The organism is Bradyrhizobium sp. HKCCYLRH1030, assembly GCF_051168395.1.
Taxonomy (GTDB): Bacteria; Pseudomonadota; Alphaproteobacteria; order Rhizobiales; family Xanthobacteraceae; genus Bradyrhizobium.
On sequence record NZ_JBNPUY010000014.1, the window covers coordinates 56894 to 113787 of the forward strand.

52 protein-coding genes (2 of these 52 running past the window's edge) are annotated in these 56894 nt (G+C 65.8%); 30 read left to right on the forward strand and 22 right to left on the reverse strand.

Features of this window, described 5'->3' with window-relative positions; genetic code table 11:
• The 10 genes from ACQR1E_RS30520 to ACQR1E_RS30565 form a co-directional block, all read left to right on the forward strand.
• Window positions 1-3508, forward strand: the 3' portion of a protein-coding gene (locus tag ACQR1E_RS30520; RefSeq protein WP_434897945.1) for a nitrate reductase subunit alpha. Its footprint begins 245 nt before the window's first position; the window shows 3508 of its 3753 coding nt (coding positions 246-3753); its start codon lies beyond the left edge, outside the window; it ends in the stop codon at window positions 3506-3508.
• Window positions 3505-5025: a nitrate reductase subunit beta gene (gene narH, locus ACQR1E_RS30525; protein WP_434897946.1), complete on the forward strand. Its 1521-nt coding sequence runs from the start codon at window positions 3505-3507 to the stop codon at window positions 5023-5025. The genes ACQR1E_RS30520 and narH overlap by 4 nt, the downstream gene beginning before the upstream one ends.
• Window positions 5025-5735, forward strand: a complete 711-nt coding sequence (narJ, locus tag ACQR1E_RS30530) for a nitrate reductase molybdenum cofactor assembly chaperone (RefSeq protein ID WP_434897947.1) — start codon at window positions 5025-5027, stop codon at window positions 5733-5735. Before narH ends, narJ begins: the two co-directional genes overlap by 1 nt.
• Window positions 5736-5745: 10 nt before the next feature.
• Window positions 5746-6468, forward strand: coding sequence for a respiratory nitrate reductase subunit gamma (narI, locus tag ACQR1E_RS30535; protein ID WP_315714236.1), 723 nt, complete (start codon window positions 5746-5748; stop codon window positions 6466-6468).
• 3 nt (window positions 6469-6471) lie between these two features.
• Window positions 6472-7296 (forward strand): peptidylprolyl isomerase, encoded by an 825-nt coding sequence (locus tag ACQR1E_RS30540; RefSeq protein ID WP_434897948.1) that lies wholly within the window; start codon window positions 6472-6474, stop codon window positions 7294-7296.
• Between the two features lie 11 nt (window positions 7297-7307).
• Window positions 7308-7601: a hypothetical protein gene (locus tag ACQR1E_RS30545; protein ID WP_315750143.1), complete on the forward strand. Its 294-nt coding sequence runs from the start codon at window positions 7308-7310 to the stop codon at window positions 7599-7601.
• Between the two features lie 45 nt (window positions 7602-7646).
• The gene (locus ACQR1E_RS30550) at window positions 7647-8252 is read left to right on the forward strand and encodes a DUF2478 domain-containing protein (protein ID WP_315827702.1); all 606 of its coding nucleotides are present in this window, start codon (window positions 7647-7649) and stop codon (window positions 8250-8252) included.
• A gap of 335 nt (window positions 8253-8587) precedes the next feature.
• Window positions 8588-9925 carry a hypothetical protein gene (locus tag ACQR1E_RS30555; RefSeq protein ID WP_434897949.1) on the forward strand — a complete coding sequence of 446 codons (1338 nt, stop codon included), beginning with the start codon at window positions 8588-8590 and terminating at the stop codon, window positions 9923-9925.
• Between the two features lie 10 nt (window positions 9926-9935).
• Window positions 9936-10445: a DUF2249 domain-containing protein gene (locus ACQR1E_RS30560; RefSeq protein WP_434897950.1), complete on the forward strand. Its 510-nt coding sequence runs from the start codon at window positions 9936-9938 to the stop codon at window positions 10443-10445.
• Entirely contained in the window at window positions 10442-10756 is a 315-nt protein-coding gene (locus ACQR1E_RS30565) for a metal-sulfur cluster assembly factor (protein WP_315750147.1), read from the forward strand. Before ACQR1E_RS30560 ends, ACQR1E_RS30565 begins: the two co-directional genes overlap by 4 nt.
• A 139-nt stretch (window positions 10757-10895) precedes the next feature.
• On the opposite strand, the gene ACQR1E_RS30570 is transcribed toward ACQR1E_RS30565, so the two are convergent.
• Both ACQR1E_RS30570 and ACQR1E_RS30575 read right to left on the reverse strand, forming a co-directional pair.
• A complete protein-coding gene (locus tag ACQR1E_RS30570; RefSeq protein ID WP_434897951.1) occupies window positions 10896-11528 on the reverse strand; it encodes a UbiX family flavin prenyltransferase in 633 nt (210 codons plus the stop codon).
• Window positions 11525-13051 carry a UbiD family decarboxylase gene (locus ACQR1E_RS30575; protein WP_434897952.1) on the reverse strand — a complete coding sequence of 509 codons (1527 nt, stop codon included), beginning with the start codon at window positions 13049-13051 and terminating at the stop codon, window positions 11525-11527. Before ACQR1E_RS30575 ends, ACQR1E_RS30570 begins: the two co-directional genes overlap by 4 nt.
• 101 nt (window positions 13052-13152) lie before the next feature.
• Here ACQR1E_RS30575 and ubiT point away from each other — a divergent pair, with 101 nt between their 5' ends.
• The 3 genes from ubiT to ubiV are packed head-to-tail and all read left to right on the forward strand — an operon-like array spanning window position 13153 to window position 15608.
• On the forward strand, window positions 13153-13713 hold the full coding sequence (ubiT, locus tag ACQR1E_RS30580) for a ubiquinone anaerobic biosynthesis accessory factor UbiT (protein WP_315750150.1): 561 nt from the start codon (window positions 13153-13155) through the stop codon (window positions 13711-13713).
• A complete protein-coding gene (gene ubiU, locus ACQR1E_RS30585) occupies window positions 13704-14681 on the forward strand; it encodes a ubiquinone anaerobic biosynthesis protein UbiU (protein WP_434897953.1) in 978 nt (325 codons plus the stop codon). The genes ubiT and ubiU overlap by 10 nt, the downstream gene beginning before the upstream one ends.
• 36 nt (window positions 14682-14717) lie before the next feature.
• Window positions 14718-15608 carry a ubiquinone anaerobic biosynthesis protein UbiV gene (gene ubiV, locus ACQR1E_RS30590; protein ID WP_434897954.1) on the forward strand — a complete coding sequence of 297 codons (891 nt, stop codon included), beginning with the start codon at window positions 14718-14720 and terminating at the stop codon, window positions 15606-15608.
• Window positions 15609-16062: 454 nt separating this feature from the next.
• On the opposite strand, the gene ACQR1E_RS30595 is transcribed toward ubiV, so the two are convergent.
• Complete coding sequence (locus ACQR1E_RS30595; protein WP_315714254.1) at window positions 16063-17400, reverse strand: MFS transporter; 1338 nt, start codon at window positions 17398-17400, stop codon at window positions 16063-16065.
• A 450-nt stretch (window positions 17401-17850) separates the two neighbouring features.
• Between ACQR1E_RS30595 and ACQR1E_RS30600 the strand changes: the two genes are divergently transcribed.
• Together ACQR1E_RS30600 and ACQR1E_RS30605 are read left to right on the forward strand one after the other, a co-directional pair.
• Entirely contained in the window at window positions 17851-18876 is a 1026-nt protein-coding gene (locus tag ACQR1E_RS30600; protein ID WP_315714255.1) for a histone deacetylase family protein, read from the forward strand.
• Between the two features lie 224 nt (window positions 18877-19100).
• Entirely contained in the window at window positions 19101-20534 is a 1434-nt protein-coding gene (locus ACQR1E_RS30605; protein WP_315714256.1) for a lysophospholipase, read from the forward strand.
• 13 nt (window positions 20535-20547) lie between these two features.
• Here the strand turns inward: ACQR1E_RS30605 and ppsA are convergent, their stop codons facing one another.
• On the reverse strand, window positions 20548-23001 hold the full coding sequence (gene ppsA / locus ACQR1E_RS30610) for a phosphoenolpyruvate synthase (RefSeq protein ID WP_315714257.1): 2454 nt from the start codon (window positions 22999-23001) through the stop codon (window positions 20548-20550).
• Window positions 23002-23175: 174 nt separating this feature from the next.
• On the opposite strand from ppsA, the gene ACQR1E_RS30615 reads away from it, so the two are divergent.
• Window positions 23176-24303 (forward strand): SbmA/BacA-like family transporter, encoded by a 1128-nt coding sequence (locus ACQR1E_RS30615; protein ID WP_316194275.1) that lies wholly within the window; start codon window positions 23176-23178, stop codon window positions 24301-24303.
• Here ACQR1E_RS30615 and ACQR1E_RS30620 read toward each other — a convergent pair.
• Genes ACQR1E_RS30620 through ACQR1E_RS30630 form a run of 3 tightly spaced genes read right to left on the reverse strand, consistent with a single transcriptional unit; the run spans window position 24263 to window position 27543 of the window.
• A complete protein-coding gene (locus ACQR1E_RS30620; RefSeq protein ID WP_316194276.1) occupies window positions 24263-25201 on the reverse strand; it encodes a 1-phosphofructokinase family hexose kinase in 939 nt (312 codons plus the stop codon). The genes ACQR1E_RS30615 and ACQR1E_RS30620 overlap by 41 nt on opposite strands.
• A 6-nt stretch (window positions 25202-25207) precedes the next feature.
• Window positions 25208-26188, reverse strand: coding sequence for a glucokinase (glk, locus tag ACQR1E_RS30625; RefSeq protein WP_316191976.1), 981 nt, complete (start codon window positions 26186-26188; stop codon window positions 25208-25210).
• Between the two features lie 2 nt (window positions 26189-26190).
• Window positions 26191-27543: a GH1 family beta-glucosidase gene (locus ACQR1E_RS30630; protein WP_315714391.1), complete on the reverse strand. Its 1353-nt coding sequence runs from the start codon at window positions 27541-27543 to the stop codon at window positions 26191-26193.
• 212 nt (window positions 27544-27755) lie between these two features.
• Here ACQR1E_RS30630 and ACQR1E_RS30635 point away from each other — a divergent pair, with 212 nt between their 5' ends.
• The 5 genes from ACQR1E_RS30635 to ACQR1E_RS30655 are packed head-to-tail and all read left to right on the forward strand — an operon-like array spanning window position 27756 to window position 33159.
• The gene (locus tag ACQR1E_RS30635) at window positions 27756-28706 is read left to right on the forward strand and encodes an ABC transporter permease (protein ID WP_316194277.1); all 951 of its coding nucleotides are present in this window, start codon (window positions 27756-27758) and stop codon (window positions 28704-28706) included.
• Between the two features lie 8 nt (window positions 28707-28714).
• Entirely contained in the window at window positions 28715-29581 is an 867-nt protein-coding gene (locus tag ACQR1E_RS30640; protein WP_316191975.1) for an ABC transporter permease, read from the forward strand.
• Window positions 29578-30588, forward strand: coding sequence for an ABC transporter ATP-binding protein (locus ACQR1E_RS30645; RefSeq protein ID WP_316194278.1), 1011 nt, complete (start codon window positions 29578-29580; stop codon window positions 30586-30588). Before ACQR1E_RS30640 ends, ACQR1E_RS30645 begins: the two co-directional genes overlap by 4 nt.
• Window positions 30585-31637, forward strand: coding sequence for an ABC transporter ATP-binding protein (locus ACQR1E_RS30650; protein WP_315714264.1), 1053 nt, complete (start codon window positions 30585-30587; stop codon window positions 31635-31637). Before ACQR1E_RS30645 ends, ACQR1E_RS30650 begins: the two co-directional genes overlap by 4 nt.
• Before the next feature lie 34 nt (window positions 31638-31671).
• A complete protein-coding gene (locus tag ACQR1E_RS30655; RefSeq protein ID WP_315714265.1) occupies window positions 31672-33159 on the forward strand; it encodes an ABC transporter substrate-binding protein in 1488 nt (495 codons plus the stop codon).
• 210 nt (window positions 33160-33369) lie between these two features.
• Here the strand turns inward: ACQR1E_RS30655 and ACQR1E_RS30660 are convergent, their stop codons facing one another.
• Both ACQR1E_RS30660 and ACQR1E_RS30665 read right to left on the reverse strand, forming a co-directional pair.
• Window positions 33370-33531 (reverse strand): hypothetical protein, encoded by a 162-nt coding sequence (locus tag ACQR1E_RS30660; RefSeq protein ID WP_315714266.1) that lies wholly within the window; start codon window positions 33529-33531, stop codon window positions 33370-33372.
• A 10-nt stretch (window positions 33532-33541) separates the two neighbouring features.
• A complete protein-coding gene (locus ACQR1E_RS30665; protein ID WP_315714267.1) occupies window positions 33542-33784 on the reverse strand; it encodes a hypothetical protein in 243 nt (80 codons plus the stop codon).
• Here ACQR1E_RS30665 and ACQR1E_RS30670 point away from each other — a divergent pair.
• Window positions 33777-34670, forward strand: a complete 894-nt coding sequence (locus tag ACQR1E_RS30670; RefSeq protein WP_315714268.1) for an NAD(P)/FAD-dependent oxidoreductase — start codon at window positions 33777-33779, stop codon at window positions 34668-34670. The genes ACQR1E_RS30665 and ACQR1E_RS30670 overlap by 8 nt on opposite strands.
• Before the next feature lie 282 nt (window positions 34671-34952).
• Here ACQR1E_RS30670 and ACQR1E_RS30675 read toward each other — a convergent pair whose 3' ends face one another.
• From ACQR1E_RS30675 to ACQR1E_RS30700, 6 genes are read right to left on the reverse strand one after another with little or no spacing between them, the layout of a single operon-like run.
• The gene (locus ACQR1E_RS30675) at window positions 34953-35810 is read right to left on the reverse strand and encodes an ABC transporter permease (RefSeq protein ID WP_315714269.1); all 858 of its coding nucleotides are present in this window, start codon (window positions 35808-35810) and stop codon (window positions 34953-34955) included.
• Window positions 35807-36736 (reverse strand): ABC transporter permease, encoded by a 930-nt coding sequence (locus ACQR1E_RS30680; RefSeq protein ID WP_315714392.1) that lies wholly within the window; start codon window positions 36734-36736, stop codon window positions 35807-35809. The genes ACQR1E_RS30675 and ACQR1E_RS30680 overlap by 4 nt, the downstream gene beginning before the upstream one ends.
• A complete protein-coding gene (locus ACQR1E_RS30685) occupies window positions 36736-37728 on the reverse strand; it encodes an ABC transporter ATP-binding protein (protein WP_315714270.1) in 993 nt (330 codons plus the stop codon). The genes ACQR1E_RS30680 and ACQR1E_RS30685 overlap by 1 nt, the downstream gene beginning before the upstream one ends.
• A complete protein-coding gene (locus ACQR1E_RS30690; protein WP_315750445.1) occupies window positions 37725-38699 on the reverse strand; it encodes an ABC transporter ATP-binding protein in 975 nt (324 codons plus the stop codon). The genes ACQR1E_RS30685 and ACQR1E_RS30690 overlap by 4 nt, the downstream gene beginning before the upstream one ends.
• 4 nt (window positions 38700-38703) lie before the next feature.
• Entirely contained in the window at window positions 38704-40341 is a 1638-nt protein-coding gene (locus tag ACQR1E_RS30695) for an ABC transporter substrate-binding protein (RefSeq protein WP_434897955.1), read from the reverse strand.
• Window positions 40342-40389: 48 nt separating this feature from the next.
• Entirely contained in the window at window positions 40390-41211 is an 822-nt protein-coding gene (locus ACQR1E_RS30700; protein ID WP_316186755.1) for a sugar phosphate isomerase/epimerase family protein, read from the reverse strand.
• A gap of 209 nt (window positions 41212-41420) precedes the next feature.
• Here ACQR1E_RS30700 and ACQR1E_RS30705 point away from each other — a divergent pair, with 209 nt between their 5' ends.
• Window positions 41421-42572 carry a hypothetical protein gene (locus ACQR1E_RS30705; protein WP_316186756.1) on the forward strand — a complete coding sequence of 384 codons (1152 nt, stop codon included), beginning with the start codon at window positions 41421-41423 and terminating at the stop codon, window positions 42570-42572.
• A 41-nt stretch (window positions 42573-42613) separates the two neighbouring features.
• Here the strand turns inward: ACQR1E_RS30705 and ACQR1E_RS30710 are convergent, their stop codons facing one another.
• Complete coding sequence (locus ACQR1E_RS30710) at window positions 42614-43258, reverse strand: Vgb family protein (RefSeq protein ID WP_316186757.1); 645 nt, start codon at window positions 43256-43258, stop codon at window positions 42614-42616.
• Between the two features lie 28 nt (window positions 43259-43286).
• Window positions 43287-44507, reverse strand: coding sequence for a helix-turn-helix domain-containing protein (locus ACQR1E_RS30715; RefSeq protein WP_434842780.1), 1221 nt, complete (start codon window positions 44505-44507; stop codon window positions 43287-43289).
• A gap of 86 nt (window positions 44508-44593) precedes the next feature.
• Between ACQR1E_RS30715 and ACQR1E_RS30720 the strand changes: the two genes are divergently transcribed.
• Entirely contained in the window at window positions 44594-45355 is a 762-nt protein-coding gene (locus tag ACQR1E_RS30720; RefSeq protein WP_316201226.1) for a DUF899 domain-containing protein, read from the forward strand.
• 17 nt (window positions 45356-45372) lie between these two features.
• Window positions 45373-45660: a hypothetical protein gene (locus ACQR1E_RS30725; RefSeq protein WP_434842781.1), complete on the forward strand. Its 288-nt coding sequence runs from the start codon at window positions 45373-45375 to the stop codon at window positions 45658-45660.
• Between the two features lie 307 nt (window positions 45661-45967).
• Here ACQR1E_RS30725 and ACQR1E_RS30730 read toward each other — a convergent pair whose 3' ends face one another.
• The 5 genes from ACQR1E_RS30730 to ACQR1E_RS30750 all read right to left on the reverse strand — a co-directional run bounded on the left by ACQR1E_RS30730 (window position 45968) and on the right by ACQR1E_RS30750 (window position 50903).
• A complete protein-coding gene (locus ACQR1E_RS30730; RefSeq protein WP_315827719.1) occupies window positions 45968-46753 on the reverse strand; it encodes an ABC transporter ATP-binding protein in 786 nt (261 codons plus the stop codon).
• Window positions 46750-47523 (reverse strand): ABC transporter permease, encoded by a 774-nt coding sequence (locus ACQR1E_RS30735; RefSeq protein WP_316192036.1) that lies wholly within the window; start codon window positions 47521-47523, stop codon window positions 46750-46752. Before ACQR1E_RS30735 ends, ACQR1E_RS30730 begins: the two co-directional genes overlap by 4 nt.
• Window positions 47524-47737: 214 nt before the next feature.
• Window positions 47738-48682, reverse strand: coding sequence for an ABC transporter substrate-binding protein (locus ACQR1E_RS30740; RefSeq protein ID WP_434897956.1), 945 nt, complete (start codon window positions 48680-48682; stop codon window positions 47738-47740).
• Between the two features lie 128 nt (window positions 48683-48810).
• The gene (gene hutC, locus ACQR1E_RS30745) at window positions 48811-49548 is read right to left on the reverse strand and encodes a histidine utilization repressor (RefSeq protein WP_316193200.1); all 738 of its coding nucleotides are present in this window, start codon (window positions 49546-49548) and stop codon (window positions 48811-48813) included.
• On the reverse strand, window positions 49545-50903 hold the full coding sequence (locus tag ACQR1E_RS30750) for a formimidoylglutamate deiminase (protein ID WP_315714285.1): 1359 nt from the start codon (window positions 50901-50903) through the stop codon (window positions 49545-49547). The genes hutC and ACQR1E_RS30750 overlap by 4 nt, the downstream gene beginning before the upstream one ends.
• Window positions 50904-50990: 87 nt before the next feature.
• Here ACQR1E_RS30750 and hutI point away from each other — a divergent pair, with 87 nt between their 5' ends.
• The 5 genes from hutI to ACQR1E_RS30775 all read left to right on the forward strand — a co-directional run.
• Window positions 50991-52205, forward strand: a complete 1215-nt coding sequence (gene hutI, locus ACQR1E_RS30755; RefSeq protein ID WP_316201223.1) for an imidazolonepropionase — start codon at window positions 50991-50993, stop codon at window positions 52203-52205.
• Complete coding sequence (gene hutH, locus ACQR1E_RS30760) at window positions 52202-53749, forward strand: histidine ammonia-lyase (RefSeq protein ID WP_434897957.1); 1548 nt, start codon at window positions 52202-52204, stop codon at window positions 53747-53749. The genes hutI and hutH overlap by 4 nt, the downstream gene beginning before the upstream one ends.
• 9 nt (window positions 53750-53758) lie before the next feature.
• Window positions 53759-55429, forward strand: coding sequence for a urocanate hydratase (hutU, locus tag ACQR1E_RS30765; protein ID WP_434897958.1), 1671 nt, complete (start codon window positions 53759-53761; stop codon window positions 55427-55429).
• An 84-nt stretch (window positions 55430-55513) separates the two neighbouring features.
• Entirely contained in the window at window positions 55514-56560 is a 1047-nt protein-coding gene (gene bchI / locus ACQR1E_RS30770; RefSeq protein WP_316169231.1) for a magnesium chelatase ATPase subunit I, read from the forward strand.
• Window positions 56557-56894, forward strand: the start of a protein-coding gene (locus ACQR1E_RS30775) for a magnesium chelatase subunit D (RefSeq protein WP_434842786.1). The gene runs 1402 nt beyond the window's last position; the window shows 338 of its 1740 coding nt (coding positions 1-338); the start codon lies at window positions 56557-56559; its stop codon lies off the right edge, out of view. Before bchI ends, ACQR1E_RS30775 begins: the two co-directional genes overlap by 4 nt.

A 56894-nucleotide genomic window follows, 5' to 3' on the forward strand; every position in this document is an offset into this window, starting at 1 on the left:
CCCTGATCTTCCCAATCATGAGCCGCGCGGCTGCGCACGCGGCGCGAGCTACAGCTGGTACCTCTATTCCGGAAACCGGGTGAAATATCCGCTGGTGCGCTCGCGGCTGCTCAGGCTGTGGCGCGAGGCGCGAGCGCGGATGACGCCGGTCGCAGCCTGGAAGTCGATCGTCGAGAATCCGGGCAAGCGCTCGGACTATGTGCAGAGGCGCGGACTGGGCGGCTTCGTGCGGGCGAGTTGGGCCGAGGTCAATGAGCTGATCGCGGCAGCCAATGCCTATACGGTCAGAGCCCATGGTCCGGACCGCGTGTTCGGATTTTCGCCGATCCCGGCGATGTCCATGGTGAGCTACGCGGCCGGCGCGCGCTATCTGTCGCTGCTCGGCGGCGTCTGCATGTCGTTCTACGATTGGTATTGCGACCTGCCGCCGGCCTCGCCACAGACCTGGGGCGAGCAGACCGACGTACCTGAAAGCGCGGACTGGTACAATTCAGGCTTCCTGATGCTGTGGGGCTCCAACGTGCCACAGACGCGTACGCCGGATGCGCACTTCTACACGGAGGTACGCTACAAGGGGACCAAGAGCGTCGTTGTCTGCCCGGATTATTCCGAGGCTGCGAAATTCGCCGATCTCTGGCTGTCGCCGAAGCAGGGCACCGACGCGGCGCTCGCGATGGCGATGGGGCACGTGATCCTCAAGGAGTTTCACATCGACCGGCAGACGCCGTACTTCAACGACTATGTGCGCCAGTATACGGATATGCCATTTCTGGTGCGGCTGGTGAAATCCGAGGGACGGCTCGTTCCTGAGCGGTTCGTGCGCGCCTCGGATTTCGCCACATCTCTCGACGAGGCCAACAATCCCGAATGGAAGACCGTCGCCTATGATGAGATCAGCGGGACCATTGTCGTGCCCAAGGGATCGGTCGGCTTCCGCTGGGGCGAAAAAGGCAAGTGGAGCCTGGAAGAGAAGAGCTCGGCGAACAACGACACCCGGCTGCGGCTGTCTCTGGCCGGCATCGAGGACGACGTCGCACCGGTGGGATTCCCCTATTTCGGCAACCGTCAGCACGATCACTTCAGCGGCACCAATCATCCGGATGTGCTGACCCGCAACGTGCCGGTGAAGCGACTTCGTCTTGCCGATGGCGAGGCGGTCGTGGCCACTGTGTTCGATTTGTTCGCCGCCAATTATGGCGTCGATCGCGGCTTCGGCGGCGACCACCTCGGCAGGAGCTACGACGATCTGGAACCGTACACTCCGGCATGGGCCGAGGCGATCTGTGGCGTGCCGCGCGGCCAGATCATCGCGGTTGCCCGCGAGTTTGCCTCGAATGCGTCCAAGACCCGGGGGCGCTCGATGGTCATCGTCGGGGCCGGTCTGAACCACTGGTACCACATGGACATGAACTATCGCGGCATCATCAACATGCTGGTGATGTGCGGCTGTGTCGGCCAGTCCGGCGGTGGTTGGTCGCATTATGTGGGGCAGGAAAAGCTGCGGCCGCAGTCGGGCTGGACGCCGCTCGCCTTTGCGCTCGATTGGGGACGCCCGCCGAGGCAGATGAATTCGACTTCGGCGTTTTACGCTCACACCGACCAATGGCGCTACGAGACGGTCAATGTCAGCGAGATTCTCTCACCGACCGCACCGGCCGGTTCTTGGGACGGAGCGTTGATCGACTACAATGTCCGCGCGGAGCGCATGGGATGGCTGCCGTCCGCGCCGCAACTGCAGGCCAATCCGATCGAGGTATCGAAGCGTTCCGCCGCCGCCGGCCTGGAGCCGAAGGACTACGTCGCGAAGGCCTTGAAGTCGGGCGAGCTGAAGCTCTCCTGCGAGGATCCCGATCATCCGAAGAACTGGCCTCGCAACCTGTTCGTCTGGCGCTCCAACCTGCTCGGCGCCTCAGGCAAGGGCCACGAATACTTCCTCAAGCATCTGCTCGGCACCAAGCATGGCGTGATCGGCAAGGATCTTGGCGACCAGGGCCACAATAGACCGGTCGAGGTCACCTGGCACGAAGAGGCCCCGGAAGGAAAGCTCGATCTGCTGGTCACGCTCGACTTCCGGATGTCGACCACGTGCATGTATTCGGACGTCGTGCTGCCGACGGCCACTTGGTACGAGAAGAACGACCTCAATACGTCCGACATGCATCCATTCATCCATCCGCTCTCGGCGGCGATCGATCCGGTGTGGGAATCGCGCAGCGATTGGGACATCTACAAGGGGATCGCCGAGGCCTTCTCCAGGGTCGCGCCCGAAGTGCTCGGGGTCGAGAAGGACGTCGTGCTGACGCCGATCATGCATGACAGTCCGGGCGAAATCGCGCAGGCGTTCGACGTCAAGGACTGGAAGCAGGGCGAGATCGATCCGATCCCCGGCAAGACCATGCCAGCGGTCACGGTGGTCGAACGTGACTATCCGAATCTCTACAAGCGCTTCACCTCGCTCGGACCGTTGATGAACAAGCTCGGCAATGGCGGCAAGGGGATGGCCTGGAACACCGACCATGAGGTCGAGCTCCTGAAGCGCCTCAACGGCGTCGTCGCTGACGACGGGCCGACCCAGGGGCTGGCTCGCATCGACAGTGCGGTCGACGCTTGCGAGGTGATCCTCAGCCTGGCGCCGGAAACCAATGGCGAGGTCGCGGTCAAGGCGTGGTCGTCCCTGGAGCAATTCACCGGCCGCGACCATGCTCATCTCGCCATTCCGAAGGAGGACGAGAAGATCCGATTCCGCGACGTCGTCGCGCAGCCGCGCAAGATCATCTCGTCGCCGATCTGGTCGGGGCTCGAGTCGGAGAAGGTCTGCTACAACGCCGGCTACACCAATGTTCACGAGCTGATCCCCTGGCGGACGCTGACCGGCAGGCAGCAGCTCTATCAGGATCACCTATGGATGAGGGCCTTCGGCGAGGGCTTCTGCGTCTACCGGCCGCCGATCGATACCAAGACCGTCAAGCCGGTGATCGATCGCAAGCCGAATGGCAATGCGTCCGTCATCCTGAACTTCATTACGCCCCATCAGAAGTGGGGCATCCACTCCACCTATACCGACAACCTCCTGATGCTGACCTTGTCGCGCGGCGGTCCCATCGTGTGGATCAGCGAGATCGACGCAAAGGGTGCCGGTATCGCCGACAATGACTGGATCGAGGCCTACAACACCAATGGAGCGCTGGTTGCGCGCGCCGTGGTCTCGCAGCGGGTCAAGCAGGGCATGTGCATGATGTATCATGCTCAGGAGAAGATCGTGAACGTGCCGGGCTCTGAGCAGACGGGGCAGCGCGGCGGCATCCACAATTCGGTCACGCGTGTCGTTCCGAAGCCGACGCACATGATCGGGGGCTACGCTCAGCAGGCCTATGGCTTCAACTACTACGGCACGGTCGGCGCCAACCGCGACGAGTTCGTCATCGTCCGGAAGATGTCGAAGATTGATTGGCTGGACCAGCCGACTGCTGACCGGTCGGCCACGACCCCCTCGGAGGCTGCAGAATGAAGATCCGTGCTCAGATCGCAATGGTGCTCAATCTCGATAAGTGCATCGGCTGCCACACCTGCAGCGTGACCTGCAAGAACGTCTGGACCAGCCGCGAGGGGATGGAATACGCGTGGTTCAACAACGTCGAGACCAAACCGGGCATTGGCTATCCCAAGGATTGGGAGAACCAGTCCCGCTGGAAGGGAGGCTGGTCGCGCAATCGCGACGGGTCGATCCAGCCGCGGATCGGCGGCAAGTGGCGGGTTCTGGCGAATATCTTCGCCAATCCCGACCTCCCCGAGATCGATGACTACTACGAGCCGTTCACCTTCGACTATCAGCACCTGCAAAGTGCGCCCGAGGCATCTGCGATGCCGACGGCACGGCCGCGCTCGCTGGTGTCTGGAGAGCGGATGGAAAAGATCGAGTGGGGACCGAACTGGGAAGAGATCCTGGGCGGCGAATTCGCCAAGCGCTCTCATGACATCAATTTCGACGGCGTGCAGAAGGAGATCTACGGCCAGTTCGAGAACACCTTCATGATGTATCTGCCGCGGCTTTGCGAGCATTGCCTCAATCCGGCATGCGTCGCATCCTGCCCGTCCGGCGCGATCTACAAGCGCGAGGAGGACGGCATCGTCCTCATCGACCAGGACAAGTGCCGCGGCTGGAGAATGTGCGTCTCCGGCTGTCCATACAAGAAGATCTATTATAACTGGTCTTCGGGAAAATCGGAGAAGTGCATCTTCTGCTATCCTCGGATCGAGGCAGGGCAGCCGACCGTGTGCTCCGAGACCTGTGTCGGGCGCATTCGCTATCTCGGTGTCGTGTTGTATGACGCGGACCGCATCGCAGAGGCCGCGGCCAAGCCCGACGAGGGCGATCTCTACCGGGCCCAGCTCGACATCTTTCTCGATCCGAACGATCCGAACGTGCTTGCGGAAGCCGAGCGCCAGGGCATCCCTCATGCATGGCTGGAGGCGGCGATACGGTCGCCGATCTGGAAGATGGCGATGGAATGGAAGGTCGCCTTCCCCTTGCACCCGGAATATCGGACCCTGCCGATGGTCTGGTATGTGCCGCCGCTGTCGCCGATCACGTCGGCGGCCTCGTCCGGCAAGATCGGGCACGATGGCGAGATGCCCGACGTCAAATCCTTGCGCATTCCGATGCGGTACCTCGCCAATCTGCTGACTGCGGGCGACGAGAAGCCGGTGACGCTGGCGCTCGAGCGAATGCTGGCCATGCGTGCCTATATGCGGGCCAAGACCATCGACGGCGTGGTCGACGAGGCGATCGCGAGGCGCGTCGGCCTGAGCGGCCCGCAGATCGACGACATGTACCACATCATGGCGATCGCCAACTACGAGGACCGCTTCGTGATCCCGACCGCGCACCGCGAGCTCGGTGCCGACGCGTTTGATATCCGCGGCTCCTGCGGCTTCTCGTTCGGCAACGGCTGCTCCGGGGGCGAAAGCGAAGTCAACCTGTTCGGATCGCCGCGTAAGGCCAAGAACCCGATGGAGGTCGCCTGATGAAGACGTTCAAGGTGCTGTCGGCATTGCTGAACTATCCGAGCGGGGAATTGATCACGGCCATCCCGGAGCTCGCGCGGGTGCTCGACCAGGAAGGCCTCGTCCAGCCTGGCATTCGCCGGGAGCTCGATGTGCTGCTGCAGGAGATCGCCACCGGCGACGTCTACGACCTGCAGGAGCGCTACGGCCTGCTGTTCGACCGCAGCAAGACCCTGGCGCTGCATCTGTTCGAGCACGTTCATGGCGAAGGCCGCGACCGCGGCCAGGCCATGGTCGACCTGCGGGCCATGTATGACCGTGCGAACCTCGTCATCGCCGGCAACGAGCTGCCGGATTATCTGCCGCTGTTCCTCGAATTTCTCGCCACCCGGGAGATTGCGGACGCGCGCGAGTTGCTTGGCCAGACCAGCCACATCATCGCCGCGCTCGCGGAACGATTGGGGCGTCGGCAGTCGAGCTATAGGGCGGTGTTCGATGCGCTGCTCCAGATCGCCGCGGAGCAGCCCCGCGCGGAGATCGTCGATGAGCTGCTGAAGGCAACGGACGTGGATCCGATGGACCTGCGCGCGCTCGACGCGGCCTGGGAGGATGAAGAGGTCAGGTTCGGCCCGGGAGGGGGCGACCAGGCAGCCTGTGGGCACGACGATCTGATCGCAAAACTGCGCCACGCCAAACGTGCGGTCAACGCGCCGCCGTCACAGTTGCAATGAGGGATTGGCCATGCAAACACTCAATGCCATCGTCTTCGGCTGGTATCCCTATCTCTGCCTGACAGTCTTTCTGGTCGGCAGTCTGATTCGATTCGACCGCGAGCAATACACGTGGCGCTCAGGCTCGAGTCAGCTGCTTCGGCGGCGCCAATTGATCTGGGGCTCGAACCTTTTCCATGTTGGGATCCTCTTCATTTTTGCGGGTCATTTCGTCGGGCTGCTGACGCCGATCTGGGTGTTTGACATGCTCGGCGTGTCCCACGGCTTCAAGCAGATGCTCGCGATCGTCGCCGGTGGCGGCGCCGGACTGATGTGTCTGGTCGGCATTTCACTCCTCGCGCATCGCAGGCTTTTCGATCCCAGGATTCGCGCGACGTCGTCTTTTGCTGACACGGGTATCCTTCTGGTGCTGTTCGTCCAGCTGCTGCTTGGCTTGGCGACCATCCCCGTGTCGCTCGGTCATCTCGATGGTCATGAAATGGTCAAGTTCATGGCCTGGGCGCAGGGCATTCTCACGTTGCAGCCCGGAATCGCCGCCAACATCGTCGACGTCCATCCGATCTTCAAGGCGCATCTGGTCCTGGGAATGACTATCTTCCTGCTCTTCCCCTTCACCCGCCTGGTCCACATCTGGAGTGCGCCGGTGTGGTATCTCGGCCGCCGCGGCTATCAGGTGGTGCGCAGCCGCGACGGGCGCCGTCATCTTGTGCAACCAATTCAGCCCGCGGAGTAGCCGATGGACTGTTCATTGGGCGCGGCGCTTCCAAAGCCGAAGCCGGTCAGTGTGAACGGGGTCGTGATCGAACGCGACGTCATTGCCCGGGAAGTTCAGAACCATCCGTCGGACAAGCCGATCCTCGCCTGGCAAGCGGCGGCGCGCGCGCTTGCGGTGCGCGAATTGCTGAGACAGGAGGTCATGCGGCTCGGCATAACGGCCGCTCCTCTGCGCGATGCCGAAGGTCGCAGCGAAACCGAGGAAGAGGCGGCGATGCGGGCGCTGATCGCGCGTGAGGTTCTGATACACGAGCCGGACGAATCGACGTGCCGTCGCTTCTACGATCAGAACAGGCAGCGGTTCCTGGTCGGAGAACTGTACGAAGCGTCTCACATCCTGCTGATCGCGCCGAGCAGCGATTCGCTGGCTCGGTCGGCTGCGCGAGACGAGGGGCGGACGATCGTGGAGGCCATGCGGAGAAGCCCGGAACTGTTCGAGACCATCGCGCGCGATCGCTCCGATTGCAGGGTCTCGGCGGAGAATGGTGGCAGGCTCGGTCAGCTGTCGCGTGGGCAGACGACCGCAGAGTTCGACGCCGCGCTGGCCCGGATGTCGGTTGGAGAGGTCGGTCTGATTGAGACACGCTTTGGTATCCATGTCGTGCGCCTCGACCGACGGGCCCTCGGACAAGTCCTGCCGTTCGACATGGCAAGGGCGCGCATTTCGCAATATCTCACCGAGCGTGTGCGGCATCAGGCGCTCGCGCAGTATGTAGCCAAGCTGGCGGGCCGCGCGGAGATCGTTGGCGTGACGTTGCCGGCGCCGCAATCGGTGCTGTCGCAGTAGAGGGGGCGATCATGCTGCTCGGGGATCTCATTCACGATCTCAGTGACGACGCGAAGTCGAGTGCGGTGTTGCAGGGGTGCGGCGACCTCACGCTCCTGGTGCGCATCAGCTCTGTCGCGGATCGCCTCGGCGAGGATGTCGGTGAGTATGCGTCGGCTGCTGTCCGGCGTTTTGCAAATCTCGCAGAGAACGAGGATTGGCTCGGGTTGATGAGCGCTATCGACCGCGCCGCCGACCCCGCGATCGTCTGTCTGACGTCCATGATCAAGTGGTCGCTGCAGAGGGATGAAATCGAGCTCTCCTAGAACGGATCCACCGCAGGCTATCCGTGCTGGAGGGGCGGGTTAAAAATGTCGAAGCGTCAAATTGATGTTGGGATTCGCATGCACGATGAGATGGTAGAGAAAGTCGGCGTTGCGGCCGCGCCGCTGGTGGCGCTCGTATACGACGACGGGAAATATCCCTACGAGACGTTCGATCACCTCGTGGATCACTCGCGTCGAGCGCGATTGAAGGTCGCCGGCGCACTGCAGCGAAGGCTGTTCCTCGACGAAAATCGCAGGTGCGACGTCCTGCTCGAGGAGATCGACACGGCAAATCAAACCCCGATCTTCGAGGATCGTGGATCGGGAGCGAGAGGTTGCCGGCTGGATGAATCGGCGCTGGCAGAGGTGACAGTTCGAGTCCTCGCCAGCCTGGATGCGCGTCCAAACATCCTGGTGTTGAACAAATTTGGTAAGGCAGAGTGCGGGGGAGGCGGAACGCTTGATCTGATTGCCCGCGCGTTGGACCTTGCGATACCGACGATTGTCGGCGTGCCGCGCAGCAATATCGATGCCTGGAGAGGTTTCGCCGGAGATATGGGGGTTGAGCTCGAAGCCCGCGGAGACGTGGAGCGGTGGCTGGAAAGTGTTCGGCAGGATCGAACCATAGACTCAGCCAGCCAGCTGCGCTGATTGCGATTGCGAGCAATCGAGAGGTCGGGGACACAGAACCGCCAAGCCAGACCGTCGAAGATGTCTGCCGGCTGACATGGATGTTCCTCGACGCGACAGGAAACCCGCCGGTCGAGCTGGAGTGGTCATCACGACGCTGATGACGCGGAATGTTGCGCTCCGACAAAGAATGGCCGGTCGGGCCAGTTTAGCATCTTTCCGATCGCCGGGGATTGTATGGCGCAAGCTCATTGTTCGCGCCCCCTTGGCTGCGTTCCTCCGGGCGCCACGGCAACTGCCGAATGGCGCATCGTCGTGGCGAGTGCTGCGTCCGCGATCAACAACTGGAGCCGCTCATGATTGGGGCGAAGATCTCGCGCTGGACGATGAGCTATTTCGCGGCAGCGCTGGGGTGGCTGCTCGTTGCCTTGGCAATGCTGGTCGGCGGACTCGGTTACCCCGCCGCAGAGCTCGGCGCTCCCGATACGCTTGTCGTTGTGCATGCGGTCTGTATCGGTTGGCTCACTCTCTCGGTATGCGGCGCCTTGTTCCAGTTCGTTCCCGTTCTCGTCGCAAGGCCGCTCTCCTTCGACAAATGGGCCTTGCCGGCCTTGTTCCTCATCAACGTCGGTCTGGTCTGCTTGATATTGGGTTTCCTCTCACTGGCCGGACGAATCGCTCCAGCCGTTTGGCTTCTGCCGGCGGGCAGCGTTGTGCTCGGCGCGGGTCTGGCGATGGTCGCGCTTGATCTGGGCCTGACTCTCGTCAGCCAGCCGAAGGGATCTGCTCTCTTTGTCATCGCCGGACTTGGCGCGCTATGCGCAACTGTCGCGCTCGGCGCCGCGTTCGCGTTTGCTCTCGCCGGATCGGCGGGCGCCTTCGGCGACGCGCTCCTGGCCGCGGCGATTCCGATCCATGCGATTGCTGGGCTGGGAGGCTGGCTGACCCTGACCGCCATGGGGGTGAGCTATCGCCTGCTGGCCATGTTCATGCTCTCGGCGGACCTCGGCGAGCGACAGAGCACAGCCGCGCTGAAATTTGGTGCGCTCGCGCTATCGGTCGCAGTCGTGGGCGGATTGTTCGCGATCGGCCTCGGGGCCGGGCTCGGAGCCGTGCTCATCCTCGCCGCCGTTCTTGGGGTGATCTCGCTTGCGCTCTATGGACGGGACATCGCGACGATCTATCGCTTCCGCAAACGGCGCCAGCTCGAGCTGAACATGCGGATGGCAACCGTGTCTTTCGCCAATCTGGCGGCGACGGTGACGCTCGGCACCGTCATCATCGTCAGCGGAAAGGTCGGCGTTCATGTCGGCGCGTTCGCGTTCTTGGCCGTGTTCGGCTGGCTGTCTGGTCTCATATTCGCGAAGCTCTACAAGATTGTCGCCTTTCTGACCTGGCTCGAAACCTACGGTCCCGTGATGGGGCGCGCCCCGACGCCACGGGTTCAGGACCTGGCGGTGGAACGTCGGTCCGAGAAGTGGTTCATCATCTATTTTCTAGGCGTCTGGGCGGCGACCATCATGTTGATGATGGGCGAGGGCCAGGCGTTTCGCGGCGCCGCGGCGGTCATGGCCGTGGGCAGTATTGGAATCATATACGAGCTTGTGCGAGTCCGACGTCTTTCCGATGTTGCGGGCTCCCGGAGGCTTCCGGCCGGAGCCATCGCGCCAAGCCTGTTGTTCGCCAGAAACTAGGAGGAGAGCCATGACCGGGTACATTGACGTCGACGTCCGACCGATTCTCAGGGCCGGAGGCGAACCGTTCTCCATCATCATGGACGCGGTCGACCGGCTGGCGCCAGGCCAGGGTGTGCGGCTGATCGCGAGCTTCAGGCCGGTTCCGCTGCTCTCCGTCATGGCAAGAAAGGGCTTCGCCCACACCGATCGACCGCTCGACGATGGCGATTGGGAAGTGCTGTTTTCGCCGCTGGCTGCCGAGGACGCCGGTCAGGAAGACGCTGGTGCCGGCCTCGCCTTCGAGCAATGGCCAGATCCCGTAGTCACGCTCGACAACCGAGAGCTCGACCCACCCGAGCCGATGGTGCGCATCCTCGCGGCCGCGGAGGAGCTGGGCCCTGGAGAGACCTTGTCGGCACTTCTGGGCCGCGAGCCGGTCTTCCTGTTCCCTGAACTTGAGAAGCGCGGCTTTCGCTGGCTCGGCGGGTTTACGGCGGATGGATCGACCTACGAACTGTCGGTGAGGGCTCCGCTATGAGCCGCGATGTCATCGACCGCATCCGCGACGCAATGCGCGTGGTCATCGATCCGGAACTGGGGGAAAACGTGGTCGATCTCGGCTTCATCTATGAGATCACGGCGACGGATGGCGTCGTGCATGTCACGATGACGGCCACAACGCCCGGGTGCCCCGCAACAGGTTTTCTCAAGGAAGGGGTCGCAAGCAGCATTGCGGAGATTGCGGGCGTCGAAGCCGTGGACGTGACGATGACATTCGATCCGCCGTGGACCCCATCCAGAATTGATCCGGCCGTTCGTGCTGCGCTGGGTTTCGACAACGTCAATTGACCGAACGAAAGCGAAAAGCTGGCAGCGGCTCGGCCGGAGAGGCGGCGTCGTTACTCCCGCTCGTCGAAGAACACGTCAACCGTCGTGGACGCCTTCGGCCCATCGCCCGAGTGCGTCTGTCGTGTTCTGTCTCCAAATCCTATCGTCTGTCTTGCTTCGTCATCTCAACAAGATTGCCTGCTTCGGTCGCCCGGTCTGGAAGCCACTCCCGCGCGTTGGCGTGGAGCCCGGGGACGCCGAGCAGGTTGATCGCGCGACAGGCGATCTGCTCGATGACGTCATCGAGCGACTGGGGCTTCAGGTAGAACGCCGGCATTGGCGGCGCGATGATCGCGCCGATCTCGGTGGCCTGCGTCATCGCTCGGAGATGACCGAGATGCAGCGGGCTCTCCCGCACCAGGAGTATCAGCCGGCGGCGCTCCTTGAGTTGAACGTCGGCGGCGCGGACCAGCAGGTTGTCGAGCTGGCCCCAGGCGATCGCCGAGAGGGTGCGGATCGAGCAGGGCGCCACGATCATGCCGGCTGCAGAAAACGAGCCGCTGGCGATGCTCGCACCGATGTCGGCGACATCATGAGCATGCGCCGCCAGATCGCGCAGCCGCGCGAGGCCGCCCTGGCCGACCTCTTCGTGCAAGGTGCGCACGGCAGCGTCGGACACCACGAGATGGACCGCGCATTGCGGCTGCTCCGCGAGCCGTTCGACGATGCGCGCACCGATCGCGGCGCCAGAGGCGCCGCTGATGCCGACGATGACGTGATGCCGCCCGTTCATGTCGAGGCCGTTCGGTCGGCTATGGCGTCGCCGAGGCCGAGGCTCGGCCACATCGCGTCGATGCGCGCGGCTACAGCAGGGTCCATCGCCAGCACCTCGCCCCAGGCGCGTTCGGTCTCGGCCCCGAGCTTGGTTGTGGCGTCGATGCCGAGCTTCCCGCCGAGGCCGGATTTTGGCGAGGCGAAGTCGAGATAGTCGATCGGCGTGTCGGCAAGCGGCACGAGGTCGCGCGAGGAGTCGCTGCGCGTCGCGACTGCCCACATCACCGCGCGCCAGTCGCGGACGTCGATGTCTTGGTCGACCACGATGAGGAGCTTGGTATAGCTGAACTGCGGCAGCATCGACCAAAGGCCGAGCATGATGCGGCGGGCCTGGCCCGGATAGCGCTTCTTGATCGCCACCACGGCGATCCTGTACGAGCAGGCCTCCGGCGGCAGATAGCAGTCGACGACCTCCGGGAATTGTCGTCGGATCAAGGGGACGAACAGCGTGTTCAGCGCCTCGCCAATTCGAGACGGCTCGTCCGGCGCGCGTCCCGTGAACGTCGACAGATAGAGCGGACTTCGACGCGTGGTGATCGCGGTGACCTGAAGCACCGGAAAGCTCTCGACGGCGTTGTAGTAGCCGGTGTGATCGCCATAGGGCCCCTCCGGCGCGGTCTCCGTGGCCGACACGATGCCCTCGATCACGATCTCGGCGGCCGCCGGCACCGTCAGGGGCACGGTCAGGCATTCGACCAGCTCGGGACGGTCGCCGCGCAGGATGCCAGCGAAGCGCAGCTCGGAGATAGTTTCGGGCAATGGCAACACGGCGCTGAGGATGGTGGCGGGATCGGCCCCGATCACGATCGCAATCGGCATGTCGCGCCCCTGCGCCTGCCACTGCTGGTGGTGGCGGGCGCCGCCGCGATGGGCGAGCCAGCGCATGATGGCGCGATCGCGGCCGAGCACCTGCATGCGGTAGACGCCGACATTTTCCTGCTCGCCGGCGGACGCGTCCGGCGGCACGGTGATGACGAGCGGCCACGTCAACAGCGGCGCCGGCTCGCCCGGCCAGCAGATCTGGGCCGGCAAGGTGGTCAGGTCGATGTCATCGCCCATCGTGACACGTTCATGCACCGGCGCGGCTGATCGCAGCCTCGGCCGGGTCGACAGTGCTGCGCGTGCCAGCGGCAGCTTCTGCAGCGCTTCCCTGATGTCGCGCGGCGGCTGCGGGGCGCGCAACTCCGCCATCATCTCGCCGAGCTCCGCCAATCGTTCCGGCTGCACGCCCATGCCCCAGGCCACCCGCTCCACGGTGCCGAAAAGATTGGTGACGAGCGGCATTGCCGAGAGCGATCCGCATGCCTTGATCGGCCGTTCGAACAGCAGCACGGGCCCTTCGGCGGAGATGACGCGGCGATGGATCTCGGTGATCTCGTGGACGACCGAGACGTTGTCGCGAATGCGTCGCAGCTGTCCCCGCTCGTCGAGAAAGCGCAGGAAATCCGACAGCTCGCGGAAGCGAGGGACATCACGTCGCAACGATAGGCTCCGTTCAAAAAACGCCTCGTAGCTGGAACAATCAGTGTGATCTTTGTTCCGGGTCAAATACTTCCGCCGCCGATCCGGCCAGAGCTTGTGCCATGAGCTCTCTTCAGGACGCGTCTTCGACCTCACTGCCCCTGTTGCCGCCACTGCTCAGGCAGGTGCTGCGTCCGTTGCCGTTGCTGCCCCTGCAGATCGCGCTCGGCGCTTTCCTGCGTGGGCTCTTGCGCCGGCATCCGCATCTGCTCGACCGGCTCGGGTCGCATCGCGGAAAGCGCTTTGGCATCAAGCCGACCGATCTGCCGTTCGCATTCGTGATTCAGGCGGGTCCACAGCAGCCGCAACTCGCGGCGGTGCGCGAGCTGCCCACCGGCCTCGATGCCTCCATCTCCGCGTCGATCGTGAGCCTGCTGGCGCTGGTCGAGGGCCGGCTCGACGGCGATGCGCTGATGTTTTCGCGTCAGCTCGTGATCGAAGGCGATATCGAGGCGGTGCTGGCGCTGCGCAACGCGATCGATGATGCCGGTCTGGATCTGGTCGGCGAGATCGCGGCGCTTTCGGGTCCGTTCGGCGTGCCCGCGCAACGCCTGCTGGCGGCCGCGCGTGACTCGCTGCTGAGATCAACGACGAACGAAAGCGGGATGCGACGATGGAGCTGATCTGTCCGGCAGGGACGCCGGCAGCGCTGAAGAGCGCGGTCGAAGCCGGCGCCGATGCCGTCTATTGCGGTTTCGCCGACGAGACCAATGCCCGCAACTTTCCCGGGCTGAATTTCAGCCGCGAGCAGATGTGCGAAGGAGTAACGTTCGCGCATCGGCGCGGCGCCAAGGTGCTGGTTGCGATCAACACCTTCCCGCGCGCCGGCGCCGTCGAGCTGTGGCGTCGCGCGGTCGACGATGCCGTCGAGGCCGGGGCCGATGCGCTGATCCTTGCCGATGTCGGGCTGATGCACTATGCCGCGCGGCGCCATCCCGAACAGCGACTGCATGTCTCGGTGCAGGCGGCGGCGGCGAATGTCGACGCGATCGCGTTCTATGTCGAGAATTTCGGCGCCCGCCGCGTGGTGCTGCCGCGCGTGCTGAGCGTACCCGAGATCGCCGAGATCACCCGTGAGACGGCATGCGAGACCGAAGTGTTCGTGTTTGGCGGACTATGCGTGATGGCCGAGGGACGCTGCTCGCTGTCCTCCTACGCCACCGGCAAGTCGCCGAACATGCAGGGGGTGTGCTCGCCGGCCAGTCATGTCGTCTATCAGGAGACGATACTGGGCACGACCTCGCGGCTTGGCGCTTTCACAATCAACCGATTCGGACGCAACGAACCTGCCGGCTATCCAACGCTGTGCAAGGGGCGTTTCTCGACCGCACAGGGCTCTGGCTACCTCTTTGAGGATCCGGTCAGCCTCGATGCCACGACCCTGCTCGCAGGCTTGCGCGAAGCCGGCGTCACCGCGCTCAAGATCGAGGGCCGCCAGCGCGGCCGCGCCTATGTCGACGGGGTCGTGCGGCATTTCCGCAGCGTGCTGGCAGCGCTCGATACCGGCCGGTCCGCCGACGCGTCCGACCTCACGGCGTTCACCGAAGGGCAGGCCACCACGCAGGGCGCCTACCGCAAGACCTGGCGCTAGGACGACATGACAATGGCGGAACAAAGCGCAGGCCGAATGCAGCTCACACTGGGGCCCGTGCTCTACAATTGGCAGCCCGAGCGCTGGCGTGATTTCTACTTTCGCATGGCCGACGAGGCCCCGCTCGACCGCGTTGTGGTCGGCGAGGTCGTCTGCTCGAAGCGCGCGCCGTTCTTCGAACCCTATTTGCCTGAAGTCATCGAGCGGCTTATGGCTGCCGGCAAGCAGGTGCTGCTGGGTTCGCTGGTCCTGGTGTCGTTGCGACGCGAGCGCCGGCAGACGGCAAGCCTCGCCGAGTTTGGCCACGGTCTGGTGGAGGTCAACGACCTCACCTGCCTCAAATCGATCGCCGGTCGGCCGCATGCCATCGGGCCATTCGTCAACATCTACAACGAGGCCAGCGCCGCGTTTCATGCCGCCCAGGGCGCTACCCGGATCTGCCTCCCGCCGGAGCTGCCGCTGTCCTCGGTTGCCGCGATCGCCGGCGCCGTGCCGCAGGTGGCGATCGAAGTGTTCGCCTTCGGCCGTGTGCCGCTCGCGATCTCCGCGCGCTGCTACCACGCCCGCCTGCACAAGCTAGCCAAGGACAATTGCCGCTTCGTGTGCGAGCAGGATCCGGACGGCCTCGTCGTGACGACGCTGGACGATGAAGCGTTCCTCACCATGAATGGCGTGCAGACGTTGTCGCATGGTTGCTGCAACCTGCTCGGCGATCTCGATCGTCTGACGCAGAGCGGCGTGAGATCGCTGCGGCTGTCACCTCAGGCCTGCGACATGGTCGCGGTGTCCGAGCAATTCCGGGCGGTCCTGGCGGGCCGCATGGAGGCTGAGGCCGCCAGGGACCGCTTGCGCGAGATCTATCCGGACGTTCCATTCGCCAACGGCTTCTTGCACGGCGCCCCCGGTGCCTCCTGCGTCTCGGGGTAGGTACTGCCGTGTCCTTCTGTCGAGGTGAACTCGGATGTGCTCAGTGTGCATGTCGACCCATCTCAAATTGACTGACCACGGATGGACGACGTTGCGAGACGACGCGCAGCCCGTTCTTGCCGGCATGTTGCAGATTGCTGACCGCGTCCAGGCGGAAGCCCAGGAAGCCGGTGGGCTACCCGCCGATAAGAAAACAGGGCTTCCGAAATAGTGGGTCTAGCGATGTCGCGGACCCCTGCTATCAATGTTCCCCGCGTTCCCTTTTTGCTGGGCTCGACATGTCTGTCCGCTGATCGGCGGGTTGAGATGGTGAGACCGTGTCCGTTTCCACGGGTCCGGGTTGCTTCTGATGGCTGTCGCGCGTCGCCCTGGAATGGCGGCGAGGCGCCGACAAAAAAACGGCGGCCGGGGGGCCGCCGTTGGAGTCGAGACCACGCGACGCTAATCGTGGTGCTCAGGAGGTTCGGAGCTGGACGCGCTGGATCTTGCCGACGATCAGCAAGTAGGCACACGCCGCGACCAGGGCGTTGAGGCCGACGAACACCAGCGCGCCGTTGAAGGAGCCGGTGGCCGACAGGATGTAGCCGATCACGATCGGCGTCGTGATGCTGGAGAGGTTGCCGAAGGTGTTGAACAGGCCGCCGGAGACGCCGCCGGCTTCCTTCGGCGAGGTGTCGGAGACGACCGCCCAGCCGAGCGCGCCGATGCCCTTGCCGAAGAACGCCAGCGCCATCAGGCCGACCACCAGCGCCTGGCCGTCGACATAGTTGCAGCCGATGATCGCCATCGACAGCAGCATGCCGCCGACAATCGGGATCTTGCGGGCGAGTGTCAGCGATCCCGTCTTGCGCAGGATGGCGTCGGAGATGAAACCGCCGAGCACGCCGCCGATGAAGCCGCACAGCGCCGGCAGGGTGGCGACGAAGCCGGCCTGTAGGATCGAGAGGCCGCGCTCCTTGACGAGATAGACCGGGAACCAGGTCAGGAAGAAATAGGTCAGCGTGTTGATGCAGTACTGGCCGATATAGACGCCGAGCATCATGCGGTTCGACAGCAACTGCCCGATATGCGACCAGGTCGGACCACCGGAGCTGGCCTTGGCGTCTTTCGCGCCTTCCATGTCGACCAGCGCGCCGCCGTCCTTGATGTAGTCGAGCTCGGCCTGGTTGACGCTCGCGTGCTCCTTCGGTCCGTACATGGTCCTGATCCACATTAGGCCCATGAGAATGCCGAGCGCGCCCATCACGGTGAAGACGTGGCGCCAGCCGAATTCATGCGCGATCCAGCCCATCAGCGGTGCGAAGATCACGGTCGCGAAATACTGGCCCGAGTTGAAGAACGCCGACGCCGTGCCGCGCTCGTTGCTCGGAAACCAGGCGGCGACGATGCGGGCATTGGCCGGGAAGCTCGGCGCTTCGGCGAGACCGACCAGGAAGCGCAGCGCGAACAGCGCGGTGACCGCGGCGGCGCCGGAGAAGAAGCCGATCCAGCCCTGCATCATGGTGAAGATCGACCAGATCACGATGCTGCAGGCATAGACCCAGCGCGAACCGAAGCGGTCGAGCAGCCAGCCGCCCGGCACCTGCGCGAGCACATAGGACCAGCCGAAGGCGGAGAACACATAGCCCATCGCGACGGGATCGAGATGCAGCTCCTTGGACAGCGAAGGTCCTGCGATCGACAAGGTCGCCCGGTCGGCGTAGTTCACGGTCGTGACCAGGAACAGCATGGTCACGATGAATAGCCGCACGCGCGATCGGCGCAATTCGGCCGTGGTTACGATTGCGCTCATGCGCTCCACCTCTCTTGTCACGTTCCTCGATGACTGTCCTAGAGGAGAGGGAGGGCCGGGGTCCAAACCGAAGCCTGTATCGATCGATCCAAATTTTGGATCAATCCCGGGGTCTCCATGCCGGACAAAGGCGCTCTTTCGTGAGCAGCCGCGGCGTGCGACGCATGAGCCGATCAGGCTTGCACGTCGAGGTTTTGCAGATTTCGTCGCGCATTCCGACGGCCGTCGCGGCAATCGCCAGCATGCGGATCTCTCCTCACGTCCACCGCGCTTCGCGCCAGATCGCCCGGATCCCGGCGAACCCGCTGCCGGCAAGATGCGAGGCGCAGCGTTCCGTTCCGCCGGTTGGAAGCTGCGGGCACGGACCAACGGACGTGCGAACCATCTGTGCTTGTATCGGCTGCGACTGCGTGCACAATCGTCGGTGCAAGCGAACAGGAGCCACTGCGCGTGAAGGCCGTCTACACCGAGCTGCATCGCAGCCATGATCCGCAATTCTATCTGGTGCGCGGCGTCGTCAAGCGCACCACCGAGCAGCCCGAGCGGGCGGATCGTCTGCTTGCGGGATTGAAGGCCGGCCATCACGAGGTGGTCGCGCCGCTTCATTTCGGCCAGGAAGCTCGCGCGCGCGTGCACAGTCCGGAATACCTCAGTTTCCTGGAAGAGGCTTGGGACGCTTGGGCCGCGCTCGGCGATGCCGGTGCGGAGATGATCCCGAACATCCATCCCGTTCGCAATGCCGCCACCTATCCGACGCACATCGTCGGGCGGCTGGGCTGGCACACGACCGATACCTCGGCGCCGATCGGGCCGGGCACGTGGGAAGGCGCCTGCGCCGCGACCGACGTGGCTGCGACCGCGGCGCAACTGCTGCTCGATGGCGAGGATGCGGTGTACGCGCTGTGCCGGCCGCCGGGCCACCATGCCTATCGAGACATGGCCTCGGGCTTCTGCTTCTTGAACAACTCCGCCATCGCGGCCGCGCATCTGCGTCAGCGCTACGAGCGCGTCGCCATCCTCGACGTCGACGTCCATCACGGCAACGGCACGCAGGGCATCTTCTACGAGCGGCCCGACGTGCTCACCATCTCGATCCACGCCGACCCCACGCATTACTACCCGTTCGTCTGGGGCTATGCGCATGAGCGCGGCGCAGGCGCGGGGCTTGGCGCCAACCTCAACATTCCGCTGCCGCTGAAGAGCGGCGACGACACCTATCTCAAGGCGTTCGAGACCGCGGCCAAGACGATTCATGCGTTCGCGCCCGGCGCGCTCGTGGTGGCGCTCGGTCTCGATGCCTCCGAGCACGATCCGCTCAAGGGGCTCTCCGTGACGACGCCGGGTTTCCGTCGCATCGGCGGCGCGATCGCGCGGCTCGGCCTTCCCACGGTGTTCGTGCAGGAGGGCGGCTATCTCTCGGACATTCTTGGGCAGAACCTGACCGCAGTGCTCGGAGGTTTCGAGGCCGCGCGGTAGGCCATCATCTCTTCCTCGCGATCTCTTCTTGGTGTGTACCCCAGAACGCCATCGCAAATCATTCGCATGGCGGCATCTGACGTGTGGAGGCGAGCCGCGACGCGACCACTCGAGGCTCGACGGTGCAGGCGACCGTCGAAACATCCGGCTCCAATTGCTGCACCATTTAGCAAGTGCTAGGCTTTGTGAACTACCCTCGGCTGTAGGCGGCTCGGAGGGACGTGATGAAGCGGCGAATGATCGGCCTGGAGACCCTGGTCACGGGATCCGAAGAGGCGTTGGCTCCGCCGAAGTCCAAGCCGACCGGGCCGGAGCTCAGCTCTGCAGCCTCGGCCGGCCGGCCATCCCGCCGAAGGCTGCTGGCCTCAGCCGGCCTTGGCTTCGGCGCTGCGGCATTGTCGTTCTCCGCCGGCCCGGCTGTCGCGCAGCCAGGTGACGGCGCAAGCCTCGGCCAGCCGGTGCGCGTCAGCAAGGATCGGCTCGATGCGCTCGCAGCGAAGCTCCACGCCGTCTTCAACGAGCACAATATCTTGCCGCCATTCTCGGCCGACAAGCACGGGGCGCGGGTCGACGTCGAACTGCGTCGGCTGACGACCTACACGCGCATTCCCGGCACCGGTGAGCGCGTCAAGGTCAGCGGCCTGCTCGCGCTGCCCGCCGATCACAAGGGCGCACTGCCGGTCGTGTCGTGGCAGCACGGCACCATCCTGTCGTTCGACCAGGTCCCGTCCAATCTCGTCAAGCTGGCCGATCCGAACTACGAGCCGCGCGACAATGTCGATTCGATCGAGACGCTGTTCAACGTCCAGCGCCTTGTCGGCAACGGCTTTGCGTTGATCGCGGCCGACTATCTCGGCAAGGGACCGTATCGCCAGGGGCGAGGCGAGGCCTATGCGGTGAAGGACGCGACCGTGCAGTGCTGCCTGGACGTGCTGAGCGCGGGTCTGCTCGCGCTCGATCATCTCCGCCTGCGAAAGTCCGGGCTGTTCCTGAACGGCTGGTCGCAGGGTGCCTTGAACACGCAATGGCTGCGCCAGGAATTGCAGCGGCGGCGCGTCGCGGTGGCGGCGAGCGCCACGCAGAGTCCGTTCAACAATCTTGCGGATTCGATGCGCTATTGGGTGTCGGCCCAATCGGGCAGCGCGTCGACCGACAGCACCTATCCGAAGCAGCCGATCTGGATAACGCCCTGCGTCATCGTCCTCCTGGGCAGCTATCGCCAGTATTACCGGCTCGGCGACCTGTTCAAGACTGCGATCAAGCCGCAGCACCTCGCGCTGGCCGAGAAATACTGGGCCGACTACAGCATGGACGAGGCGTTCAGCAAGTCGGTGCCGCAGCCCTCGGACCTGCTGGTCGACGGCTTCTTCGAGCGCTTCACCCACGAGACCAACAGCCGCTTCCTCCGTCGTCTGGCCGGCAATAGCTCGACCTATTGGGACTATGACGCCCCGATGCGGTTCTATTACGGTCTTCTCGACGAGGCGCTACCGCCGAGCCTCGTCAAGATGCCGCTGGCGGCCGACGGCCGCTTTGCGCAAGGCATCGCGGTCACCGGCGCCAGCCATCGCGGCACGTTCCTGGCAAGCCTGTATGGCGGCGGCGACGTCGTCGGCGGCGCTTCGACCGTGCTGGACTTCTTCAAGAGCAGCTCCTGAATTTCGGCCATGATCAGCTTGCCAGCGCTTGCGGCGTGTGGGTCGCGAGCTCCCGCTCAGCGGTACGGACGATCTCCATGGTGCGCACGATGCTCGCCGGATTGACGCTGATCGAATCGATGCCGAGTTCGGCCAGATAGCGCGCGACTTCCGGATAGTTTGCCGGCGCCTCGCCGCAGATGCCGACATGGCGATGGTTGCGGTGCGCGCCCTCCACCGCCATCCGCAGCATCGCCAGCAGGCCGGGATCGCGCTCGTCGAAATCGAACGCGACGATGTCGGAGTCGCGGTCGACGCCGAGCGTGAGCTGGGTGAGATCGTTGGAGCCGATCGAGAAGCCGTCGAAATGTTTGGCGAACTCATCGATCAGGATCACGTTGTTCGGGATCTCGCACATCATGTAGATTTCGAGCCCGTTTTCGCCTCTGACGAGGCCATGCCCGGCCATCGCCGCGATCACCTTGCGTGCCTCCTCGACCCGGCGGCAGAACGGGATCATGATCTTCAGATTGGAGAGCCCCATCGTGTCGCGCACGCGCTTCATCGCCGCGCATTCCAGCGCGAAACCGGCGGCGTAGGCGGGATGCGCATAGCGCGAGGCGCCGCGGAAGCCGAGCATGGGGTTCTCTTCCTTCGGCTCGAAATCGGAGCCGCCGATCAGGCTGGCATATTCGTTGGTCTTGAAGTCCGAGAGGCGCACGATCACCGGCCGCGGGTGGAATGCCGCGGCGATGGTGCCGACGCCTTCCGACAGCCGCTCGACGAAGAAGTCGGCGGGCTTCTTGTAGCGCGCGGTCAGGCGCTTGATCGTCGCGCGGTCCTTTGCCGCGGTCACCTTTGCGGGCGTCGCCAGCGCCATCGGGTGGATGCCGATCGCCTGGTTGATGATGAACTCCATGCGGGCGAGGCCGACGCCATCGTTCGGCAGCAGCGCGGTCTTGAAGGCCAGTTCGGGATTGCCGAGATTGACCATGATCTCGGTGCGCGGCTTCTCCAATCTGTCGATCGCCAGGCGCTCGACATCGAACGGCAGTGCGCCGTCGTAGACATGGCCGGCGTCGCCCTCCGCGCAGCAGACAGTGACCGTCGTTCCGGTCTTCGCGCGCTTGCTGAAATCCTCCGTGCCGACCACGGCCGGCACGCCGAGCTCGCGAGCGACGATCGCGGCATGGCAGGTGCGGCCGCCATGATCGGTGACGATCGCCGCCGCGGTCTTCATCACCGGCTCCCAGTCCGGACTGGTCGACGCGGCGACCAGCACCTCGCCGGGGCGGAACGCGTTCAGATCCTTGGGAGTGCGGATCAAGCGGATCTTGCCGGTGGCGATCTTTTCGCCCACGGCGCGGCCGGTTGCCAGCGTTCTGCCGGTCTTCTTCAGAACGTAGGTCTCGATCGCCTCGGGCCGCCGCTGCGAGGCCACCGTCTCCGGCCGCGCCTGGATGATGTAGAGCGCACCGTCGCGACCGTCCTTGGCCCATTCGATGTCCATCGGCGTCGGCCTGCCGGCCTTCTGCGAGTAGTGCTCCTCGACTACGATGGTGGCCTGCGCGAGCTCCAGCACGTCGGCATCGCTGATGCAGAATTTCGCCCTGTCAGCCGGCGGCGTCGCCTCGGTGCGCGTCGTCGGGCCACGGCTGCGCGCGCCGGCCTTTGCGCTGGCTTTGGCATAGACCATCCGCTTGTCCTTGGCGCCGAGCCGGCGCGACAGCACGCTGCGGAAGCCGGCCGCGAAGGTCGGCTTGTGGACGTAGAACTCGTCCGGATCGACCGTGCCCTGCACGATGGTCTCGCCGAGGCCGTAGACCCCGGTGATGAAGGCGACGTCGCGAAAGCCGCTCTCGGTGTCCAACGAGAACATCACGCCGCTCGCGGCGCGGTCCGAGCGTACCATCTTCATCACGGCCACCGACAGCGCGACCTTGTCGTGGTCGAAGCCGTTGTCGATGCGGTAGGAGATCGCGCGGTCCGTATAGAGCGAGGCGAAGCAGCGGCGGCACGCCTCGAACAGGTCCTTGGCGCCGCGAATGTTGAGAAAGCTCTCGTGCTGGCCTGCGAAGCTCGCATTCGGCAGGTCCTCGGCGGTGGCCGAGCTGCGCACGGCAACCGCGACGCCGCGGCCATACTCCTGCTCCAGCTGCTTGTAAGCCTCTGCGACCTCGTGGCGTAGATCGTCACGGTCGGTCGCCGCGAACACGATCGCGCGCGCCTTCGCCGCGCGTTTGGCGAGATCGGCGATGCGGCGCTTGTCGAGGCCGGCGAGCAGCTTGCGCAGCGCGTCGTCGGCGCCGGTCGCGCGCAAGGCGTCGCGATAGGCGGCGGCCGTCAGTGCGAAGCCGTTGGGTACGCGCACGCCTTGCGACGCCAGCGCCGAATACAGCTCTCCGAGCGAGGCCGTCTTGCCGCCGACGCCGGGCACGTCCTCGATACGAAGGTCCTTGAACCAGCGGATGTAGCCGGGTGCCGTCATCGGTGATCTCCCGCATCGCAGCGCGAACTTCAGTTTGTCGCGGCGGGCGGCGACTGCCTTGCGCAAGATCAAGCAAGGCGCTCCGCGAGCCCCTTAAATCGCGGGATGACAACGGTTCCACCATAGGCGAGGATGTTTGTTAAGACCCATCAATCGTACCCATCCGGATCACCAATGATCTCCGACGACGAGAACGAGGACGGCAATCGCGAATGGTCGCGGTTCTGGCTCACGGCGCGGCAATTCTGGCTCGGATCGACGGCATGGCGGGTCTGGCTGCTCTGCGTCGCCCTGATCGTCCTCGTGGTGCTTCAGCTCTACGTGCAGTTTCGGTTCAATTACTGGAACAGGGATTTCTTCGACGCATTGGAGGGCCGCGATCCGACGCGGCTGCGGCAGCAGGCCGTTCTGCTCATTCCGCTTTGTCTGGCGAGCGTCGTGCTGGCGATCGTCTCGGTGTGGGGCCGCATGGTGATGCAACGCAACTGGCGGCAATGGTTGAGCGCCAAGGTGATCAACTACTGGGTCGAGAACGACCGCTATGCGCGGCTCGCGACCGTGCAGGGCGATCTGAAGATTCCGGAGTATCGCATTGCCGAGGACGTCCGCATCGCCACCGATGCGCCGATCGACTTCGTGGTCAGTGTGATCTCCTCGCTGCTGACGGCGGTCGTGTTCGTCCAGGTGCTGTGGCAGGTCGGCGGATCCATCGGCTTTGCCGTGGCCGGGCACCAATTGTGGATTCCAGGCTACCTGGTGGTCAGCGTCGTCATCTATTCCGGGCTGGTGACCGGGGCCATGCTGTGGGTCGGTTCGCCACTCACGCGCGTCATCCAGACCAAGAACCAGGCCGAGTCGGAGCTGATCACCGCAGCCCATCACTTGCGCGACATCGGCGAAGGCATCGCGCCCAAGCAGGAAGAACGCAGCGTCGTTGCCGGGCTGTGGATGGCGCTCGACCGCACGATCCAGCAATGGAAGCGGCTGTGCTGGCAGCTGATGCGCAACACCCTGGTGTCTCATCTGAATACGCTGCTCGCGCCGATCATCGGCCTCGTGCTGTGCGCGCCGAAGTTCCTCGGCGATCAGATGACCCTGGGCGAACTCACCCAGGCAGCCGCTGCGTTCACGCTGGTGCAGGGGTCGTTCAATTGGATGGTGGACAATTTCAACCGCCTCGCCGAGTGGATGTCGTCGCTGGAGCGCGTCGGCGGGTTGCTGCTCTCGCTCGATCGGCTCAACGGTGATGCGGCGAGCGATGTCACGCCGTCTCGAGCCGCACGTCAGCCTGCAGACGGCTGACGTCGGCGGGATCGGACAGCGCGGTGCCGGTGCGCAGCAGCGCCGCGGCACCTGCGGCGACCGCAAAGCGAAACGCGTTGTCCAGCAACTCGCCCGCGGCGAGCTTCGCGACCAATGCGCCGAGAAAACTGTCACCGGCGCCGACCGCATTGACCGGCACCATCGTCAGCGGCTGAGCGCGCAGCACGCGGTCGCGGGTGACCAGCAGGGCGCCGAGATGACCCATGGTCAGCGCGACGGTGCCGGCCTTGCCGCTCGCGACCAGCGCGTGGGCGGCTTTCTCCCACGCCGTGGCATCGGGCAGCGCGCCGCCGACCAGCTCTTGCATCTCGTGCAGCGACGGCTTCATCAGGTCGATGCCGCCGGCTACCGCCGCGGCCAAAGCTGGCCCCGAGGTGTCGAGCACGAATTGTGCGCCGCGTGACCGTGCAAGCGTAGCAACGCGCGCATAGAAGTCGGTCGGCACGCCGCGCGGCAGGCTGCCGCTGCCGACGACGAAGCGGGGAAACGGATCCTGGGCTGCGAGCAAGGCAAGGCCGGCCTGCCATTCGGCCTCGGTCAGCGTCGGACCCGGCAGGATGAAGCGATAGGGCTGGCCGCTGACGCGCTCCTGGACGAAGAAGTCCTCGCGCGTGTCCTCGGCCGTCGCCCAGGTGCGGCTGGCGACGCCTTCCTTCTCGACGAGCTGCTTCAGCAGCAGGCCGGTCGGACCGCCGACCGGATAGAGCGCGGTGACGTCGCCGCCGAGGCGGGCGATGACACGGGCGACGTTGATGCCGCCACCACCGGGATCTCGCTGTTGCGTCGTGCCGCGCAGCTTGGCCACCGGCACGATTTTCTCGACGGTCGTCGAGATGTCGACGGCCGGGTTCGGCGTGATCGTGACGATGTCGCTCATTCGATCTCAGTGGGTCGGGGAGCCGCCGCTCGCGGTGATGCCGGCCTCGAAGAACGATTTGAGACCGAGGAAGCTGATGTCGGGCTTGATAACGAGATGAACCGGGATCGGACGCAGATAGCTGTCATAGCGCCCCTTGCCCTCGAACTGCCGGCGGAAATCGGATCTGGCAAAGTAGTCCGGAAACCGCGGCGGGATGCCGCCGGCGATGTAGACGCCGCCGCGGGCGCAGAAGGTGAGCGCGAGGTTGCCGGCGACGGCGCCGAGCCAGGCGCAGAACATGTCGAGAGTCGCGCGGCTGGTGGCGCAACTGCGGTCCAGCGCGGCGTGAGTGATCGCTGCGGCATCGCGCGGCGGCACCGTGACCCCGTCGACCGCGGCAATGGCCTGATAGACGTTCGCAAGGCCCATGCCCGACAGCGCACGCTCGATCGAGACATGGCCGAAGCGCTCGCGCATCTTGGCGAGCACGGCGGCCTCGCGCGCCGTCGTCGCCGGCAGCGTGGCATGGCCGGCCTCGGTCACGGCAACCGTGGGACGGCCTTCTGCCGGGAGATAGCACGCGGCGCCGAAGCCGGTACCGGGGCCGATCACCAGCATCGGCGCGCCGTCGACCGCGGCGCTTCCGCCAAGCGGAAACAGGTCGTCGGGATGCAGCGCCGGCAGCGACCAGCCGACCGCCTCGAAATCGTTCAGGAGCTTGGCCGAGCGCAGCTTGAACCGCTCCGCCAGCTCGGCGCCGTCGATCACCCAGGTCGAGTTGGTGAGCATGCCGCGATTGCGCTCGATCGGGCCGGCGATGTCGAGCACGGCCGCGGTGGGCGGGCCGCCGGCGGCGTGTCGCAACAGGAAGTCGGTGATCGCGTCCGTGATGGTCGGGAAGTCGGCGACCTTGAGATGCGCGACCTCGCCGATGACGTGGCCGTCAAGCAGCGCGAACCGCGCATTGGTGCCGCCGATGTCGCCCAGAAGAACGCGTTCGCTCATCCTCACTCTTCCGCCCGGTTGTGCCGCCCGGCGGGATCGTCGGATACCCGGTGAGCGGCAATCATGTTCGAATACCACCGCGCCGACGCCTTGGGAATGCGGCGCTGGGTGGCGCGATCGACATAGACAATGCCGAAGCGCTGCGAATAGCCCGCTCCCCATTCAAAATTATCCAGGAGCGACCAGACGAAATAGCCGCGCACGTCGGCGCCCGCCGCGATCGCCTGTTCCATCGCGGTCGTATAGGCCTTGAGATAGCCGATCCTGCCGTCGTCCTGGATGCAGCCGGATGCATCGACGGTGTCATTGGCCGCCGTTCCGTTCTCCAGCACGTAGATCGGAAGCCGGAACCGGCTGTGGATGTCCAGGAGCGTATCGCGGAACGCCTCGGGCACGACGGGCCAGCCGATTGCGCTGCGCGGCACTGCCGCGGGAGGCGCTCCGAAGCTGGCGCCCATCAGGTTGCTGCCCGCCTTGATGTAATGCGGCGAATAGTGATTGAGCCCGAACCAGTCGACGGGGCGGGCGATCTGCGCCATGTCGCCGGGTGCGATATAGGGCGCGACGGCGTCCTGGAGCTCCGGCGGGTAGCAGGCAAAGGCCTGCGGAAACGGGAAGGCATCGTTCCAATAGGCGGCGAGCCGCAAGGCGGCCGCGGCGTCCTCCGCACTGTCGCTCGCAGGGTAGCAGGGCTGCCGATTGTGGATGGCGCCGATCGAGGCGCCGGCTACGTCCCTGCGCAGCACGTCGACGGCGCGGCCATGGCTGAGATTGACGTGATGAATGGCCTTGTGCAGGGCCGCTCCGTCGGCGATCCCCGGCGCGTGCCAGCCGAGGCCGTAGCCGAACAGCGTGAACACGCAGGGCTCGTTGAAGGTGGCGAAGCGCTTGACCCGGTCGCCATAGCGCCGCGCGACCAGCGCGGCATAGTCGGCGAACCAGCCGACGATGTCGCGGTTCTGCCAGCCGCCGAGCGCCTCCAGCGCCTGCGGCAGGTCCCAGTGGTAGAGACAGAGCCACGGCTCTATCTCAGCGGCAAGCAGGGCGTCGATGAGGCGATCGTAGAAGGCGAGGCCGGCTTCGTTGGCCGCGCCGCGGCCTTGCGGTAGCAGCCGCGGCCAGGCGATCGAGAACCGATAGGCATTGAGGCCGAGATCGCGCATCAGCGCCACGTCCTCCGCGTAGCGATGATAGTGATCGCAGGCGGTCTCGGCGGTGTCGTTGTGGCTCACCCGGCCGGGGGCGCGCAGATAGACATCCCAGATGCTGTCGGCGCGGCCGTCGAGGTGCGCCGCGCCCTCGATCTGGAAGGCCGAGGTCGAGGCGCCCCAGAGAAAGCTCGGACGGATGGTCATGATCGAGATGGGCCCTTGCGTTGTTGCGATCAGCCGCATGATGGCGGTCGCCGGCGCTCCGCCGTTGACCGGGATCAAGCCGGCGATACCCCGGCGGATGCGGTGTGTGAAGGTGCCTCCGCCCGGCAATGGCAATCATGAAGGCAACGGGCTTGCATCGGAGCCGAAAGCTGTGGAACGTGCGGCCGCCGAAAACTGGAGTCCCGGCGCGAATGAGCGTTTTTCTGCTGCGGCGCTTCCTGACCTTGCTGGCGACCCTCGTCGGCGCGTCGCTGATCATATTTCTGGTGCTCGACGCGCTGCCGGGCAATGCCGCCCAGATGCTGATGGGCGCGGATGCCTCGCCGGATGCGGTCAGGGCGCTGACGGTCAAGCTCGGGCTGGATCAGCCGCTGGCGTTGCGTTACCTGCACTGGATCGGCGGCCTGCTGAGCAGCGATCTCGGCAACAGCTACGCCTATGGCACGCCGGTGGCCGAACTGATCCGCGAGCGGCTGGCGATGACCATTCCGCTCGCGATCCTGGCCATGGGGCTCACGACCGTGCTGGCGCTCACGGCCGGCATCTACACGGCCGCCAATCACAACCGTCTCGGCGATGTCGGCGTCATGTCGCTGACCCAGATCGGCATCGCCTTGCCGAACTTCTGGTTCGCGATCCTGCTGATCCTCCTGTTTGCGGTGAAGCTGCAATGGCTGTCGGCCGGCGGCTTTCCCGGCTGGGAGGACGGCATCTGGCCGGGTCTGCGGGCGCTGCTGTTGCCGGCTGTGGCGCTGGCAGTGGTGCAGGCCGCGATCCTGGCGCGGGTGACGCGCTCGGCCGTGCTCGACGTTCTGCGCGAGGATTTCGTCCGCACCGCGCGCGCCAAGGGCCTGACGAAGCGCGAGGTGCTGTGGCAGCACGTGCTGCGCAACGCCATGATCCCGGTGCTCACCGTGATGGGGCTGCAATTCGCCAACCTGCTCGCCGGTACCATCGTGATCGAGAACGTGTTCTATCTCCCGGGCCTGGGGCGCCTCATCTTCCAGTCGATCGCCAATCGCGACCTGATCGTGGTGCGCAACTGCGTGATGCTGCTGGCGGCCATGGTGATCATCGTCAACTTCGTGGTCGATGTCCTGTATGCGGTGATCGATCCGCGCATCAAGGTGCACGAGCTGTGAGTTCCGCCGTGGTCGTTCAAACGGGCGCTGCGCCTGCGTCCAACGCGTTCTGGCGCCGCGCGCTGCGCCATCGCAGCTTCACGATCGGCGCGCTGCTCTGTCTGCTGGTGCTCGGCGCCGCGCTGCTGTCGCTGCTCTGGACGCCATGGTCGGCCTATGAGATCGATGTCGCGTCCAAATTGCGGCCGCCATCAGCAGCGCATTGGCTGGGCACCGACGTGCTCGGCCGCGACATCGTCTCGCTATTGCTGGTGGGTGCGCGCGCGACCATTCTGGTCGGCATCATCGCCGTCGGCATCGGTCTCACCTGCGGCGTCTGCCTTGGCCTGATCGCAGCTGCGCAGCGCGGCTGGACCGAGGAACTGATCATGCGCTTCAGCGACTTCACCTTCGCTTTTCCTGCGGTACTGTCGGCGATCATGCTGGCGGCCGTGATCGGGCCGGGCATGGTCACGTCGATCACCGCGATCGGCATCTTCCAGATCCCGGTGTTCGTGCGCGTCACCCGCGGCTCGGCCGGTGCGGTCTGGGCGCGCGAGTTCATCCTGGCTGCGCGCGCCGCCGGCAAGGGCCGCTTCCGCATCACCATCGAGCACGTGCTGCCGAACATCTTGTCGATTCTGATCGTGCAGGCGACGATCCAGTTCGCGCTGGCGATCCTGGCGGAAGCGGCGCTGTCCTATCTGGGCCTCGGCACGCAGCCGCCGCAGCCGTCCTGGGGACGCATGCTGAACGATGCGCAGACCCTGTTGTTCCAGTCGCCGAGCCTCGCCGTGTATCCCGGTGCCGCCATCGCGCTCGCGGTGCTCGGCCTCAACCTGCTCGGCGACGGCCTGCGCGATCTGCTCGACCCACGGCTGGCGAGGCAGCGATGACGGTAGGCGATCAGCCTCTGCTCGATGTGTCGGGTCTCGGCATCCGCCTCAATACCAGCCGCGGCTCGGCGCAAGCCGTGCGCGAGGTCTCCTTCACGCTCCGGCGCGGCGAGACGCTCGGCATCGTCGGCGAGTCCGGTTGCGGCAAGTCGATCACGGCGCTCGCTCTGCTTGGCCTTCTGCCTGACAGCGCCGTCGTCAGCGGCAGCATCACGCTCGATGGCCGCGAGCTGGTCGGTCTCGGTGATGCCGAGTACTGCAAGCTGCGCGGCAACCGCATCAGCATGATCTTTCAGGAGCCGATGACCGCGCTCAACCCGATGCATACGATCGGTCATCAGGTGGCCGAACCGCTGCTGCGGCATATCGGCTGCACGGCGACCGAGGCGAAACGACAGGCGATCGCGCTCCTCGACCGCGTCGGTCTGCCGGATCCCGCCCGACGCTACGGCGCCTATCCGCACCAGTTCTCCGGCGGCCAGCGCCAGCGCATCACCATCGCGATGGCGCTCGCCTGCAAGCCCGACGTGCTGATCGCCGACGAGCCGACCACTGCGCTCGACGTCACCATCCAGCGCCAGATCCTCGATCTCATCGCCGATCTGGTCGCCGAGCGCGGCATGGCGATGATCTTGATCTCGCATGATCTTGGCGTCATCGCCGAGAACGTCCAGCGCATGATCGTGATGTATGGCGGCACGGTGGTCGAGAGCGGCACCACGGACGCCGTGTTCTCGCGCATGGGGCATCCCTACACGCAGGGCCTGTTCCGCGCGCGGCCGCGGCTCGGGGCCCGCAAGGGCACGCGCCTTGCGACCATCGCCGGTACCGTGCCGGAGCTCGCCGATCTGCCGGCCGGTTGTCCGTTCGCAGATCGCTGCGGGCTGGCGATCGACGCCTGTCGCACGGCGCTGCCGCCGTCGATCGAGATCGGCGCCGGGCACGGCGTCCGGTGCATCCGGACCGGCGTCGCGCTCGCGTGTGATCCGGCGGGAGTGGTCGCTTGAGCACCGCCGCGCAAGGAGTTGCAGAGACGCCGCTGCTCGAGGTCAGGGATCTCGTACAGCGCTACACGCTGCCGCGAGAGAGTCTGCTGCGGCCGCCCGGCGAGGTGCTCGCGCTGAACGGCGTGTCGCTGTCGTTGAAGGCGGGCAAGAGCCTCGGCATCGTCGGCGAGTCCGGCTCTGGCAAGTCGACCCTGGCGCGGCTGATCATGGCGCTGGAGCGGCCGTCAGCGGGATCGGTGCTGATGGTGGGCCGCGATCTCAACCGCCTCCCGGTGGATGAGCTGCGGCGGGCGCGCCGCGATTTCCAGATGGTATTTCAGGATCCGTACGGATCACTCGATCCGCGCCAGACCATTGCGCGCATCGTCGCCGAGCCGCTGACCGCTCTCGAACACTCGGATCGCGATTCTCTCCGCAGGCGCGTCGCGAGCGTGCTGCGGCAGGTCGGATTGCGCGATGCCGACATGGACAAATATCCGCATGAATTTTCCGGGGGGCAGCGCCAGCGCATCGCGATCGCGCGGGCCCTGATCACCCAGCCGAAGCTGATCGTCGCCGACGAGCCGGTGTCGGCGCTGGATGTCTCCGTGCAGGCGCAGGTTCTCAACCTGATGCAGGATCTGCAGGAGCAGTTCGGCCTGAGCTACGTGCTGATCAGTCATGATCTCGCGGTCGTCGACTATCTCTGCGACGAGGTTGCGGTGATGTATCTCGGCCGCATCGTCGAGCGCGGGCGGCCGGAGGACTTGTTCGGAAGTTGCGCGCATCCCTACACGCGGGCGCTCCTCGACGCCGTGCCGCGGGCCCAGGCCGGCGCGGTCCGGCGCCGTCGCGAGAGCGTTGCGATCGCTTCGCAATCCCTCGGCGCGGCCGGATGCGCCTACGCGCCCCGTTGTCCGCTCGCCGATGCCCGGTGCCGCGCGACGGCCCCCGCGTTGCGAGCGCTCACCGGACAGCATTCCGCTGCCTGCCATCGGGCGGAAAGCGTAATGGCGCTGCCGGCGCTCGTCGCAACGGAACTGCAGCCACTTGTCTCGAAGCCGCTTTGACGCGTAATTTGGCTTCCTCAGGGAGAAACAAACAATGTTCAAGAAACTATCGATCATCGCCATGGCCGCGCTCGTTGCGGCCGTCGCGCCGGCTCTCGCGCAGAGCAAGAAGGATAGCGTCGTTGTCGGCATGACCTTGGAGCCGCCGGGGCTCGATCCGACCAGCGCGGCCGCGGCGGCCATCGCCGAGGTGACGCTCTACAACGTCTATGAGACGCTGACCAAGATCAACGAGGACGGCTCGGTCTCGCCGCTGCTGGCCTCGAGCTGGCAGGCCTCGTCCGATCTGAAGAGCTACACGTTCAAGCTCGCCAAGGGCGTGAAATTCCAGAACGGCGAGGCGTTCGATTCCGCCGCGGTGAAGTTCTCGTTCGAGCGCGCCGGCGCCGCCAACAGCACCAACAAGGACAAGGCGCTGTTCCAGGCGATGGAGTCCGTGACGGCTCCCGACGCGGAGACCATCGTCGTCAAGCTGAAATATTCTGAGCCCAACCTGCCGTTCCTGCTCGGACAGGCCACCGCCTCGATCGTCGAGCCGAAGAGCGCGCCGACCAACGCGACGCAGCCGGTCGGTACTGGACCGTACACGCTGGGGAGCTGGGCCAAGGGCTCGTCCCTGACCTTGAACAAATGGCCCGACTATCGCAACGCCGCAGCCGTGAAGCTGTCCAAGGTGACGATCCGCTTCATCTCCGATCCGGCAGCGCAGGTCGCTGCGCTGTTGTCGGGTGACGTCGATGCCTTCCCGCGCGGCACCACGGCGCGCACCATCGCGCAGTTCAAGTCCGACCCGCGCTTCACCGTGCTGATCGGCGGCTCAAAGGCGAAGACGATCGTCACCATCAACAACAAGAAGAAGCCGCTCGACGACGTCCGCGTCCGCCGCGCGATCCTTGCTGCGATCGATCGCAAGGCGATGGTCGAAGGCGCCGTCGACGGCCTGGGTACGCCGATCGGCAGCTTCTACGTGCCGGGCTCGCTCGGCTATGTCGACACCACCGACATCAATCCCTACGACCCGGAGAAGGCCAAGAAGCTGCTCGCCGAAGCCGGCGTGACCACGCCGCTGCAACTGTCGCTGCGGCTGCCGCCGCCGGCCTATGCCCGCCAGGGCGGCGAGGTGCTCGCGGCTCAATTGGCCAAGGTCGGCATCGTCGCCAAGATCGAGAATCTCGAATGGGCGGCGTGGCTGTCACAGGTCTTCAACGGACCGCATGATTTCGACCTGACCATCGTCTCGCATGTCGAGCCGTTCGATCTCGTGAAGTTCACCGACAAGAATTACTACTTCGGCTATCAGTCCGAGGCCTTCGACAAGCTCTACCAGTCGATTGTCGATACGCCGAACGAGACCGAGCGCGCCAAGCTGCTCGGCGATGCCCAGCGCATGCTGGCGACCGATGCCGCTGCGGGCTTCCTGTTCCAGCCGCAGTGGATCACAATCATCAACAAGAAGCTCAAGGGTGTCTGGAAGGACGTGCCGCAGTTCGAGAATGATTTCTCGAGCTGGTCGTGGGAATGATGACGACCCCGCTTCGCGCGGCTTTGCGGTGACACTGCAGAATACAGCGCCCTCTCCCCTTGTGGGAGAGGGCATCGCAAGCCCGTCCGCAAACTCTGTCCTACTTGCCTCCCACAAGGGGAGAGGGCGCAATAACGACCGCCGCGCTGTCTGGTCGAACGCAATACTTCAACTTGAGCGCTGAGGTGAGCCCCACGATCCCTTGCCCAATCAGTTCGGCCAATCGATCGGCGTGAAGCGCAACTGCCGCCGCCGCATCTCGGCCTGGAGCTCCTGCGCATACTGCTTGGCCCGATCGCCGATCAAACGGTAGGGGCCCCCGATCCGGCTGTCGGCGGCCACCTGCTTTCGGACACTTTCGTAGTACGCCATCAAGCTTTCATCAGTCGAATTTACAAATCGCATCCACGCGCCCTCGCAACAAATCCCCTCGCTGCCAAGTTTGCACGGCTTTTCCGCCGCGGCAGTGACATAGGTTAACGTCCCTCAGTGGCAAAAGTTCCACTTGTGTTCCAGAGAGTTCCGGGTCGATTTCATCGACACGTTTGCCGAAATGTTTTCCGCGCGAGAACTTTCTGCTCCGATGCAGCTTGAGCCAGGACTGGAGCAGGGCGGCAATGCGCACCGAAGTCCTCGTCATAGGCGGCGGGCCAGCTGGACTGATGGCCGCGATTTACCTGGCCCGGTTCCGGCGTGGGGTCGTGGTCGTCGATGGCGGCGCATCGCGGGCGGCGCTGATTCCGCGGAGCCACAACCTGCCGGGGTTCCCGAACGGCATGCCCGGAAGCGAGCTGCTCGCACGAATGCAGCGGCAGGTCGAGGAACTTCACGTTCCTATCGTCCGGAGGACGGTGAGCGCTCTCGAGACGCATGACGGAGATCTGGTCGCGACTCACGAGCGCGGTGCGGTCGCGGCACAGCGCGTCATCCTCGCGACGGGTATCGTCGACAAGCAGACGTCGCTCGCCGATTGGAGAGCGGCGGTCCGTGACGGCGAGCTGCGCTATTGTCCGGTCTGCGACGGCTTTGAAACCATCGACCACAAGATCGCCATCGTGGGCGCGCTCGGTCACGCCGCTGGCAAGGCGCTGTTCATGCGCGTCTACAGTTCGGACGTCACCTTGATCCCGATCGATGATGAGCAGGATGCGGCGAAGCGGCAGGAGCTCGCCGCCGCCGGCGTTCGGGTGACGCCACAACTTCATGCGTTGCAGCGCCAAGACGGTGCGATCGAGGCGTCATTCGTCGACGGCAGCAGCGAACGGTTCGAGATCGTGTATCCTGCGATGGGCGCCGATGTTCGCTCCGAGCTCGCCATCAAGCTCGGCGCGCGGCATACATCCGATGGCTTTCTCGAGGTCGATGCCAAGCAGCGCTGCGGCGTCGCGGGACTCTATGGCATCGGCGACGTCGTCACCGACCTGCATCAGATCGCGGTGGCATTCGGCCATGCCGCGGTCGCCGCCTGTCACGCGCATCATTCATTGCCGATGCGTCATGCGGAAGCGTAGCGGCTAGGCAGCATCGAATTGATCGCAATCTGAAGTCGCGATATTATATATAAGTGCCGTTTAAGTTGATGTGTCGGACCATGATTCATGGACAGAAGATCGGCGTGCATGACTGCGGCATTGAGCTGTCGCGAGGAGGCCGAACGCGATCCGGCTCGCCGCGATCAGTGGTTGCAGCAGGCGTCGAGATGGATGGCGCTGGCGGGCGAGCAAGCGGGGCATGCCCTGATCATCTGCGAGCATAGTGCCGCGGCGAGTCACGAGGCTCGTCGCTGATCGAGGCTATTGCAGCGTCGGATCGAGCCGGTCGCGCAGCCAGTCGCCGATCATCGAGACGGCGAGCGTCGTCACCACGATGGTGATCGCCGGTGCCAACATGATCCATGGTGCGCGCGTCAGATATTCGCGGCCATAGCCGACCATGTTGCCAAGGCTCGTCATCGGCGGCTGCACGCCGAGGCCGAGGAAGGAGAGACCGGACTCCAGCAGGATGACTTCGGGAAACACCAGCGTCATCGACACGATGAGGGTCGAGGCGATGTTCGGCAGGATGTGCCTGAGATAGACGCGCTGCGGCGTTGCGCCGAGCTGTCGGACGGCGGCGGCATAGCCTTGTGCATTGGCGGAGATGGCGAGGCCGCGCGCGATGCGCGCATAGCGCTCCCAGCCGAACAGGCCCATCAACCCGATCAAGAGCGGCAGCGAGTTGCCGAAGAAGGCGAGCACGGCGAGCGCCAGAATCAGGAACGGCATGCTGGCCTGGAAGTCCGCCAGCATCAGCACGGCCTGCTCGACCAGGCCGCGGAAATGCGCGGCGAGAAAGCCGAGCGTGGTGCCGGCGATGGCGGAGATCGCGGTCGCGCCGAACGCGATCAAGAGCGAAATCCGGATCGACACGATCAGACGCGACAGCACGTCGCGACCGAGCTCGTCGGTGCCGAGCCAATGCGCCGGGTTGCCCGGCAGCGACAGGCGATGGCGCAGATCGAATTTGGTGAAGCCATGCGGCGCGAGCTGATCGGCGAAGATCGCCAGCAGCAGCATCGCGACGATCCAGCCGACTGCGATGGTCACGGAGACGGGAATGTTCGGCCAGCACAGCCGCCGCGCGGCAGGCGATTTCAATGCAAGGTCGGTCATGCCTCGGCTCCCTTGCTGCGCAGCCGCGGATCCAGCAGGCCGTAGAGGAAGTCCACCATCAGGTTCGACGTGACCATGGTCATCGCCACCAGCAGCAGGATGCATTGCACGACCGCGAGGTCGCGGTTGGCGACGGCGACGACCAGGAGACGGCCGACGCCGGGCCAGGAGAACACGCTCTCGACGACGACCGCGCCGGCGATCAGGCTGCCGACCATGAAGCCGAGAATGGTGACGGTGGGGATCGCCGCGTTGGGCAGCGCGTGATCCGTGATCACCCGGCGCCACGGCACGCCCTTGGCCGACGCCGTTCTGATGTAGGGCTGGCCGAGAATTTCCAGCATGGCGCTGCGCGTGAACCGCGCCAGCACCGCGGCGCCGCCGAAGCCGAGCGTCACGATCGGCAGGATGGCGTGCCGCCACGAGTCCTGTCCGCCCGACGGCAGCCAGCCGAGCTGCACGGCGAAGATCAGCACCAGGATCAGGGCCAGCACGAAGCTCGGCACCGTGAAGCCCGCCACCGCCGTGATCATCACGGCGCGGTCGATCGCCGATCCGCGGTGCAGCGCGGCGTAGATGCCGGCGGGAATGCCGAGCAGCACTTTCAGCAGGAACGCCGGAATGGTCAGCGCCAAGGTCGCGGGGATGCGCTCGATGACGAGCTGGATCGCGGGCCGGCCGTCGCGCATCGAGCGTCCGAGCTCGCCCTGGCCGATCGCCTTGAAGTAGTCGAGATACTGCATCCAGATCGGATGATCGAGACCCCACGCCTTGCGGAAGGCGGCGATGACCTCGGGCGGCGCCTCGGGCCCCATGATCATCAGCGCGGGATCGCCCGACAGCCGCAGCACGATGAAGGCAAAGGTGACGACGAGTGCGATGGTCAGCAGCGCACGCGCCAGGCGGATGGCGAAATAGCGCAGCATCACGCGGCGACCTCGGTCTGCGACTGCAGCCCCGAAACGAGATGACAGGCCACCTGGCGCTGCCGATCCAGCGCGGCGAGCGCGGGCAACTCGTTGGCGCAGCGGGCGGTCGCGTGGCTGCAGCGCGGGTGGAAGGCACAGCCGGCGGGGCGCGCCGCCGGATTCGGCGGGTCGCCCGTCAGTACGATGCGGCTGGTGCTGCGGCGTCCCGGAGCAGGGGAAGCGGACACCAGCGCCTGCGTGTAGGGATGTTGCGGCCGCGCGAACAGGTCGTCGGCATCGCCATATTCGACGATGCGGCCGAGATACATCACGGCCACCTTGCTGCTGATCTGCCGGACGACGCGCAGATCATGGCTGATGAACAGCATCGTCAGACCGAGCCGGACCTGGAGATCGACCAGCAGGTTCACCACCTGCGCCTGGATCGAGACGTCGAGCGCGCTGACCGGTTCGTCGCAGACGAGGAAGTCGGGCTTGGTCGCCAGCGCACGGGCGAGCACGATGCGCTGGCGCTGACCGCCCGACAGCGCGCCGGGATAGCGGGCGCCATGGCCGTCGTTGAGATCGACAGCCTGGAGCAGCTCATGCACGCGCGCGTCGCGCTCGGCGGCCGTGCCGATGTCGTGGATGTCGAGCGGCTCGCGGATCTGCGCGGCAACGGGAAGTCGTCGATCGAGCGCGCCGAGCGGATCCTGGAAGATCATCTGCATGCGCGCGCGCTGGGCGCGCCACGCCGCCGAGCCTGGTGCTGCGATCGGGGCGCCGTCGAAGCGCACACTGCCGCGGTCGGGCGGCTCGAGACCGAGCACCATGCGGCCGGTGGTGGATTTGCCGGAGCCGGACTCGCCGACGATGCCGAGCGTCTCGCCCTTTTGGATCGAGAAGCTCAGGCCGTCGACGGCGTGGACGGATGCGGCGCGTCCGAACAGGCCGGTCCTCATCCGATAGGTGCGCGAGATCGCCTGGACCTCGACCAGCGGCGCTGTCATTCGGCGGCGAGCTCCATCGGCAGGCGCTGCGGCCGCAGGCAGGCCACCGCGCGGTCCGGCTCGACCGGCGCCAGCGGCGGCACGCCGGCATGGCAGCCGTCGCCGGCAAACGTGCAGCGCGGCGCGAAGGCGCAGCCGCTGGGCAGTGCGCGCGGATCAGGCACTGTTCCGGGAATGGCCTGCAGCCGCCGCCTGACGCCATCGAGCGGCGGCAGCGCGCCGATCAGGCCCTGCGCATAAGGGTGCCAGGGATCATCGAACAGCCGCGTCGCGGGCGCGCGCTCGACGATGCGGCCGGCATACATCACGCAGACGTGGTCGCAATTCTCCGCGACGACGCCGAGGTCATGGCTGATCAGGATCATCGCCATGTTGAACTCGCGCCGGATGGCCGACAGCAGATCGAGGATCTGCGCCTGGATGGTGGCGTCGAGCGCGGTGGTGGGTTCGTCGGCGATCAGCAGCTCGGGCTGTCCGGCCAGCGCCATTGCGATCATGATGCGCTGGACTTGGCCGCCGGAGAACTCGTGCGGATAGGCGGACAGCCGGCGTGCCGCATCGGGGATGCCGACGAGATCGAGCAGCCTGAGCGCCTCGGCCCGCGCAGCCTCGCCGCGCAGCCCGCGATGCAGCGCGAGGCTTTCGCACAACTGGCGCCGGATCGTGAGCACCGGATTGAGCGCGCTGGCGGGATCCTGGAAGATCATCGCGATGCGGCGGCCGCGCACCTGGTCGAGCACCTTGCCGTCAGCGCCGAGCAGCTCGCGGCCTTCGAGCCTGGCCGAGCCTGATACTTTCGCCTTGCCGGGCAGGAGACCCAGCGCCGCGAGCCACGTCACCGACTTGCCGGATCCGGACTCGCCGACGAGGCCGATGGCCTCGCCCCTACCGATGTCAAGATCGATGCCGTGCAGCACGGGCGTGCCGTCGAAGGCGACCTTCAGTTCGGAGATGCTGACCAGCGGCGCCACGGCGTCACGCACCGTAGTTGCCGGTGCGGAAGTCCATCGCGAAGGCCGGCGAGGCCTTCCACTTGATCGACTTCGGCTTGGCGGTGAAGGTCGCGTTCTGGTGCAGCACCGTGTAGGCGGGGTCCTCGCGCTCGGCGATCTCCAGCATGCGGCGGAACGCCTTCTTGCGCGCCTCGCGATCGGTCGAGGTCTCCAGGAATTCGGAAAGACGATTGAGCTCGTCATTGCTCCATTCGCCGACCTGCTGCTGCTGGCCGTTGGGGCCATGCTGGGCGACGAGCGAGGAGACGGGATCGTTGAACGCGGCCGAGTTGGACCAGTCGCGCACCGCGCGGGTCGGAGCGCGCTCGAGAATCTGGGACCAGTTCTCCTTGGTCTCGATCTGAACGTTGAGGCCGACCGCCTGCCACATCTCGACCAGCACCTGCGCGGTCGCGACCTGGTTGGTGTAGTAGTTGTTGAGCAGTCGATACGGGATCGGGTCACCCTTGTAGCCGGCCTGCTTGAGCAGGTCCTGTGCCAGCTTCGGATCGAATGCCGGCACGCTCCAGTCGGCGATGAACATGTCGCCGTAGAATTCCCACTGCAGGCCCTTCGGCACCCGGGTGCGGCCGGCCCACAGGCTGTCGACGATGGCCTGGCGGTCGATCGCATGGGTGAAGGCGCGGCGCACCAGCGGATTGGCGAGCTGCGGGTGGTTCTTGTCGAACACGGTGAGACGGTGATTGAGGATGGTGCCGCCCTGGACCTCGAACGCCGCGTTCTTCTCGATGCCGGCGATCTGGTCCGGCGGGATGTCGCAGGCGAGCTGATATTCGCCAGACAGGAGCCCGTTGATGCGGCTCGCGACCTCCGGCACTTCCAGGAATCGGATGCGCTTCAGCGGCGGACGGCCACCCCAATATTCGTCATGGGCTTCGAGCGTCAGCGACACGTCCGGCTTGAACTCGACGATCTTGTAGGGACCCGTCGTGATCGGCTTGCGCGCCCAGTCGAGATAGCTCGCCGCTTCCTCCCAGCCGCGCCGGCTCATGATGTCGGAGCCATAGCGCATCAGGCGGCCTTCGATGGTGACGTCGGGCGTCGCGTTGACGAAGCGCACGGTGTATTTGTCGACGGCGTCGACGCGAACCAGGTCCGGCCACATCCGGCGCGCGACGCCAATCACGTCCGGCGGCAGCTCCTTGCCCGGGCGCGGCGTCGGGATCTTCTCGAACGCCTTGATGGTGGTGCGGCTCTTGGCCTCGCTGTCGCCGAACATGCGCTCGCGGCTGAACGAGAACACGACGTCCTCGGACGTCATCTCGTCACCATTGTGGAACTTGACGCCCTGGCGCAGCTTCAATTCGACGGTCTGGTCGTCGATGCGCTTCCACTCGGTGGCGAGGCCGGGGACGGCTTCGAGATTGCCGCGGAAGTTCTTCGAGATCAGGCTTTCCCACAGCGACGAGTAGAACACGCGCTCGCCGACATTGGACTGCTCGCGCAGCACGTCGAGCACGTTCGAATTGGTCACCTTCTGCACGGCGATGGTGACCGAGGGACGGTTGTCTCCCTGCGCGATCGACACGCGCGGCAGGATGAAGCTGCCGCCGATCGCGGCGCCGGCGCCGAGCAGGCCGCGGCGGGTGAGCTTGGTCATGGCAATCTCTCTAGGGTGCGAGGTTGTCAGGAAATGACGGTCGTTGGCTTACTGAGCGAGGCCGAGCGCGGCGAGGTGCGCTGCGCCGGCCTTGACGTGATCGTGGTTGCGCAATTCGAGGATCAGGCGCGGATTGGAGCTGAGCTTCGCCAAAGCGCGGAACACGGCGATCCAGCGAATGTTGCCTTCGCCGGGCGCCCAGTGTCGGTCGGCATAGCCGTCGGTGTCCTGCAGATGCACATGGGTCAGCATGTCGCCGGCGGCATCGACGTAGTAGTCGACCGGCGGCGCGCCGGTGGAATGGTGCGCGTAGTTGGCATGGCCGGTGTCGAGCGACACCCGGACCTTGTCGCTGCCGAGAGCCTTGGCGAGCGTGACGCGATCCAGCGGGTTCTTGTCCTCGATGTTCTCGATCACCAGCTCGCAATTGGCCTGCTCGGCCGAGGCTATGACGTCCGACAGCGTCGCACGGACACGCTCGATCAGCTGCTCGCGATTGTCCGGCAGCATGTCGATGTTGTTGTAGTCCCAGGTCGTGTAGGGCGAGTGGATTACCATCTGGGTGGCGCCGAGGAACTCTGCGACTTCCAGGCCCTGCAGCAGCCGCTTGGTCACGGCGCGGCGGATCATCGGGTCGTGGCTGGCGATGGTGAAGCCCCAGAACGGGCCGTGGATGCCGAGCCGGCCGGTATGGCCCGACAGCATCGACTTGATCTCGCGCGCGGTGCCGCGCCAGTCGCTGTCGAGCAGGTCGGCGCGGAAGAAGTCCTGGATCTCGAGATCCCGCTGGCGCTCGAGCAGCCAGTCGGTGTGGGCCGGAATCGATTTGACGGAGAGAGCGGCGCCCAGGACAGGCAGCGTGGCGGACATTTGGCGAGATCCCTTCTTGAGACCTCGTGAGCGCTAGCGGAGTTCGATGACGCCCCCATGAAGGGCTGTGGATGGCGACCGCGACATCTTGTGTGGTTGAGCCCGCGGCAGGCCGCAGTCGTTCTATTCCTGGGGTAGACGAACGCGCTCGGGATCTACTTGACGTAGCCGCGGGAATTGCAACAATGCGGCAAAAACGGGGATGTGCGATGACGGTGCGGCGGGCAATCCTTGGCGCGATGCTGTCGGTCCTGATACTGACCTCAGTGGCGCTGATCGAGGCGTCCTTGATAGCGGCTGCTTACGCGAAGGGACCGTATGGCACGATCTCGGTCGCCGGATGGTCGGGCGGCGCCTATACTGACGACAACACCGGCAAGTTCTCCAGCTGCATTGCCTCGGCGAGCTACAAGAGCGGCATCAATTTCGGCGTGCTCGCGCTGCCGACCTACAATTGGGCGCTCGCCTTCATTCATCCGAGCTGGTCGCTGTCGCAGGGGCAGAAGTTTCCCATCGTGCTCAGCTTCGACGGCCGCAATTCGTACAACGTCGAGGGCTCGGTCTGGTCGGCCAACATGGTCGTGGTTCCGATGCCGAACGATTCCAGCCTGATCAAGGCGTTCCGGGCGGCGCGGACGATGTCCGCCTTCGCACAGGGCAACCTGTTCCAGTTCGATCTCAACGGCACCTCCGTGCTGTTGCCCTCGCTGGCGAACTGTGTGCGCATGATCAATGCCGGTGGGATGGCCGCGGCGACGAACTTCACGGTGCAGCCCGGCGCCGCTTCGGCGCAGCGTCAGGCCGTGCCCCCCGTCGCGACCACGCCGGCCGCGACAGCGAGCGTGCAGCCGGCACGTGCGTCCGAGGATTCGCCCGAGCTGCAGCTCGAGGCGATGCAGATCGCCTCCAACTTCATTCTGAAGGCGGCGCTGTCGCATCCGGCGATCCTCGGCGGCGGCGAACGGCCGGTGTGGCTGACCGCAGGCGGCGTCGCCTGGAAGGCGGACAATGCCACCGGCTTCGTCCGGATCGTGCCGCCGCAGCGCAACCTGGACGGCCTGGAAGTCGCAGCCACGATCATCGGCAACGACGCGCGCGACTGCAAAGGCAAGTTCATCTCCGCCCGCAACAGCGAGCTGGTCGACAGCGCGGTGGTGTTCCGCGGCATGTCGTCCTGCGAGGACAGCGAGAAGTCGGACATCGCCGAGTACTTCATCTTCCCGCGCAAGGCGGGCGGCTTCGTCCTGTTCTCCGTGATCACGCCGACCAAGCCGATCGGCGGCGGCGGCCAGCAGTTGCAGACGCGCGAGGAAGCCAACGCCAACTTTCGCAAGGCGGCGTTCACATCCATCGCGAAGTAGGCTGCCTCCGCTCGCTGAGCCTGCTGTGGCTCATTTGCGTGTTACCCCCGTGCCTGCTTCGGCCGCCTGACCGCACGCACCTTGCCGCTGCCGCCGCCGCCGCAATACAGCGTCTCGCTCCCGTCGGACTCCATGCCGGAGACGCCGGTGCCGACCGGCATGTCGAGCTGATCGAGGACCTCGCCGGTCGCGGGATCGATGCGCCTGATGTCGCTGACATCGTCCTCCCAGGTGCCGTGCCAGAGCTCGCCATCCACCCAGGTCACGCCGGTGACGAAGCGCGTGCAGGAAATGCTGCGCAGGATCTGCCCGGTTGCCGGATCGATCTGGTGGATCTTGCGGTCGCGATAGGCACCGACCCAGAGCGACCCTTCAGCCCAGGCCAGCCCGGAATCGCCACCGCCCGAGGGCGCCGGGATCGTCGCGAGCACGCGGCCACTGTCGGGATCGACCTTGTGGATGCGATCTTCGGCGATCTGATAGAGATGCTTGCCATCGAAGGCGGTCCCGGCATGCGAGGGCACGTCGAGCGACTTGCGGACCGCGCCGTCGGCAGGATCGAACGCCTTGATGCTGGCGCCGGTCGCAATCCACACCTGCTCGCCGTCATAGCTGACGCCGTTGACTCGGTCGGTGCCGTCGAACGGGCCGTATTCGCGGATGATCTCTGCAGGTGCGCGTGTCATGACCTTCTCCATTGCTGACGGCAGCACGCTAATCGAGCGACGACCACGCCGGGAGTAACAAGCTGGTCGCGAATGCCGGCACCACCGGACAGGTCCAGCGCTGCGCGCGGCCGCGGCCGAACGACTGGACCTTGCCGGACAGAGCGAGCGCGTCGAGCGCGCGCTGCATCGTGCGCTGGCTGGCGCCGAGCGCCAGCGCAAGGCCGGAGCTCGACCACGCCTCGCCGTCGGCGAGGCAGGCGAGCACGGGCGCATTCTCGTCCTCGATCGGCTGTGCCAGCACGACGACGCGGCGGCCATCGCGCGGCAGCAGGGCAAAGCCGCCGCGCGTCGCATTGACGTCGGCCATGTCTTTCAAGAGCCGGCGCAAGCGCCCGATCTCGACACGCAAGCGGGCGCGATGCGACTCATCGGCTTCCTTGCCGCGGAAAGCCGCGGCGATCAGCTCCGATCGCGAGACATCATCGGGCGTCGCCTCCGCCAGCCTGCGGGCGAGAGCAAACAACACCGGACGCCGCGCCAACGGCACGACGAGGCTGCCCTGGCGCACCACGAGCCGGCAGGCATCGACGATCAGGCCGTCGGATCGGAAGAGCGCTTCGACCTCATCGAGCTGCAGCAGCCGTTGCTCGCCTCCTCGGATCAAGCGAGCGGCCGGCGCGGACAGCGTGGCCGCGAGCCGCTCGACCTCGGCTTGCAGCTCCGGACTCCGCGTCCGCCAGGCCATGGCTCCGGCCCGCTCGAGCGCCGCCTGCGCCGCCTTGGTCTGCAGGCGGCGCAGCGCCAGGCCGGCGACGATCAGTTCATAGATGGTGCGCGCCGCCGGCTGCAGCGGCGAGGGATCGAGATCGGCGAGCCCCCGCTCGGCGTCATCGAGGTGGCCGATGAGGACCATGCGCCGGATTTCGAGGCTCCGCGCATAGGCGGCATTGGTGCGGTCGCCGTGCTGCTCCAGCGTTGCGCGCGCCTCGGCCAGCGCCTTCGTCGGCCACGACAGATCGCGCGCCGCCAGCGCGATCTCGGCCTCCGCCACGGCGCAGCGGGCGCGCGCCATGGCCGCCTTCGGGCCGAAGCTGCGCGCGGCCTGGCGCAGCAGCGCCTTCGCCCTGATGACATCGCCGAGCCTGGCCATCGCGATGCCGCGCAGCGCCAGCGCCGGCGGATCGTCGCGCAGCGCGACGCGATTGAGCGCGCCGAGCGGATCACCCGCGGCCAGCGCCTGTGCCGCCGCCGAGATCAGCGAGTCCATGCAAATCCCGCCACACTTGTCACTCCGCATTCCTCCCGCGGCGATCCTAGTCTCAGATGCGGTCAACACGCAAAAGGAACACCGACATGACCATGCATCTCACCGGAACTCGCGAAGACTGGCTCAAGGCACGCCTCGATTTGCTGCAGGCCGAGAAGGAGTTCACCCGCCGCGGCGATGAACTGGCGCAGCGTCGCCAGGCCTTGCCCTGGGTGCGCGTCGATAAGGCCTATCGCTTCGATACCGAGGAGGGGCCTGCCAGCTTGCCCGATCTGTTCCAGGGCCGCTCGCAGCTCCTCGTCTATCACTTCATGTTCGGCCCCGACTTCCAGGCCGGCTGCCCGTCCTGCTCGATGATCGCCGACGGCTTCAACGGCTTCCAGGTCCATCTCGCCAATCACGACGTGATGCTGTGGGCGGTGTCGCGCGCGCCGCTGGCGAAGCTCAGGGCCTACAAGAGCCGCATGGGCTGGAGCTTCCCCTGGGCGTCGTCGGCGAGCAGCGATTTCAACTTCGACTTCAATGTCGCGATCACCGAGGAGCAGCAGCGCCAGGGGGGCAGCGAGTACAACTACCGCACCAGCCCGCCGATGAAGCCGTCCGACGTCCCGGCCATGGTGGCGGAAGTCGCCGCCGGCACCGGCACGGACGGCGCCACCTTCATGCGCGACCGCCCGGGCATGAGTGCCTTCATTGTCGAAGACGGCGTCGTCTACCACACCTATTCGAGCTACGCCCGTGGCCTCGATGGGCTGTGGGGCGCCTATCAGTGGCTCGACCGCGCGCCGAAGGGCCGCAACGAGCAGGGCGTGTGGTGGCGCCGCCGCGACGAATACGCGGCGCGCTGAGAGCAGGGAGTGAAGCCATGGCGTTCGTCCCGTCCAAGCGGCGCGCGATGCCGGACCTCGCTGAGGCACTCCGCTTTGCTGCGGCGCCGACCTTCGCGTTGATGGCGGTGCTGAACGCCATGGCCCGCGACGGCCGGGCAGATATGATCTGCTCGGCGATGCCGGCGGGCGCGCCGCTCGGCGACATGACGGTCATGTATCTGCTGATGAGCGCGTTTCACTTGGTGCCGTGGCTGAAGCGGATGCGGCGGAGCCGGCCGAGGGCGAGGTCCGCCGGGGCTCGATCGCAGCAGCCTTTGAGTTAGTTCGGCGTCGACCAGCGTTGGTTGCCGAGAGAGACCCCTCACCTGAGCGAGCCCGCGGGTGGGCCGGCGATGCCCTCTCCTACAAGGGGCGAGGGCGCTGTATCGGGCAGTCTTGTCGCGGCGATCGTTGGGAAAGTACTGCTCGCCATTCGAGCCTGCGCAGGGCCAGTTACTGCGCCCTCTCCCCTTGTGGGAGAGGGCATGTAAGACAGCGCGGCACACTCACTTGGGTGAGGGGTATGTTTCCGCAAGCATCACCGCCAGTTTGAGCGCACAGTTAAACACCGCGCACCGCGACAGCGCGGCGTCACGCCTCCGCGGCCACCTTCAGCGCCTCGGCCCGGATCTCCTCCACCAGCCGCTCCTTCAGCGCGACGAACTCCGGCGACGTCTTGATCTTGTAGGAGCGGGGATGCGGCAGCTCGATCTTGATGTCGGCCTTGACGCGGCCGGGGCGGGCGCTCATGACCAGCACGCGGCTGCCGAGGAAGATCGCCTCCTCGATGTCGTGGGTGACGAACAGCACCGTCTTCTGGTCGCGCTCCCAGATGCCGAGCAGCATCTCCTGCATCAGCACGCGGGTCTGGTTGTCGAGCGCGCCGAACGGCTCGTCGAGCAGCAGGATTTTGGGATCATTGGCGAGCGCCCGCGCGATCGCGCAGCGCTGCTGCATGCCGCCGGAGAGCTGCTTGGGCCAATGGTTCTCGAAACCCTTGAGGCCGATCTGCTGGATGAAGCGGTCGGCGACGGCGTTGCGCTTGTCCTCAGGCACGCCGCGCTCGCGCAGGCCGAAGGCGATGTTCTCACGCACGGTGAGCCAGGGAAACAGCGTGTAGGACTGGAACACCATGCCGCGATCGGCGCCGGGTCCGGTCACCTCGCGGCCATCGAGCAGCACCTTGCCGCTGGTCGGATGATCGAGCCCGGCGACGATGCGCAGCAGGGTCGACTTGCCGCAGCCGGAGGGGCCGAGGATGGTGACGAAATCGTTGTTGCCGATGGTGAGCTCGACCGGCTCCAGCGCGCGCGTCGGCGCGCGGCCCTGGCGGGCCGGGAACGTGCGTGAGACCTTGTCGATGACGAGCGTGGTCATGCGAGCTTCCACGGGAACAGCCAGGCGTTGAATGCCTTGAACAGGAAATCCGAGATCAGCCCGATCAGGCCGATGATGATGATGCCGAAGATGATTTGCCCGGTGTTGAGCAGCGCCTGGCTGTCGGTGATCATGTGGCCGATGCCGGAGGACGAGCCGATCAGCTCGGCGACGATGACGTAGGTCCAGGCCCAGCCGAGCACCAGCCGCAGGATCTCGGCTATGTCGGGCGCCGCCGAGGGCAGCAGCACGCGGCCGATGATGCCGCGATCGCTGGCGCCGAGCGTATAGGCTGCCTCGACGAGATCGCGCCGCGTGTTGCCGACGGTGACCGTGATCATCAGGATGATCTGGAACACCGAGCCGATGAAGATGATCAGGAGCTTCTGCAACTCGCCGATGCCGGCCCACAGGATCAGGAGCGGGATGAAAGCGGAGGCGGGCAGATAACGCGCGAACGAGACGAACGGCTCGAGGAACGCCTCGATCGGCTTGTAGGCGCCCATCAGGAGGCCGAGCGGAACGGCGATGACGGCCGCGAGCACGAAACCGCCGACGACGCGCCAGACGGTCATGCCGATGTCGGTGAGGAAGCCGAACTTGACCAGCAGGTCCCAGCCCTCGCGCAGCATGGTCAAGGGATCTGCCAGGAACGTCTTCGGCACATAGCCGCCAAACGTCGCCAGCGACCACGCCGCGACGAAGACGACGAAGAAGGCGAGGCCGAGCGCGGTTCTCGATCTGGCGCTGACGGGTTCGAGAGGTCGGATCACGGATCGGGCTTTCGTGTTGGGTGCGGCCCGCGAGGGGGCGCGGGCCGCTGATGTTGAGTTGGCTTCGGAATACGCTGCTCAATATCGGGCGGGATGCCTCAACACCGTCATTGCGAGGAGCGAGCGACGAAGCAATCCAGAGTCTCACGCTGGGCCCTGGATTGCTTCGCTTCGCTCGCAATGACGGATCGTGCGGGGCACCCTTCAGCGCCTACTTGTTGAAGCTCGCATCATACAGATCCTCGATCTTCGGGATCTGCTTGATGATGCCGACCTCGAGCAGGAGCTCGGCCGCCTCCTTGTTGAAGGTCTTGAACTCCGTCTCAAAGAACTTCTGGCTCGCGGCCTTGTCCTGCCAGCGCAGATACTTCGCGGAGTTGCCGAACTGCTCAGCCGTCTGCTTCACGTCGGCACCCATGATCTCATAGGCCTTGGCCTGGTCCTTGGCGATCATGTCCAACGCCTCGAAATAGCTGTCGGCGAGCGCCTTGGCGGCCTTCGGATTCTCGGACAGGAACTTCGGTGTGCAGCCGAAGGTGTCCATCACCATCGGATAATCCAGGGTGGTGGCGATGATCTTGCCCTTGTCAGGGGCAGCTCGGACGGTCGACAGATACGGCTCGTAGGTCATCGCCGCTTCGTTCTGGCCGGAGACGAAGGCCTGCGCAGCGGCGGCCGGCTCCAGGTTCACGATGGTGACGTCCTTCACCGTGAGGCCGTTCTTCTTGAGCATCCAGGCCAGCCCGAAATAGGGCGAGGTGCCGGGCGCGGATGCTGCGACGGTCTTGCCCTTGAGGTCCTTGATGGAGGCGATGTCGTTGCGCACGGCCATGCCGTCGGCGCCGTAGCTCTTGTCGAGCTGGAAGATCTGCTTGGTGGCGACGCCGTTGGCGTTCCAGGAGATCCAGGTCTCGACCGTGGTCGCCGCGCACTGCACGTCTCCAGCGGCGATGGCGAGGTGGCGATCCTTCTGCGGGATCTTCTTGATGGTGACGTCGAGGCCGTTCTTCTTGAAGATGCCGGCTTCCTTCGCCAAGGTCAGCGGCGCAAAACCGGTCCAGCCGGAAATGCCGATACCGACCTTGACGTCGTCGGCATAGGCGGTCGTCGAGGCCAGGAGCGCGGCCGTTACTGCGAGTAGCCCAAATCTGCGCATCGTCATCGTCCTTTGCTGTGAGAAGAAAGCCCTTCGTGCGGCTCGCAGCCGTGACGGCTGCGATCTCCGCTCATCTCTGCAAGCGTGCTTGCAAATCCCATGCTCAGTTCGGGCGCGGGTGAGCTGTCTCATTCGCTGCCCCTGAACCGCGCCACGAGACGATGCTGCTCGCCGGGATAGAGCAGCCTGACAGCCGTGAGCGGCTGCCCCTTGCGCCAGGTGTGGCGCTCGATCACGAGGCAGGGTGCGCCGACCGCGATGTCGAGGCCTTCGGCGATTGCGTCGTCGGCGACGATGGCGCTGATCGCGTGCTCCGCCTCGGTCCAGGGCACGTGATGCAGCAGCCAGGAGCCCGGTGGATCGATCTTGAAATTCGCCTTCGCGGCATCGGGTACGGCGTCGAGATCGATCAGCCGGTCCTCGATCGCGAACGGGACGTTGTCGGCGCTGTGCCGGCAGCGGATCGCGATGACCTTGCACGGTGTCTTGACGCCGAGGCGCTCACGATCGGCGGCGTTGGCGGTGCGGCGCGTCGATGAGATCAGTTCATAGCCATAGGCGCGGCCGAGCGCGCTGATCTCGGCGCGGATGTCGGGGATCTTCAGCACCGCCGACAGGAACTGCGGACGCCGCACGAACGTTCCGGCACGGCGACGCCGCTCGATCAGGTCGGCCTGGGCGAGCTCCGATAGTGCCTTGTTCACGGTCATGCGTGAGCAGCCGTAATGCTCCATGATCTCGTGCTCGAACGGGATGCGGTGGCCGGGCGGCCATTCGCCGGTGAGGATGCGGCGCTCGATGTCCTGCCGGATCGTCTTGTAGAGCGTGCCGGCTCCCGGCTTGGCGCTGTCATCGGCGAGGCTCATGCGAGCAGCCTCCGCACCGCCGTGTTAAAGCCGCGCCTTGCCGCCTCGCGCGACCGATGATGGCCTCCCTGCACGACCTTGGCGCCGCCGGCCCAGACACAATCGATGGCGCCGTGCGACGTCGCGAAGATCCAGCCGTCGAGCAGCGCATCGCGCGTTCGCCCTGCGAGCGACGGATGCGACAGATCGAGCGTGAGGATGTCGGCGCGGCCGCCGACCTGCAGGCCGGCGAGCGGTTGCGCCAGCGCCTGTGCGCCGCCAGCAAGAGCGGCATCCAAGAGCGTGCGGCCTGTCGACGCATCCGGACCTGACGTCAGCACGTTGCGCTCACGATGCGTCAGCCGCTGGCCGTATTCGAGCTGGCGCAACTCGTCGCTCACGCCGACCAGCACGTTCGAGTCGGTCCCGACGCCGATGCGCCCACGCGCGCGCAGATAGTCGCGCGCCGGGAAGATGCCGTCGCCGAGGCTGGCTTCGGTGACCGGACAAAGGCCGGCCGTCGCGCCGCTCCTCGCAAGCGCCGCGGTTTCGTCCGCCGTCATATGCGTCGCGTGGATCAGGCACCAGCGGTCATCGACGTCGTGGTGATCGAGCAGCCATTGCACCGGGCGCTGGCCGGACCAGGCGAGGCAGTCCTCGACCTCCTTCACCTGTTCGGCGGCGTGAATGTGGATCGGGCCACCCTCGGCGAGCGGCAGCAGCGCGGCCAGTTCATCCGGCGCGACCGCCCGCAGGCTGTGTGGCGCGATGCCGAGATTGGCGCCATGAAGCGAGCTGATCGCCTTGCGGGAGGCCGTCAGCAGTTTGGCGAACTGATCGATATCGCAGATGAAGCGCCGCTGGCCGTCATGCGGCGCCGCGCCGCCAAAGCCGCCATGCGCGTAGAAGCTCGGTAGCAGGGTCAGGCCGATGCCGGATGTCTGGGCCGCCGCGGCGATGCGCCCCGCCATCTCGGAGACATCGGCGTAAGGCGTACCGTCGCGATCGTGGTGCAGATAATGGAATTCACCGACCCGCGTGAAGCCGCGCTCCAGCATCTCGACATAGAGCAGGACCGCGACCGCCTCGACATCCTCGGGGCGCATCGACAGGGCGAAACGGTACATCGTCTCGCGCCAGGTCCAGAACGTATCCGTCGAGTGGCCGCTGATCTCGGCAAGCCCGGCCATGCCGCGCTGGAACGCGTGGCTGTGCAGGCTGGCGATGCCGGGGATCGCGACCTCATGTTGCTCGTCGTCGGAGGTCGGAGGCACGCCGGCGGATACCGACTCGATTGCGCCATTGCTGATGACGACCTGCACGTCCTCGGCCCACCCCCTGGGCAGAAGCGCGGATGCGAAGTGCAGTGACGCCATGATCGATAAGCCCGCTGGACAGGACGGCGGAGCTAAGTTTATGTATAGACATATCGCCCGTCAAGCTTTCGTGAAGGGGGAGGCAGCATGGCCCAGCGTTTCGACCGGATCTGGCAGAATGCGCGGCTCGCGACCTTGTGCGAGGGGCAGCCGGGCCTCGGCGTGATCGAGCAGGGCGTGATCGCTGCGCGCGATGGCCGCATCGCCTTTGCCGGTCCGCAATCGGAGTTTCCGGCAGATGGAGATGCGCCCGAGCGCATCGATTGCGAGGGACGCTGGATCACGCCGGGTCTCGTCGACTGCCACACCCATCTTGTCTTTGGAGGCGACCGTGCGCACGAGTTCGAGCTGCGGCTCGCCGGCGCGAGCTATGAGGAGATCGCGCGTGCCGGCGGTGGCATCGTGTCCACCGTCGCGGCGACGCGCGCCGCCAGCGAACAGGAATTGATCGCCCGCGCGCTGCCGCGGCTCGATGCGCTACTCGCCGAAGGCGTCACGACGATTGAGATCAAATCCGGCTATGGCCTGGAGGCCGCGACTGAGCTGCGACAATTGTCCGCAGCCCGCGCGCTCGGCAGCCAGCGGCCGGTCAGCGTGCGCACCAGCTTTCTCGGCGCGCATGCGTTGCCGGTCGAAGCCGGTGGCGACAAGGACCGCTACATCGACCTCGTCTGCAACGAGATGCTGCCGGCGGTTGCCAGGTCAGGCCTCGCCGATGCGGTCGACGCGTTCATGGAAAATATCGCTTTCTCCGCTGCGCAGACATCGCGCGTGTTCGCGGCGGCCAAGGCGCTCGGCCTGCGGGTCAAGCTGCATGCCGATCAGTTGTCGAACCTCGGCGGCGCCGCGCTCGCGGCCGAGTTCGGCGCGCTGTCCGCCGATCATCTCGAGCATACCGACGAGGCTGGTGCCGCGGCGATGGCTCGGGCCGGGACGGTCGCCGTGCTGCTTCCCGGAGCGTTCTACTTCATCCGCGAGACGCAGAAGCCGCCGGTCGAGCTGTTTCGCAAGCACGGCGTAAAGCTCGCGCTGGCGACCGACTGCAATCCGGGCTCGTCGCCGCTGACCTCGTTGCTGCTGACCATGAACATGGCGGCGACCTTGTTCCGGATGAAGGTCGATGAATGCATCGCCGGCGTCACGCGCGAAGGCGCCCGGGCCTTGGGCTTGCTGGCCGAGACCGGCACGCTGGAGGCCGGCAAGTGGTGCGATCTTGCGATCTGGGACATCGGCCGTCCCGCGGAGTTGGTCTACCGCATGGGCTTCAACCCGCTGCACCGGCGCGTGTGGAGGGGCCAATGAGCACGATCGTCGCAGAGCCCGGCCACGTCAGCCTCGATGATCTCGTGCGCGTCTACGCAGGCGCGTTGCTCACGCTGGATCCGGCGTATTGGCCGCGTGTCGAAGCGGCAGCAGGGATTGTGGCGAAGGCGGCGCAGGGCGCCGAGCCCGTCTATGGCATCAACACCGGCTTCGGTAAGCTGGCTTCCAAGCGCATCCCGCCCGACCAGACGGCCCAGCTCCAGCGCAATCTCATTCTCTCGCATTGCTGCGGCGTCGGCCCCGCGACGCCTGAGCCGGTGGTGCGGCTGATGATGGCGTTGAAGATCATCTCGCTCGGCCGCGGCGCCTCCGGCGTGCGCTGTGAGTTCATCGAACAGTTGCAGGCGATGCTGGCGCGCGGCGTATCGCCCTTTGTGCCGCAGCAGGGCTCGGTCGGCGCCTCCGGCGATCTCGCGCCGCTCGCGCACATGACCGCCGTCATGATCGGCGAAGGCCAGGCCTTCGTCGACGGCCGGCTCGTGCCGGGCCGCGAGGCGCTGGCGCGCGCCGGCCTCACGCCGGTTACGCTCGGGCCGAAGGAAGGGCTGGCGCTGATCAACGGCACGCAGTTCTCGACGGCCTATGCGCTCGCCGGTCTGTTCCGCGCGCATGATCTGCTCAACGCTGCCCTGGTGACGGGCGCACTGTCGGTCGATGCGGCGATGGCTTCGACGGCGCCGTTCCGGCCCGAAATTCAGGCGCTGCGCGGTCATCCCGGCCAGATCGCAGCCGGCCGCGTGCTCACCGAACTGCTCGACGGCAGCGCCATCCGGCTGTCGCATCTGGAAGGGGACGAGCGCGTGCAGGATCCGTATTGCCTGCGCTGCCAGCCGCAGGTCGCCGGCGCCGCGCTCGATCTGCTGACACAGGCCGCGCGCACGCTGGTCACCGAGGCCAATGCCGTCACCGACAATCCGCTGGTGCTGGCCGAGACCGGCGAGATCATCTCCGGTGGCAATTTTCACGCCGAGCCGGTGGCGTTTGCCGCCGACCAGATCGCGCTGGCATTGTCCGAGCTCGGCGCGATCAGCGAGCGGCGCATCGCGACGCTGGTCGATCCCGCGCTGAACTTCGGCCTGCCGCCGTTCCTGACGCCGGAGCCGGGCCTGAACTCCGGCTTCATGATCGCCGAGGTGACGGCCGCGGCGCTGTTCGCCGAGAACAAGCAGCGCGCGCTGCCGTGCTCGATCGACTCGACGCCGACCAGCGCCAACCAGGAAGACCACGTCTCGATGGCTGCACATGCGGCGCGCCGGTTGTACGACATGGCCGACAATCTCGCTGCTATCATCGGCATCGAGCTGCTCGTCGCCGCCCAAGGCATCGAGCTGCGAGCGCCGCACGGCACCAGCGCGGCGCTGTCTGCTGTCATTGCCGCGCTTCGCGCGCATGTGCCGGCGCTGGGGCACGACCGCTACATGGCCGACGATCTCGCCAAGGCGGCCGCGCTCGTCGGTGGCGGTGTGCTGGCCACGGTTGCAACGCATGCACTCGGACGCGATCCGTTTCCCAAGCTTGGATGAGAGGGACCCATGAACCGACGCCTGGACAACGAACGGGTGATCCGCGCTCCCCGTGGCAGCGACATCAGCGCCAAGAGCTGGCTCACCGAAGCGCCCTTGCGCATGCTGATGAACAATCTCGATCCTGATGTGGCGGAGAAGCCGAGCGAACTGATCGTCTATGGCGGCATCGGCCGCGCCGCGCGCGACTGGGACAGCTTTGATCGCATCGTCGCATCGTTGTGCAAGCTCGAGGCGGACCAGACGCTGCTCGTGCAGTCGGGCAAGCCGGTCGGCATCTTCCGCACTCATCCGGATGCGCCGCGCGTCCTGATCGCCAACTCCAACATCGTGCCGCATTGGGCGACGCTCGATCACTTCAATGCGCTCGATAGAATGGGCCTGATGATGTACGGCCAGATGACGGCCGGCTCCTGGATCTATATCGGCAGCCAGGGCATCGTGCAGGGCACCTACGAGACATTCGTCGAAGTCGGCCGCCGTCACTACAACGGTGATCTCTCCGGCAAGTGGATTCTGACCGCGGGCCTCGGCGGCATGGGCGGCGCGCAGCCGCTTGCGGCGACCATGGCCGGCGCCTCGATGCTCGCCGTTGAATGCCAGCCGAGCCGCATCGAGATGCGGCTGCGCACCGGCTATCTCGATCGCCAGGCCACGACGCTCGACGAGGCGCTGGCGCTGATGGCCGACGCCGCGACGACCAAGAAGGCGGTGTCGGTCGGCCTGCTCGGCAATGCCGCCGAGATATTCCCCGAGCTCGTGCGTCGTGGCGTGCGGCCGGATATCGTCACCGACCAGACCAGTGCGCATGATCCGATCAACGGCTATCTGCCGAAGGGCTGGACTCTCGCAGAGTGGGAAGCCAGGCGTGCTTCGGAGCCGAAGGCGGTCGAGCAGGCGTCGAAGACGTCGATGGTCGGCCACGTCCAGGCGATGCTCGACTTCCACGCCATGGGTATTCCGACGCTCGACTACGGCAACAACATCCGCCAGATGGCGAAGGACATGGGCCTCGCGAATGCCTTCGATTTTCCAGGCTTCGTGCCGGCCTATATCCGCCCCTTGTTCTGCCGCGGCATCGGCCCGTTCCGCTGGGCGGCGCTGTCGGGCGATCCGGAGGACATCTACAAGACCGACGCCAAGGTGAAGGAGCTGTTGCCGGACAACAAGCACCTGCACAACTGGCTCGACATGGCGAGGCAGCGCATCAAGTTCCAGGGCCTGCCGGCGCGGATCTGCTGGGTCGGCCTCGGCGATCGCCATCGCCTTGGGCTTGCCTTCAACGAGATGGTCGCCCGCGGCGAAGTGAAGGCGCCGATCGTGATCGGCCGTGACCATCTCGATTCCGGCTCGGTGGCGAGCCCGAACCGCGAGACCGAGGCGATGAAGGATGGCTCGGACGCAGTGTCGGACTGGCCGCTGCTCAACGCACTGCTCAATTGTGCGAGCGGCGCCACATGGGTGTCGTTGCATCATGGCGGCGGCGTCGGCATCGGCTATTCGCAGCATGCCGGCATGGTGATCGTCGCCGACGGCACGGCGGACGCTGCGCGGCGGCTGGAACGCGTGCTGTGGAACGACCCGGCGACCGGCGTGATGCGCCACGCCGATGCCGGCTATGAGGACGCCATCGCCTGCGCCGAGGCCAATGGTCTCGATCTGCCGAGCCTCGTCCGTTAAGCGCTGATGGGTTGAAGAGCGGCCCCTGATTGTGGTCTCATGCTGGCAACGCGGCGGGAACGCGTCGCGGCGCAGGGGACGCTCATGGGAATCGCCTTTCCGTTCTCGGCCATCGTCGGCCAGGACGAGATGAAGCTGGCGCTGATGATCGCTGCCGTTGATCCCAAGGTCGGCGGCGTGCTGGCCTTTGGCGATCGCGGCGCCGGAAAATCCACCGCGGTGCGCGCGCTCGCCGCGCTCTTGCCGCCGATGAGCGCCGTGATCGGCTGTCCCTATCAATGCGATCCGGCCGACGTCGCCGCGCAATGCGCCGCGTGTCGCGCGCGCTCCAAGCCGAGCGGCAAGACAAAGAAGCCGGCGGCGTTGAAGGCGCACCAGGTGCCGGTTCCGGTCATCGACCTGCCGCTCGGCGCCACCGAGGACCGCGTCGTCGGCGCGCTCGATCTCGAGCGTGCGCTGGCTCATGGCGAGAAATCATTCGAGCCGGGGCTGCTTGCTCGCGCCAATCGCGGCTTTCTCTATATCGACGAGGTCAATCTGCTGGAGGATCACCTCGTCGATCTCCTGCTCGACGTCGCCGCGTCAGGCGAGAACGTGGTCGAGCGCGACGGTCTCAGCATCCGCCATCCCGCCCGCATCGTGCTGGTCGGCACCGGCAATCCGGAGGAGGGCGAGTTGCGGCCGCAATTGCTCGATCGCTTTGGCCTATCGGTCGAGGTCAAGACGCCCAATGATCTGCCGACGCGCATCGAGGTGGTCAAGCGGCGCGATGCCTTCGAGACAGATCCCAGCGCCTTCGTTGCGCATTGGGAGAAGGAGGAGGCGAAGCAGCGCAAGCGTATCCTCGCGGGCCGTGAGCACATCGGAGCGGTCAAGGTCGCCGATCGTGAGCTCGAGCAGGCCGCACGCCTCTGCATGGCGCTCGGCACCGATGGCCTGCGTGGCGAACTCACCTTGATGCGGGCGGCGCGCGCAGTGGCGGCGCTGGAGGGCGCAAAGGCGGTCGATGACCGCCATCTGAAGACGGTCGCGCCGATGGCGTTGCGACACCGTCTCAGGCGCAATCCGCTCGACGATTCCGGCTCGTCGGTGCGGGTCGAGCGCGCGCTCGACGAGCTGTTCGCGCCGTGAGCGATGGCGCCGCGATCTGGGCCGATGCGATGATCGCGGCCGCTCTGGCCGCGATCGACCCGTCCGCGTCGGTGCTGCTGCGTGCGGGCGCAGGTCCGGTGCGCGAGCAGTGGCTGGAGCTGTTGCACGAGCTGATGCCGCCGTCGACACCCTTGCGCAAGCTGCCGCCGTCGATCTCGGACGATCGCCTGCTTGGCGGCCTCGATCTCGCCGCGACGTTGCAGGCGGGGCGGCCGGTGCTGCAACGTGGGCTGCTCGCCGATGCCGATGGCGGCGGGCTGATCGCCGTGATGGCCGAGCGCATGTCGCGGTCGACGGTCACACATCTCTGTGT

Bases quoted from the DNA above. Each gene is read 5' to 3' on its own strand.
- narH (WP_434897946.1), top strand. From the start codon at position 3,505: ATGAAGATCCGTGCTCAGATCGCAATGGTGCTCAATCTCGATAAGTGC.
- narJ (WP_434897947.1), top strand. From the start codon at position 5,025: ATGAAGACGTTCAAGGTGCTGTCGGCATTGCTGAACTATCCGAGCGGG.
- narI (WP_315714236.1), top strand. From the start codon at position 5,746: ATGCAAACACTCAATGCCATCGTCTTCGGCTGGTATCCCTATCTCTGC.
- ACQR1E_RS30540 (WP_434897948.1), top strand. From the start codon at position 6,472: ATGGACTGTTCATTGGGCGCGGCGCTTCCAAAGCCGAAGCCGGTCAGT.
- ACQR1E_RS30545 (WP_315750143.1), top strand. From the start codon at position 7,308: ATGCTGCTCGGGGATCTCATTCACGATCTCAGTGACGACGCGAAGTCG.
- ACQR1E_RS30550 (WP_315827702.1), top strand. From the start codon at position 7,647: ATGTCGAAGCGTCAAATTGATGTTGGGATTCGCATGCACGATGAGATG.
- ACQR1E_RS30555 (WP_434897949.1), top strand. From the start codon at position 8,588: ATGATTGGGGCGAAGATCTCGCGCTGGACGATGAGCTATTTCGCGGCA.
- ACQR1E_RS30560 (WP_434897950.1), top strand. From the start codon at position 9,936: ATGACCGGGTACATTGACGTCGACGTCCGACCGATTCTCAGGGCCGGA.
- ACQR1E_RS30565 (WP_315750147.1), top strand. From the start codon at position 10,442: ATGAGCCGCGATGTCATCGACCGCATCCGCGACGCAATGCGCGTGGTC.
- ACQR1E_RS30570 (WP_434897951.1), bottom strand. From the start codon at position 11,528: ATGAACGGGCGGCATCACGTCATCGTCGGCATCAGCGGCGCCTCTGGC.
- ubiT (WP_315750150.1), top strand. From the start codon at position 13,153: ATGAGCTCTCTTCAGGACGCGTCTTCGACCTCACTGCCCCTGTTGCCG.
- ubiU (WP_434897953.1), top strand. From the start codon at position 13,704: ATGGAGCTGATCTGTCCGGCAGGGACGCCGGCAGCGCTGAAGAGCGCG.
- ubiV (WP_434897954.1), top strand. From the start codon at position 14,718: ATGCAGCTCACACTGGGGCCCGTGCTCTACAATTGGCAGCCCGAGCGC.
- ACQR1E_RS30595 (WP_315714254.1), bottom strand. From the start codon at position 17,400: ATGAGCGCAATCGTAACCACGGCCGAATTGCGCCGATCGCGCGTGCGG.
- ACQR1E_RS30605 (WP_315714256.1), top strand. From the start codon at position 19,101: ATGAAGCGGCGAATGATCGGCCTGGAGACCCTGGTCACGGGATCCGAA.
- ppsA (WP_315714257.1), bottom strand. From the start codon at position 23,001: ATGACGGCACCCGGCTACATCCGCTGGTTCAAGGACCTTCGTATCGAG.
- ACQR1E_RS30615 (WP_316194275.1), top strand. From the start codon at position 23,176: ATGATCTCCGACGACGAGAACGAGGACGGCAATCGCGAATGGTCGCGG.
- ACQR1E_RS30620 (WP_316194276.1), bottom strand. From the start codon at position 25,201: ATGAGCGACATCGTCACGATCACGCCGAACCCGGCCGTCGACATCTCG.
- glk (WP_316191976.1), bottom strand. From the start codon at position 26,188: ATGAGCGAACGCGTTCTTCTGGGCGACATCGGCGGCACCAATGCGCGG.
- ACQR1E_RS30630 (WP_315714391.1), bottom strand. From the start codon at position 27,543: ATGACCATCCGTCCGAGCTTTCTCTGGGGCGCCTCGACCTCGGCCTTC.
- ACQR1E_RS30635 (WP_316194277.1), top strand. From the start codon at position 27,756: ATGAGCGTTTTTCTGCTGCGGCGCTTCCTGACCTTGCTGGCGACCCTC.
- ACQR1E_RS30645 (WP_316194278.1), top strand. From the start codon at position 29,578: ATGACGGTAGGCGATCAGCCTCTGCTCGATGTGTCGGGTCTCGGCATC.
- ACQR1E_RS30655 (WP_315714265.1), top strand. From the start codon at position 31,672: ATGTTCAAGAAACTATCGATCATCGCCATGGCCGCGCTCGTTGCGGCC.
- ACQR1E_RS30660 (WP_315714266.1), bottom strand. From the start codon at position 33,531: ATGGCGTACTACGAAAGTGTCCGAAAGCAGGTGGCCGCCGACAGCCGG.
- ACQR1E_RS30670 (WP_315714268.1), top strand. From the start codon at position 33,777: ATGCGCACCGAAGTCCTCGTCATAGGCGGCGGGCCAGCTGGACTGATG.
- ACQR1E_RS30675 (WP_315714269.1), bottom strand. From the start codon at position 35,810: ATGACCGACCTTGCATTGAAATCGCCTGCCGCGCGGCGGCTGTGCTGG.
- ACQR1E_RS30680 (WP_315714392.1), bottom strand. From the start codon at position 36,736: ATGCTGCGCTATTTCGCCATCCGCCTGGCGCGTGCGCTGCTGACCATC.
- ACQR1E_RS30685 (WP_315714270.1), bottom strand. From the start codon at position 37,728: ATGACAGCGCCGCTGGTCGAGGTCCAGGCGATCTCGCGCACCTATCGG.
- ACQR1E_RS30695 (WP_434897955.1), bottom strand. From the start codon at position 40,341: ATGACCAAGCTCACCCGCCGCGGCCTGCTCGGCGCCGGCGCCGCGATC.
- ACQR1E_RS30700 (WP_316186755.1), bottom strand. From the start codon at position 41,211: ATGTCCGCCACGCTGCCTGTCCTGGGCGCCGCTCTCTCCGTCAAATCG.
- ACQR1E_RS30705 (WP_316186756.1), top strand. From the start codon at position 41,421: ATGACGGTGCGGCGGGCAATCCTTGGCGCGATGCTGTCGGTCCTGATA.
- ACQR1E_RS30710 (WP_316186757.1), bottom strand. From the start codon at position 43,258: ATGACACGCGCACCTGCAGAGATCATCCGCGAATACGGCCCGTTCGAC.
- ACQR1E_RS30715 (WP_434842780.1), bottom strand. From the start codon at position 44,507: ATGGACTCGCTGATCTCGGCGGCGGCACAGGCGCTGGCCGCGGGTGAT.
- ACQR1E_RS30720 (WP_316201226.1), top strand. From the start codon at position 44,594: ATGACCATGCATCTCACCGGAACTCGCGAAGACTGGCTCAAGGCACGC.
- ACQR1E_RS30725 (WP_434842781.1), top strand. From the start codon at position 45,373: ATGGCGTTCGTCCCGTCCAAGCGGCGCGCGATGCCGGACCTCGCTGAG.
- ACQR1E_RS30730 (WP_315827719.1), bottom strand. From the start codon at position 46,753: ATGACCACGCTCGTCATCGACAAGGTCTCACGCACGTTCCCGGCCCGC.
- ACQR1E_RS30740 (WP_434897956.1), bottom strand. From the start codon at position 48,682: ATGCGCAGATTTGGGCTACTCGCAGTAACGGCCGCGCTCCTGGCCTCG.
- hutC (WP_316193200.1), bottom strand. From the start codon at position 49,548: ATGAGCCTCGCCGATGACAGCGCCAAGCCGGGAGCCGGCACGCTCTAC.
- ACQR1E_RS30750 (WP_315714285.1), bottom strand. From the start codon at position 50,903: ATGGCGTCACTGCACTTCGCATCCGCGCTTCTGCCCAGGGGGTGGGCC.
- hutI (WP_316201223.1), top strand. From the start codon at position 50,991: ATGGCCCAGCGTTTCGACCGGATCTGGCAGAATGCGCGGCTCGCGACC.
- hutH (WP_434897957.1), top strand. From the start codon at position 52,202: ATGAGCACGATCGTCGCAGAGCCCGGCCACGTCAGCCTCGATGATCTC.
- hutU (WP_434897958.1), top strand. From the start codon at position 53,759: ATGAACCGACGCCTGGACAACGAACGGGTGATCCGCGCTCCCCGTGGC.
- bchI (WP_316169231.1), top strand. From the start codon at position 55,514: ATGGGAATCGCCTTTCCGTTCTCGGCCATCGTCGGCCAGGACGAGATG.